The sequence below is a fragment of the Thioalkalivibrio sp. ARh3 genome, assembly GCF_000377265.1.
GTDB classification, from domain to species: domain Bacteria; phylum Pseudomonadota; class Gammaproteobacteria; order Ectothiorhodospirales; family Ectothiorhodospiraceae; genus Thioalkalivibrio; species Thioalkalivibrio thiocyanoxidans.
In genome coordinates, this window is the sequence record NZ_KB897948.1 from 399,949 (window position 1) to 447,462 (window position 47,514).

Here is a 47,514-nt window from a genome sequence, read left to right on the forward strand (position 1 = left end):
CGCCGCTTAGCCGCGGGCACCGCCGGACAGGGTTACCAGAGAGCCGCTGCCGCTGTTCCCGGAGGAACCGGTGATCTTGCTCATTGGCACTTCCTTGCGCTCCAGCTCGCGGTTGACATAGGCGCTCCGGCCCTCGCCCCGCGGGTTGCCCTTCTGCGTCGCATTCCGGCGCGTGGAGAACCCTTCAGTACCCGTCACGCTGTTGCCACGGCCCCAGTCATCGCCAGTGATCGTCACCCCGTTACTGCTCCCGTTGACGGTCACGCGCTCGGCACCCGTCTTCGGGGCCTCTTCGGCCTGGGCCGGCACCGGTTGGTGGCGATCCGGCTGATAGCGGAACTCTTCCGTACCCGACACCAGGCCCGTGGCCTTGTTGATCGGGCCGGTAATACCACCCGACGCGCCATAGGCGGTCCCGGTTACGCGGCGTTCGCGGCGCGCCCAGGCCTCGCGGGCCGGACTCTGCACACTGAACCCGGCGTTGGGCATCTCGTGGGCCGGCACTTCGGCGACCGGCGCGGCCACGGCGGCCTGCCCTTCCGGACGCAGCCGCGGATGCAGGCTGCTCGCCGCCGTCGGACAGGTCGCAGCGAACTCGTTGGCGCCAACATAGGGTGCACCCGAGACGTCCTGGCATGCTCCGCGTTCAGTGCCGGTCACCCGCTCGTCATAACCCGGCTGGCTGCCGGAGACCGGATGCGCGGGCGTCGCGTGGCGCTCGGCCACTCGGGTCTGCGCCGTCTGGGCGTCCCGCGGATCGCAATAGGCGTCGTACTGGTCAGCACCGATATACGGCGTACCCGAAACCGGCTTGCACGCACCGTATTCGTCGCCCGTCACTCGGGCCGACCGACCCACGGCGCTGCCGGAGACGTTCTGCTGATTCCAGGTGCGGCTCACGGAGACCTTCTCCGGACCGGCCTGCGGACGGGTGCCACAGAAGGCGTCGTAATGCTCGGAGCCGACATATTCCGTTCCAGTGATCGGCTTGCAGCCGCCGTATTCATCACCCGTCACGCGCAGCGAGCTCTCGACCTGCGTGCCGGAGACTTCCCGGCCCCGCAGCGTGTGCATCACCCCGACCTTGGGCACACCGCCGGCGGCCGGACGATCGCAGAGGTCGCCGAAATCCGCCTGGTTATAGTACGGCGTACCCGTCAGCGGCCGGCAGGATCCGGACTCGTCACCGGTCACCTTCGGGCTGCGACCCACGGCCGTACCCGTCACGCTCTGGTCTTCCATCGTGTGCAGCTCCTGCACCTTGGCCGGCGTCGGCTCCGGGCGCGTACCGCACATGCCCTTGAACTGTTCCGTACCGATGTATTCGGTCCCGGTGACCGGCTTGCAGCTGCCGTATTCGTCGCCCGTGACTCGCGAGGAGCGCCCGACTTCGGTCCCGGTCAGTTCACGACCGCGAAGCGTGTGCATGACGCCGACCTTCATCGGCGCTCCGTTGGACTTTCCCGCGCTGCAGGGCACCTCGCTGGCCTGCGTGTTCAGGTATTCGGTACCGGTAATGTCGCGGCAGGAGCCGGACTCGTCACCGGTTACACGCGGGCTGCGGCCGACACTGGTGCCGGAGACACCCTCGCCGTGGCTGGTCATCATCACGCTGGTGCGCGGCTTGGTCGACGGCGCGCGAGTCCCGCAGAAGCCTTCGTACTGCTCGCTGCTGAGATACTCGGTCCCGGTGATCGCCTCGCAGGAACCGGACTCGTCACCCGTCACTCGCGCCGAACGGCCGACCTCCGTACCACTGACCTCCTGGCCACGGCTGGTATGGGAGTGGCCGACCTTGGCCGGATTGGCATTCGGGCGCACGTTGCAGTAGCGCTCGTAGTGTTCCAGCCCGAGGTACTCGGTACCCGTAATGTTCGAACAGCTGCCCGCTTCGGCGCCGGTCACGCTTCGGGTACTCTCGACCTGGGTCCCACTGACGTGGCCGCCCGCAAGCGTCGTGCCTTCTTCCACCTTCGGCGGGGCCTCGCTTGCCTGGTGGCGCGGGCGTCCACAGGGACGTCCCGGATCCGAGGAACCGCGACCAATGGTGCACAGTTCTTCGCGACGCTGGCGTGCCACCTCGCGGGTGGACATGCCCTTGCGCTTCGCGGCCTTCCAGGCACCTTCCTGCGGCATGGCACCGCGACCCTTCGAGCCGTTGAAGCGGCGCTTGGTTGCTCGCTTGCCGTTTTGGGCCATCGCCTCGCGACGGGCCATGCAGATCGCACGGACCTCGGAAATCATCGGGTGAGGACCCGCCGCCTCGCCGCCGGACTCCACCTTCTCGCAAAGCGTGTCGAGACCGCTTTCCACCACAGTGTCGCGATCGCTGGAGTCCGCGCTGTAGCCATCGTCGCGCTCGGACTTCTCGCCCTTGCAGCCACAGCCACAGCCCTGCTTCTCTTCCTGTGCGTCTTCCGAGAAGGAGCCCTGCCCTTTCAGCAGGTCTTCCCGGCGCGGCTCCGCGGCCATGGCCTTCTTGCCCTCAGTCGCCAGCGCCTGCCGGCGCAGACGGCAGATCTCGCGACCGCTCATGTGGGAACAGTCGATCTCCATGCCCTGGCTCTGCGACAGCGCCTCGAGCTGACGCGAGCGGTCGGCGCCGCCGCGAGCCAGACCGCCGAGTGCGCGGGCACGGGTGTTGGAACGACCGACCGCCTTCTTGCCCTGGCGCGCCATTTTCTGGCGACGCTCGAGGGCAGCCTGGCGGCCGTTCGAGGCGCCGGCGTGCGCGCCCGGTTCCGGGCGGCGCTCACGGGCGCTGCTGTCGACCTCGAACGAGGGCGACGGCTGAGATTCGCTGGAGTGCGATTCCGGCTCCCGCGCCTGGGGGGCCGGTGCGGAAGCACGCTCGGCCTGGCGCGCCTTTTGCGCGGCCGCGGCGGAACGCGATCCCTTGTTTTGGCCGGTCGACTTCACGGCGGCCTTGCCATTACGAGACATGGCCTTGCGCCGTTCCCGGGCGAGTTCGCGACCCGAGAGACCTTCAGACGCGGATGTCGGATTACTCATGGCACTTCCTTACAGTTGGCGGCAGCAACGGTAATAACGCTTGATGGACAGGCCGGGTGCCACACGCACCCGGCCACCACCGAACCGGGGTCCTAGCGACCGCGGTCGACCACGAAGGCCATGCCCTGGCTCTGGGCGTAGTTATCGTACGCAATGAAGCGCACCATCATGCCCGGGTTGGAGCGGCGGCATTCTTCGATCTCGGACAGCACCGCTTCCACGGACTGCTCGCCGAAGAACGGCAGCTTCCACATGTACCAGTAATGGGACATGGAATTTTCCTTCTCGCTGAACTCGATCGCCGGGTTCCAGCCCTGCGCGAGGCAGTATTCGATCTGCTTGCGCACCTGGTCGGCATTCATCTCCGGCAGGTAGGAGAAGGTCTCGTACTTCTGCGACTGCTTGAAGTTCTGGATATCAGACATGTCGGTAATCCTGTGCTCTGGTTCTTTCTGGGCACGGGCGACGCGCTAGCGCCGCCCGTGCTCGGACGATCACTTGTGCTGGGTATCCAGCTTGTCGACGGTGTCGAACTCGAACTTGATCTCTTTCCACGTTTCCATGGCGATCTTGAGTTCGGGGCTGTGCTGCGCCGCCTGAGTCAGGATCTCCTTGCCTTCGCGCTCGATGTCCCGACCTTCGTTACGCGCCTGGACACAGGCTTCCAGCGCGACGCGGTTGGCCGCCGCACCCGGGGCGTTGCCCCACGGATGGCCCAGCGTACCGCCACCGAACTGCAGCACGGAGTCGTCGCCGAAGATGGAGACCAGGGCCGGCATGTGCCAGACGTGGATACCACCGGAGGCCACGGCGAACACGCCCGGCATGGAACCCCAGTCCTGATCGAAGAAGATGCCACGCGAGCGGTCTTCCGGGATGAAGGATTCACGCAGCAGGTCGATCCAGCCCAGGGTCGCGGCACGGTCGCCTTCCAGCTTGCCGACCACGGTACCGGTGTGCAGGTGATCCCCACCGGACAGGCGCAGGATCTTCGCCAGCACACGGAAGTGGATACCGTGCTTCGGATGACGGTCGAGCACCGCGTGCATCGCACGGTGGATGTGCAGCAGCACGCCGTTGTCGCGGCACCAGTTGGCCAGACCCGTGTTGGCGCAGAAGCCGCCGGTGATGTAGTCGTGCATGATGATCGGCGCGCCAATTTCCTTGGCGAACTCGGCACGCTTGTACATCTCTTCCGGGGTCGGCGCGGTGACGTTCAGGTAGTGACCCTTGCGCTCGCCCGTTTCGGCTTCGGCCTTTTCGGTCGCTTCCTGCACGAACTCGAAGCGGTCACGCCAGCGCATGAACGGCTGCGAGTTGATGTTCTCGTCGTCCTTGGTGAAGTCGAGGCCGCCACGCAGGCACTCGTACACGGCACGGCCGTAGTTCTTCGCGGACAGACCCAGCTTCGGCTTGATGGTGCAGCCCAGCATCGGACGACCGTACTTGTTCAGGCGGTCACGCTCGACCTGGATACCGGAGGGCGGACCACCGCAGGTCTTCACGTAGGCGATCGGGAAGCGCACGTCTTCCAGACGCAGGGCACGGATGGCCTTGAAGCCGAACACGTTACCAACCAGCGAGGTGAACACGTTCACCATCGAGCCTTCTTCAAACAGGTCGATCGGGTAGGCGATGAACGCGTAGAAGGACTCGTCGTCACCCGGGACGTCCTCGATCATGTACGCCCGACCCTTGTAGTAGTCCATGTCGGTCAGGAGGTCGGTCCACACCGTGGTCCAGGTACCGGTCGAAGACTCGGCGGCCACGGCAGCCGCGGCTTCTTCGCGGTCGATGCCCGGCTGCGGGGTGATCTTGAAACATGCCAGCAGATCGGTATCCAGCGGCATGTATTCCGGCATCCAGTAGGTTTCGCGGTAATCCTTGACGCCCGCGGAGTACTTCTTGGCGGCCATGTGGCTTTCTCCTACGCGTTGGTTAATCGTGACGGTCGCCTAGATTAGGAAGGTGCACTGCTAATAACAAATAAATAATCTAGATACGACCAATAGACGTTCGTTTATAGAAAGACCGCTCCGCAATACTCCGCGCAGCGGCATAGGGGTTCGGTTCGCATCAGCGCTCGGTGCCTGCACGGCGACCGAAGCAGGGAATGCGGTGGCTGATTGTAGTCCATGACCGCAGGCAATGCATGCCTTTTGGTCGGCGCCTGGATCGGGGCCGCTCATCCGGGCACGTGAGGCCTGGACGGCAAGGATCAGGCCTGGGCCGCGTCGGTCTCCTGCGCCCTCAGCGTGTCGGCGTAGTGATCGCGCGCGACGTAGGTATAGATGGCCGGCACCACGAACAGCGTGAAGAGCGTGCCGATCGCCATGCCCGCCGCAATCACCAGCCCCATCGCGAAGCGCGAGCCGGCACCAGCACCGGTGGCCAGCAACAGCGGCACCATCGCCACCACGGTCGCCGTGGTCGTCATCAGGATCGGCCGCAGACGCAGGCTGGCCGCCTCCTCGATCGCATCGCGCAGCGGACGCCCCTGACGCTGCAACTGGTTGGCGAACTCCACGATCAGGATGCCGTGCTTGGCGATCAGGCCGATCAGGGTCAGCAGCCCCACCTGTGTATAGATGTTCAGCGAGGTCACACCCAGGCTGATGAAGATCAGGGCGCCGGCGATCGACATCGGCACCGTGGTCAGAATGATCAAGGGATCACGGAACGACTCGAACTGCGCGGCCAGCACCAGGAAGATCACGACCAGCGCGAAGAAGAACGTGACGACCAGATCCCCACCCTCGGCCTTCAGCTGCCGCGACTCGCCGGCGTAGTCCACGTTCACATCGGGCGGCAGCACCTCGGCGGCAATCCGGTCGATGATGTCCAGCGCCTCCCCGAGCGTGACGCCGGGCCGTGGCACCCCCTGCAGGGTCACCGCGTTCAACTGCTGGAAGCGGTTGAGCTGGCGCGGCGTGACCGTCTCCTCCAGCGTCACGATACTGGACAACGGTATCGGCTCGCCGTCCGCAGTGCGCGTGTACAGCTCTTCCAGCTGCTCCGGCGTCAGGCGGTCGGAACGCTGGACCTGCGGGATCACGCGGTAGCTGCGGTTCTCCATCGCAAACCGTCCGGCGAACCCACCGGAGAGATAGGTCGCCAGGTCGGCATTGAGCGTCGCCATGTCGATGCCAAGCTGCGAGGCACGCTCGCGGTCGATCTTCAGATCGACCCGTGGCTGGTCGAAGTTGAGATCGGTATCCAGAAATATGAAACGGCCCGTGGCCATTGCACGGTCCTTGATCTCCTCGCTCAGTTCGTTCAGCTCCTCGAACGAGCTGGTGGAGCCGAACACCACACTGACCGGTGCACCCTGCCCCGGGGTGGGCAGCTGCGGCGGCTGAATCGCGAACACCTCCAGGGCCGGCAGCCCCTCCAGTGCCGGCTGGAGGTCCTCTTCGAGGATCTTCGCGGTCGAGCGCTCGCGCTGATCCCAGGGCGACATCACAAAGCCACCCAGGGCCTGGTTGGTCGCCCCGGCCATGCCGGGCCCGCCGCCAAAGCCGTTCACGATAAAGATGTTGTCGAGCTCGGGGATGCGGTCGAAGAAGCCGTCGGTCAGCGCGGTGTTGCGCTCCAGATAGTCGATCCCCATGTAGGCATCGCCCTCCATGATCGAGAAGGCGAAACCCTGGTCCTCCTGTGGCTCGAGCTCGGTCTGCGAGGTCACGAACAGGAAGTAGCAGGACACCAGTACGATGGCGCCGAACACGGCAATGGTGAAACGGTCGTTCAGCGCCCCGTGCAGCCGCCGGCGATAGCGCTCGCGCAGGCTGTCGAAGCGCGCGTCCAGCCACGACTCGATGCGCCCGCGTCGCTCCACCGCACCATCGCGCAGGATTTTCGAGCACATCATCGGCGACAGCGTGATCGCAACAATCCCCGAGATCACAACCGTCGCCGCAAGGGTGAACGCGAACTCGATAAATAGCGTACCGGTCAGCCCCCCGATGAAGCCCAGCGGCAGGAAGACCGCCACCAGGGTGGTCGACATCGCGACAATCGGCCAGGCGAGTTCGCGCGCGCCCCGGAGCGCCGCATCCATGCGCGACATGCCCTCCTCGATATGCCGCGAGATGTTCTCCAGCATGATGATCGCGTCATCGACCACAATGCCGATCGCCAGCACCATCGCCAGCAGGGTCAGCAGGTTCAGCGAGAACCCCATCAGCAGCATCAGCATGAAGGTCCCAATCAGGGACAGCGGCACCGCCACCGCCGGGATCAGCACACTGCGCAACGATCCGAGGAACAGATAGATCACCACCAGCACGATCAACAGCGCCAGCGCGATCGTCGTCAGCACCTCGTCGATCGCACTCTCGATGTAATCGGTGGAGTCGTAAACAATCTCGCCCTCCAGCCCCGAGGGCAGGCGCGGCTCGATGCGCTCGTCGAAGATCTCGCGGACCTCGGCGATCACCTCCAGGGCATTGGCATCCGGCGCCAGTTCGATGCCGATGAAAGTCGCCGCCTCGCCATTGAAGCGCACCGAGGTGTCGTAGTTCTCCGAGCCCAGTTCCACCTCGGCGATATCGCCCAGGCGCACCAGGTCGCCATCCTGCTCGAACAGGATCAGTTCCTCGAAGGCCTCCGGGGTCTGCAGGTCGGTATCCGCGGTCAGGTCCAGGCTCACCATCGAGCCCTTGGTCTGCCCCACCGCGGAGAGGACATTGTTGCCCTCCAGCGCCGACCGGACATCGCGTCCGGTCACGCCGTAGGCCGCCATGCGGTCGGCATCCAGCCAGGCACGCATCGCAAAGCTCTGGTCACCGAGGATCTCGGCCCTCTGCACACCGTTCACGGTGGCCAGTTCCGGCTGCACCTCGCGGATCAGGTAGTCGGTGGTCTGGTTGTTGGACAGCCGATCGGAATAGAACGACAGGTACATCGCCGCGACATCGTCACCCACCGACAGGTCCACGACCGGGTCCTCGGCCTCCGAAGGCAGATCGCTGCGAATCTTGTCCACCTGGGCGGAGATCTGCGTCAGCGCCTCGTTCGGGTCATAATCCAGCTCCAGGAACGCCTGCACCGTGCTCATCCCCGGCAGGCTGCTGGATACGATGTAGTCGATCCCCTCCGCCTCGGCGATCTCGCTTTCCATCGGCGTGGTAATGAATCCCTGCACCAGGTCCGCATCCGCGCCGATATAGGCGGTGCTGACCGTGACCACCGCGTTCTGTACTTCGGGGAACTGACGCACGTTCAGGTCGAACACCGCCCGCACCCCGAACAGCAGGATGAACAGGCTGACCACAGTGGCCAGCACGGGCTTCTGGATGAAGATATCGGTGAAGCGCATCGTCGCGGGCCCGCTCAGCGATTGGTCGGCCGCGGATCGCGTTCGGCATCCGGCTGGGCATCCTCCGTGATCTTCACGGGGGTCTCGTTCTGCAGCTTGAGCAGGCCACTGACCGCGATCTCGTCGCCCTCTTCCAGGCCACCCACAACGCGCACAAGGTCACCCCGGCGCTCGCCGATCTCCACCAGGCGCTGTTCCACGCGCTTGTCGCCGTCATCGTCTTCAAAGATCACGAACACCGAATTGCCCCAGGGCGCGAAGCGAATCGCCGTCTGCGGGACCACCAGGCCCTCCTCCGGCTCGCCACGCTGCAGCGTGACCCGGGCGAACTGGCCTGGGCGCAGCCGATGGTCCTCGTTCGGAATCATCGCCTGTACCCTGAACATGCGGGAGGCCGCGCGTACGCGTGGTTCGATCGCAGTGATCTGCCCCTCGAAGGTCTCGCCGTAGGCATCCACGGTCACCTCGACCTCCTGACCCAGTTCGACATTCGCCAGCCGACGCTCGGGCAGCGTGAAATTCACATACAGCGGGTCCAGCGCCTCCAGCACCACGATCGGATCGCCCGGCCCGACGAACTGGCCCTCGTTGACCTGACGAATGCCCAGCTGCCCGTCAAAGGGCGCACGCAGACGCTTCTGGCGAATACGGGCATCCTGTGCCTTGACCGCCGCCTCGGCCTGTTGTGCCTCGGTCGCACGGCGCTGGAACTCCGAGTCGGAGATGTCGTTGCGCTGCACCAGACCCCGCGCACGTTCCAGCTCGCGCGCCGCCAGCTGCGCCTCGGCGCGCAGACTTTCCAGCTCTGCCTCGTCCAGTTCGGTATCGAGCTCGACCAGTGTCTCGCCGGCCTCCGCGAAAGCCCCGTTGGCGAAATGGATGCGATCGACAATGCCCTGCGCCTCGAAGCTCAGGGTGGCCCCCTGCACCGCCTCCAGATCCCCCACCGCACGCAGCTGCGGGGCCCAGCGATCGGTCTCCACCGTTGCCGCGTTGATCGTTGCCGTCGGCTCCGGCATCTCGTCGAAGTACTCCGCGATCTGCTGGTCGACGAAGGCCTTGAAGCCGAAGATGCCGCCCAGGACGACCGCCACGCCCAGCAGCATCAGGAAAAATCGCTTGCTCATCGGGTTTCCTTGGGGAGTGCTGATTCATGTACACGCTCGCGCAGGGCCGCGCGCACCCGCTCCGTCTCGGCACGCACCACCGAGGGTTCGTCCGGATCGATCCGCGGCTCCCAGCGCCAGCCGGTCAGCAGTGCATGGGTGTGGCGGATCAGGTGCTCATACGGGCGGTGGATGTCGTAGGCATCCAGCAGCCCCTGGGCATTCGCAAGCGCCTGCATCCCGGTGTTCAGCGCCCAGGGGCCCAGCCCCATCTCCTCGTCGCCCATCTCCTGCGCGGGCGGCAGGTCCTTGTTGGCCCGCGCCTCGGCCACCACCGCGGTCACGGCCTCGCTGATCGGCTTGGCGGCTTCCAGCAGCTCCTGCCGGCGCACCTCCGATGTGCTCGCCCAGATCACCTCCGTCGTCACGAACTGGGTCAGGCGATAGTAGTCCGGATTCGCCTGCACGAAATCGATATCGGCCAGCACCATCGCCAGCATTCGTGAACGGGTTCCCAGCGCCAGCCCCGGAATGCGCCGGAACAGCTCCGCGCGCTGGCGCGTCGTCCGGGTCGCCACGGCCGCCAGAAGATCTTCCTTGGAGTTGAAATGCTGGTACAGCGTGCCGGTCGCGTACTCGCAGGCGGCCGCCAGACGCGACATCTGCAATGCCAAAAGGCCCTCCGAGCGGATCAGCTCGTGGGCCTTTTCGACAAAAAGTGTCTCGCGCGCCTCGCGCTCGCGCTGCCGGCGGTGCTGGGTTCCCATCCGCGCACCCTAACGAATTGGCGCCAATATTTGAACCGTGTTCAAAGTCACAGAAATAAAGACGGCCGGGGCCCGTGGGCCCCGGCCGTATGCTCCAGGCCGCGTTGTCAGCTGGATTCGCGAACGAGCCGTACGATCGCGTCCGCCACGCTCTTGCTGGATTGCGGGTTCTGCCCGGTCACCAGCTTGCCATCCACCACCACATGGTCGGCCCAGTCCTCGGCGGTTTCGACCTCCCCGCCCAGCTCGGCGAGGCGATCCTGCAGCAGAAAGGGCACCGCGCGATCAAGCTGCACCGCCTTCTCCTCACTGTTGGTGAACGCAGCCACCTTGCGCCCCTTTACTGCCGGGCTGCCGTCCGCAAGCATCGCGCCAACCAGACAGGCCGGTCCGTGACACACCGCCCCCACGACCTTGTCATTTTCCAGAAATTCACCGACCAGGCGCTGAACGTGCGGGTTGTCCGGCAGATCGAACATCGTCCCGTGCCCGCCGGGGAAGAAGATCGCGGCATAGGCATCGTGATGCATACCCTCGTCGAGCTGGATGGTGTCATCCAGCGCCTCCTGCGCCGCCACGGCCGCCACCCCGGGATGGCTTGCCTCCAGGCTCTTCGGGTCCAGGGGAACGGGCCCGCCCTTGGGACTGGCCACCTTGATCTCGAAGCCGGCCTTGCGGAAGCGGTCATAGGGCACCGCGAACTCGTCGAACCACACCCCGGTCGCCTTGCCAGGGGAGATCTCGTCGTGGCTCGTCACCACCATCAATATCGTCTTGCTCATCCCGCGAACTCCTGTGGTCTCCATACAAACCGGTGGACTCGCCACCGTCGGACAGGGTTCCGCGGTCCCGCTTCACATGCGCGTCTCCCTGGAGGTCGTCCACCGACTCGTTGCCCAGGACCTCGCGGCGCCGTCGCCTCCCTGGAGGTCGCGCGAGACCACTGGATCTTGCCTCTCCACAGCCCGCCGCAACGGCGGCATGTACCGCAGACGCTTGACATTCAACCGGTCGCCGGCAGGGTCCACCGTACACGGTCGCGCCGGGCCCCGAACGAAAAAAGGCCCCATGAAGGGGCCTCGGAAAGGTCGCGGGATCGGTGCCCGCCCGCTGGTGGCGGGCGGGCACCAAAGCCCCGGATCGGGATCAGACCTGGGTGTAGCGCAGGTAGGAGCGGATCTCCTCGAAGCCCTGCGGGAACTTCTTCTGCGCGTCCTCGTTGCTGACCGTCGGCGGGATGATCACGCGATCACCCGGGGTCCAGTCGGCCGGCGTGGCGATACCGTGCTGGTCACCGATCTGCAGTGCATCAATCACACGCAGGATCTCGTCGAAGTTGCGGCCCACCGACATCGGGTAGGTCATCATCAGCCGGATCTTCTTGTTCGGGTCGATAATGTAGACCGAACGCACCGCGGCGGTCTCGCTCTCGCCCGGGTGGATCATCTCGTAGAGCTCGGAGATCTTCTTGTCGGCGTCGGCAACGATCGGGAACTCCAGCGTGGTGTTCTGGGTGTCGTTGACGTCCTCGATCCACTTGTTGTGCTCGTCGACGGTATCCGTGGACAGGCCCAGCGGCTTCACGTTGCGCTCCGCGAACTGCTGCGCGAGCTGGGCAGTGCGGCCCATCTCGGTGGTGCACACCGGCGTGAAGTCGGCCGGATGGCTGAAGAAGAAGCACCAGGAATCGCCGATCCACTCGTGGAAATCGATCTTGCCCTTGGTGGTGTCAATCTGGAAGTTCGGGGCGGTATCACCCAGTCGAAGTGCCATGATGTACTCCTTTCTCGATAATCAATGGTTTGCAAGTTTCGGGGCCGTCTCGGCTCCCCGTGGAAACCAAGGTATCGCACCCCCCTTTCATTAGCTATTACTAATTCTCTAAGGCCGCGATAGCCGGTACCTAAGACGGTCCGCAACAAGGGCAGACGGCACCCCGAGCGGCCCGCCCGTCACTACATGCGGCGAAAGAGCTCGGCCAGGTCGTCGCGCATCGGCTGGCGCCCCATCTCCTCGGTGGCGAATTCCGAGCCGTCGAAGGACACGCGCAGCATCACCGCCTCGCCGGCCTCCATGTCGGGCATCAGGGCAACCATCGGGCGCCCGGTCAGGTATTCGGCAACCGCCTCGTCCATCTCCGCCGCGGCCTGTACCTGCTGCTGCATCCAGGTGGAGATATGCAGCATCAACGTGCCGTCCCACTCGGCCTTCGCGAGCTCGACAAGCAGGGCGTGGGCCAGGGCCACGTTGTCGTCACGGCTGGCGCCGGCGCCAAAGGCGAGATAGGTCACCTCGGCGTCACCGATCGCCGCTACTGCGTCGGCGGCATCCTCGGGCCCTTCCATGCCCGCGATGCTGAACCCGGCCTCCGGGTTGGCGGCCAGCATCCCGGCCCCGAGACCGCCGGTCAGCGCGCCACAGATCGCGGAACGGTTGTTGACCACGGCCAGCGACTCGGCCTCCATCATGCTCGCAATGGCCTGTCCGACATTGCCGCCCGCCATGGCGCGAACGGTCTGCTCCTCGCCAAACGAAAGCGACTCGGCTGCCGCCGTGAGCGGTGCGGCCAGCAGCGCGGCCGAGAGAGACAGTGCAATGGTCGTCTTTTTCATCAGTTCACCTCGTGTTGGTGGTTGGGAATATTCGGTATTTCTGATTCCTGGTGCATCACATCACTATGGTCCGGCCGGCCGGGCGCGGCCCTTCTGGTGTTCGGGAGTTGTTGCTATGCAGCTCCTGGGGCCTTGCAGCATCACGCTGCGATTCATGTTTCTCCGACCGCGGCATACTGCGCAGACGGGGACACTCGCCGCAGTTGGCCCGTCAGAACCCGTACCAGCGACCGCCCGGTCAGTCGTCTCGATCCAGTTCCCGCAAGCGCCGGTACAGGCTGCGCTCGCTCAGGCCCAGCCGGCGCGCGAGGCTCCGCCGATCACCCTGGTGTACCGCCAGGGCGTGGCGCAGATATTCGCGCTCGATCTCTTCCAGAGGACGCAGTTCCCGCGGATGGACCAACTCCGCGTAACCCTCTCCGGCCGCACCCGCCTCCGCGCGCGCGGCCTGCCGGCGCACCGGCTCTGGCAGGTGCTCCGGCCGAATCGGGCCACCATCCGCCAGCAGGGCCGCGCGTTCCAGGATGTTGCGCAGCTCGCGTACGTTACCGGGAAAGGCATACCCCTCCAGGAGTCGCATCGTGGCGTGGTCCATGGTCGGCCGCGGCACCTGCTCGGAGCGATCCAGCATGGCGGCGACCAACAGCGGGAGGTCGCCGCTGCGCTGACGCAGTGGCGGCACCTCGATCGGAAAGGTATTGATCCGGTAGAACAGGTCTTCGCGAAATTGGCCATTCCGCACCATGGCCTCCAGATCCCGGTGGGTGGCGCAAACCAGTCGAAAATCCGCACTCCGAGACTCGATCCCCCCGACCCGGCGGTAGGCGTGTGTCTCCAGCAGGCGCAACAGCTTCACCTGCTGCCCCAGCGGGATGTCGCCCACTTCATCCAGGAACAGCGTACCGCCGGCCGCGGCCTCGACCAGACCGACCTTGGCCGAGGCCGCCCCGGTGAAGGCCCCCTTCTCGTGGCCGAACAACTCGCTCTCGAAAAGGGACTCGGTCAGCCCGGAACACTCGACCGCGACAAAGGGCTTGTCGCGGCGCGGGCTTTCTTCGTGGATGGCCCGGGCAATCAGCTCCTTTCCGGTACCGGACTCGCCCAGCAACAGCGCCGAGGCATTGCTCGGTGCGACGCGACTGATCATGCCCAGCATGGTATTGAACGCCCGCGAACGCCCGACCAGCCCGATGGCCCCGTCCTGCGGGCTGGACACGGGCAGATGGTGGAGTCGCTCGACGAAATAGCGGACCTCGCCTCCCGGTCCCAGGATCGGCGTCAGCTCCACGTCCACGTGCTCACGCCCCTGCGCCGTGTGATGCACATGCAGGACACGCTCCCGGCGTCGGCTGGCGAGTGCCGCTTGCAGCGGGCAGGCCTCGCCGGCCTCGTCGCACGGCCGCTGATAGCCGTGGGACGCCTCATGGCAGGCGCGGGAGGAACCATCGGCGTCCGTGCCATAGACTTCCTGATAGGCCGTATTGGCCGCCAGGATCCGGTAATCGGGCGACAGCAGGATCGAGGGCTCGCGAAAGGCCTCCAGTACCTGTCGAATCGCCGAGAGCTCCGTCTCGTCGCCACATGGAATCGCCAGTCGCCTGATCGTCACGTCTTCTCGCATGGGCCAGATATCCAGGGGAGGCGCCGCTGCGGTGGTCCTCCGATGACTCTGCCCAATAGACACGCTCAACCGAGGTACGTTCAGTGGCATCACGGCCGGTCTCTCCGGATCCCGCCTAGTGGTACCCGGTCTCGGGCGTCACCTTTCCGCGGAAGACCCAGTACGTCCAGGCGGTGTACCCGAGGATGATCGGGATCACGAACAGCGCACCAACCAGGATAAACAGCTGCGCATCGGGCGACGACGCCGCGTCCCAAAAGGTGTAGTCCGGCGGCACCACGTAGGGCCACTTGCTGACCAAAAGTCCCAGATAGGTCGTAATGAACAGCGCGATGGTCGCTACGAACGGGATCCCCTCGTCACGCCGCCGCACCGCCCGGATCAGTATCCAGGCGGAGAACAGTGCCAGCGCCGGAAGCACCCACAGGTACTGCCAGGTACCCATCCAGCGTTCCATCACCTTCGGGTCGATCAACGGCGTAATCAGGCTCACCGCCGCGAACACCAGCAGGACCAGGGCCAGCAGACCGGGCACCACGCGGTAGGCAAAGGCCTGGGTCTCACCATCGGTCTTGACGATCAGCCAGGTCGCGCCCAGCAGCGCATAGCCCGCCAGCAGCCCGATGCCGGTCAGCACGGTAAACGGCGTCAGCCAGTCCAGCGGTCCGCCGGCGAAGCTCAATCCCTCCATCTCGAAGCCCTGAATATAGGCACCCACGACGGCCCCCTGGGCAAACGCGGCTACCGCGGATCCCACGGCAAAGGCCACGTTCCACAGGCCTTTCGACTTGTTGGCCTTGAAGCGGAACTCGAACGCCACCCCGCGGAAGATCAGCCCGGCCAGCATCAGAAAGACGCCAATATAGAGCGCCGGCAGGAACACCGAGTACACCAGCGGGAAGGCCGCCAGCAGCCCCGCCCCGCCGAGGATCAACCAGGTCTCGTTGCCATCCCATACCGGGGCGACCGAGTTCATCATCACATCGCGCGAGGTCTCGCCCGGGGCGAACGGGAACAGGATCCCGACCCCCAGATCGAACCCGTCCATCAGCACGTAGGCGATGATGCCGACGGCGATAATCACCACCCAGATCAGCGTGATATCAAGCGTGGTTTCCATGGATCAGCTCCTTGTACCGCCGGTGGCGGCATCGTCGATCGAGGTATCGGCCGCCGACAGGGGCCGCTTCGCGTGGGCCGGGGCGTGCCGGACCTCGGCGGTCTCCGGTCCCTTTTGCACGATACGGATCAGGTAATAGACGCCCGCGGTGAATACGGCCGCGTAAACCAGCACGTAGCCGATCAGCGTGAACAGGGCCATGCCACCGGTCAGCGCCGGGGTGACGCCCTCGGCGTGGGTCATCACGCCGTAGACCAGCCAGGGTGCACGACCGGTCTCGGTCACGAACCAGCCGGCCAGCACCGCGACAAACGGTGCCGGAATCATCCACGTCAGCCCCTTCAGGAAGCGCCGAGAGCCGTACATCCGGCGTCGGAGGCGCAGCCAGGCCCCGGCCAGGGCAAAGACAATCATCACCAGGCCGATCGCGATCATGATGCGGAACGACCAGAAGACGATCCCGACCGGCGGGCGCTCCTCGGCGGGCACCTCCAGCAGGCCGGGAACCTCACCGTCCATCTCGTGGGTCAGGATCAGGCTGGCCATCTTCGGGATGCCGATCTCGAAGTGGTTGGTCTCGTTGGCCGCGTCGGGGATCGCGAACAGCAGCAACGGCGCCCCGCGTTCGGTCTCCCAGACGCCCTCCATCGCCGCGACCTTGGTCGGCTGATGCTCGAAGCTGTTCAGGCCATGGATGTCGCCCACCACCAGCTGGGCCGGCGCCGCCAGCAGCAGCACCCACATCGTGGTACCCAGCGCCTTGCGATTGACCAGCACATCGCGCTCGCGCAGCAGGTACCAGGCCGAGACGCCGGCGACCACGAAGCCCGCGGTCAGCAGCGAGGCCAGGCCCATATGGAAGAATCGAGGCCAGAAGCTCGGGTTGAAGATCGCCTCGATCCAGGAGCTCACATGGAAGACACCGTCCTGCAATTCGAAGCCCACCGGCGTCTGCATCCAGCTGTTCGCGACCAGGATCCAGAACGACGAGATGAAGGTACCCAGCGCCACCATCAGCGCCGAGAACAGATGCACACCCTGCGGTACCCGGTCACGGCCGAACAGCAGCACGCCGAGGAAGGCCGCCTCGAGGAAGAAGGCCGTCAATACCTCATAGGAAAGGACCGGGCCGAGGAAGTTGGCGGTCGCATAGGAGAATGCGCTCCAGTTGGTCCCGAACTGGAACGACATCACCAGGCCGGAGACCACCCCCATCCCGAACACGACCGCGAAGATCTTGATCCAGAACTTCGAGATCTGTGTGTAGAGCGCCTCGCCGGTCTGCCAGGCGCGGAATTCGAGGAAGGCGATAAACGAAGCCAGCCCGATCGTGAAGACCGGAAAGATGGCGTGAAATGAAACCACGAATGCAAACTGGATTCGCGATAGCAGTATCGGGTCGAGCTCCATGACTATCCTCCACTGTGAGGGGTGCGCCGGACCGGGCGCATCACCAGCCACCTAACAAGTACCGTGCCAGTCAGCCCGAACCCCGCTCGACATGCGCCCTGCAGCGCCCGGCGACGTGAGGAGCCACGCATCCCGGATGCCCGGTGGGGTCTCACAGCTGCCATTTCCGGCAGCCCAACACCAGCGCCCGCCAGATTTGGCAGTCCGCAATGGCATCCTTCACCGCAACAGGCACGCCCACGCGGCTTTCGCGGCTTGGCATGCAACTTGTAAGACCTTTGCAACCGAGGCAAGGCAGGCATCTTCCTGCCGACCAAGACTGCACCGCCGGACCGCGGTGCCGGACCATGGAGATTCAGCATGTCCCAGCGCGAAAACCGGAACGAGCATCCCCACCCGAATCGCACGAGCGAGGCGGTCGCCGATGCCCTTGAACGCAGCGGCCTGTCGCGGCGCGACTTCCTGAAGATCGCCGGGGCCGCGGGCCTGGCATCGGCCACCGGCATGCAGGCTGCGCCGGTGCGCGCGGCAGTTTCGACCCGTGCTCGTATCGTCGTGCTGGGCGGCGGCGCCGCCGGCCTCACCATGGCCGCCCGCCTGCGCAGCCTGCTCGACGGGGCACGCATCACGGTGGTCGAACCAAGCGAGATCCATCACTACCAGCCCGGCTGGACCCTGGTCGCCTCCGGCGTCTATTCGATCGGCGAGGTTCAGCGGCGCACCGAACGGTATATCCCGCGCGGGGTGGACTGGGTTCGCTCCGGCGTGGCCGCCATCGACCCCGATTCGCAGCAGGTCGAGACGGTCGATGGCGAACGCCTGGACTACGACTTCCTTGTGGTCGCCACCGGTCTGCACCTGGACTACGAGGCGATCGACGGCCTGCGCCGCGAGGACATCGGCCGGACCGGCCTGACCAGCATCTATGCCAGCGCCGAGGCCGCGCGGGATGCCTACGAGCAGATTCAGGCGTTCGGCGAGAACGGCGGCGTGGCACGTTTCACCATCCCCGGGACCCCCATCAAGTGTGCCGGCGCGCCGATCAAGGCCGCGTTGATCGCCAACAGCCTGCTGGAGCGAGCCGGCCAGCGCGGCGGGACCGAGTTCCACTATCACACCGGGGCCGACAGGTTGTTCAGCGTGCAGCGCTTCGACACGATGGTGCGTGACCTCTACTCCGAGCACGACATCGCCGTGAACCAGGATGGATTCCTGACCGCGGTCGATGTTGACGCCCGCCAAGCCACCTTCCGCGGGACGAACGGCAACGAGGAGACGGTCGACTACGACTATCTGCATGTCACGCCACCGATGCGGGCCCACGAATTCGTGCGCGAGGCCGGTCTCGCCGTGGAGGATGGCGCGCTGGCCGATGGCGGCTGGCTGGCGGTCGACGACCGCACGCTCCAGCACGCGCGCTATCCGAACGTCTTCGGCGCCGGTGACGTGGTCGCCACCGCCATCGGCAAGACCGCATCGACCGTGCGCTCCCACGGCGCAGTGATGCCGGACAACCTGGTGGATGTGCTGCAGGATCGCGAGCCGTCGCGCGAGTTCGACGGCTACACCTCCTGCCCGCTGATCACCGAAGTGGGCAAGGCCGCGCTAGTGGAATTCGACTACACCCTGGAGGAGGTCCCCACCTTCGGCTTCATCGACCAGGGAGAACCCAGCTGGATGTGGTGGCGCCTGAAGGTGCACATGATCAAGCCGCTGTACTTCAACATGCTGCGCGGGCGCTACCTGCGCTAGGGGGACGCTGACCCATGTCGACAGTCGCGCGCTCGCCGCGCCGGTTGTACCGTGCCCGAACCCCATTCGTCCGCGCACGATGAAGCCGACTGCCAGGGAGTGGCTGCGCCAGCGCGCTCACCCCCATCGACACTGGCTTTGGCTATCCGCGGCGGGTTCCCTGATCGCCGCGGGTGCCACAATCGGAGTGGCCGGCATCATCGCCCTGGCCGTTCACCGGGCGCTGTTCGAACCCGATCGCCTGGACTGGACGGCGGTACTGCTGGGCGGGCTTGGGCTGATCGGGCTGCGTTACGCCGCCCAGGCCCTGCGCGACCTGGCCGGTCAGCGCCTGGCCCACGATGTCAAGGGCCGCCTGCGCAGCGAGCTGTTGCGTCGAGCGCGTGAAACAGGTCCGGCGCGGCTCGCGACGCAGGCCACCACCGGCGAGTGGATCGAACGCTTTCAGGCGCGCGGCGAGGATCTGACTGGCTATTACGCGCGCTACCTGCCTGCCATGCAGGCGGTGATCCTGATCCCGCTGGCCATTCTGATCACCGTGTTCTGGCTCGACTGGCTGGCTGGACTACTGCTCCTGTTCGCCGCCCCGCTGATCCCGGCCTTCATGGCGATCGTCGGCATGGGGGCGGAGCAGATCCATCGCCAGCAACAGGAGGAGGAAGACCGCCTCGCCGGCCATTTCCTCGACCGCATCCGCGCCCTCGACTGGCTGCGCCGGGCGCGCGTACTCGACGCGACCGAGGCAGAGGTCGTGGAACGCAGCCACCAGCAGCGCCGGCTGACCATGCGCACCCTGCGCGTAGCCTTCCTCTCCTCGGCGGTCATGGAGTTCTTCAGCGCCGTGGCCATCGGCATGGTCGCAATCTATGTCGGCTTCGCCCTGTTCGGGGCCCTGGACTACGGCCCGGCGGTGGACCTGACCCTGTTCACCGGGCTGTTCGTCCTGCTGCTGGCCCCGGAATATTTCCTGCCGCTGCGCCAGTTCGCGCAGAGCTATCACGACCGGGCCGGCGCCCTCGCCGCCGCCGAGGCCCTGGCCCCGCTGGCGGAGCCCGTCAACACGGCCACGCCGGACGATGCCCGGCCGCAGGCCGCCCCTTCCGAAGACCTGCTCGTCCTGGAGGAGGTCAGCGTGCACTATCCCGGCCAGACGGAACCGGCGCTGGCCAGGACCACGCTGGCCATCCAGCCGGGCGAATCCATCGCGATCACCGGCCCCAGCGGCTCCGGCAAGTCCACACTGCTCGCCCTCTGCGCCGGCTTCCTCGTGCCGGATGGGGGTCGGGTGCACCGCCATGCAGACGCGCAGCACTTTGTCTGGATCGGCCAGGAGGCCCACCTGTTCCACGGGACCCTGCGCGAGAACCTGCAACTGGCGCGTGGCGACACCATCCCCGACGCCGAGATGGCCAACGCCCTGGATCAGGCCGGGTTGCCCCTGCAGGCCGCAGAACTCCCCGACGGGCTGGATACGGCCATCGGCGAGCAGCGCCGCGGCCTCTCCGGCGGGCAGGCCCAGCGCGTCGCCATTGCCCGCGGCCTGCTGTCCGCGCATCGGCTATGGCTGCTGGACGAGCCGACCAGTGCGCTCGACCACGAGACCGAACACGCGCTGCTGGACACCCTGTTCGAGCTCGCCCACCGACATCGGCTCACGCTGGTTGTGGCCAGTCACGAGGCAGCGGTCCGGCGCCGATGCCAGCGCATCCTCGCCGTCGGAGACGCGCGCGATGCATAAGGACTGGCGCTGCGATCTGCACTTCGTGCACACGGTGTTTCGCCAGCGCCGGTTCTGGTACTGGGGCGCCTGGGCGCTCCTGGCCCTGACCTGGATCGCCGGTATCGTGCTGCTCGCCCTGTCGGGCTGGTTCATCACCGCTACCGCCCTGGCCGGGGCCGGCGTCCTGGCCACCCTGGACCTGTACGTCCCCTCGGGCGGCATTCGCACCGCGGCGATCAGTCGCACGCTGGCGCGCTATTCCGAACGCGTGGTCAGTCACGAGGCGGTGCTGCGCAGCCTGGCCGACCTGCGCAGCCAGACCTTTGCTGGTCTCGCCGCGCGCCCCGCACACTGGATCCGCACCTACCGCAGTGGTGACCTGCAGACCCGCCTGACCGGGGATATCGATACCCTGGATGCGATGCCGCTGCGGGTGGTGGGCCCGATCGTCGCCGCCGTGCTGAGCCTGCTGATCACCCTGACCCTGGCGCTCTGGCTGGCCCCGTGGCCGGCAGCCGCGCTGCTGGTGGCAGCCGGCGGCCTCACCCTTCTGGTCTCGCCGCTGCTCGCATGGCTCGGGCAACGCCACAGTCGCGAACTGGTACAAGCCCGGGCCAATGAGCGGATCGCCCTGTCCGACTACATCGGTGGGCTGGCGGAGCTGATCGCCTTCCAGCGCGCCGCCGAGACCGAACAGGCCCTGCGCGCACGGCATGCCGACCATGCCCGCCGCCTGACCCGTCAGGAGTCGGTAGGCGCCCTGGCGGACCCGGTCGTGCAGGCGGTAGTAGCCGTGTCCTCGCTGCTGATGCTGCTGCTCGCCCTGCACTGGTATATGCAGGGCCTCATCTCCGGTCCGGTGGCGGTCCTGCTACCGCTGATGACGCTTGGGCTGGGCGAGGTACTGGGCAGCCTCCCCGGTGCCTGGTGGCGCACCGGGGAAAGCCTGGAGGCGGCCCAACGCGTGCGTCATATTGTCGAGGCGTCCCCAGATCGTCAGGGCAAAGCCGGGCACCCCGCCCCAGACGGTTCCCCGCGGCTTTCGACGCAGGGGCTGGTCATCGGTTTCGAATCCCACCGCCCTTTGTCCGTTCCGCTGGATCTCGCCCTCGAGCCCGGTATGCCGCTGGTCGTCACCGCCCCCAGCGGACGCGGCAAGAGCACGCTGCTGGACACACTGGCCGGCGAGCGACCACCGCTAGCCGGCTCGGTCCTGCTCGATGCCACCGCGATCGAGCGCATCGATCCCGACCAGCGCTATGCCCGTATCAGCTATCTGCCGCAGTCCGTCCACCTGCCGGACGCCCGCATCCGCGACATCCTGGCGCCCGAAAGGGGCTCGCACCCCGACGAGGCCCTGTGGGACGCCCTGCACCGGGTCGACCTGGCCAGCCGGGTGGCCTCCAGCAGCGAGGGCCTGGATACACGCATCGGGGAAGGCGGGCGCCGTCTCTCCGGCGGCCAGCGCCAGCGCCTGGCCCTCGCCGCGCTGACGCTGCAGGATCGTCCGATCGTGCTGCTCGACGAACCCTTCTCCGGCCTCGATCCCTCTACGCAGCGCCGCGTGCTGGAGTCTCTGCGGCCATGGCTGGAGCAACGCCAGTGCGTGCTCGTCACCCACGCCCCGGAGATGCTGCCGGTCCACTGGCAGCGTCGGTCACTGCCCCGGGCAGGTACCGATTCCAGGAGTGCTGCCAAAGGAGGCGAGTCTCCTTGACGGTCCGGGTTACCCGCGCCACTCATCCGGCATGACACGACGACAGTCATCGCAACAGGCTGGCGGCCCGGCTACCGACTGCCTCCTGCGTACGGCCCGAGATAATGACCGCCGCCCGTGCGGCCGTGCGGGCCGGGCTCAACGCCCCCCTTGCGCCACGGCGGCCCATCCGCGGAGTGCCTCCACATCCACGCAGGGGCCCGGCAAGGCCGGCCCTCGGAGCACCGTTGCCGGATGCTGCGGCTCACCGAAACCGTCCAGGACAACCAGCGCCCCGCTGAAGTCCTGCTCCCGCGTGTAGTCGTTGGTCGTGACCACCACGGTCAGACCCGCGCCCCGGGCCGCGCGCACGCCGTTGTCCGAATCCTCGAGGGCCAGACAGGCCTCCGGTGGCAGATCCATTGCCTCCAGGGCGTGCCGGAAGATGTCTGGTGCGGGCTTTTTCTCCGGGACGACATCACCGGCCGAGATCACCTCGAAGCGGTACGGCCCCTCTTCCCCCAGCGTGGCCTCCAGCAACGCGGTTACATTCTCCGGCGTCGTCGTGGTGGCAATCGCCAGTCGCAGACCGGCGGCCGCTGCCTCGTCCAGCAGGCGTTCAACCCCCGGCCGCAGGGGGATCGCGCCCGTCTCCAGCAGCGCCACGTAATGCCGGGTCTTGGCCGCATGCAGATCACGGATACGCTGATCGATGCCGGGTTCGGCCAGGCGTTCGGGGTGATCCTCCGCAAGGTACTGGCGGATGCGCTCCTTGCCTCCCGTCACGCGTAGCAACTGGCCGTAGCGTTCCACGCTCCATTCCCAGTCCAGGCCGGCCTCGGCAAATGCCTGGTTGAAGGCTACGCGGTGACCATCACGCTCGGTATCGGCCAGTGTGCCGTCGACATCGAAGATCAAGGCCTTCAGTTCCTGCATCCGAACTCCTTTGATATGTGTCTGATAAAGGGGGATTCGCCCCCGGGCCCGTACAAAAAACCCTGGCACGGGACTTGCCCGGGCGCACTGTCTCTGGTACTAAGTGCGCCTTATTTTTCCAGCCGGAGAGAATGCCCGCATGGCTGCTGACAAGAATCAGGACCACCCCTCCACCAAGCACATGGTTGCCGGAGGCATCGCGCCCTACGAGCCGAAACCGGACGAAGAGTACATGAATCCGGATCAGCTCGATCATTTCCGCAGCCTGCTGCGGGCATGGCGCCAGGAGCTGGCCGAAGAGGTCGACCGTACCGTGGGCCACATGCGTCAGGACGCCGCGAACTTCGCGGACCCGGCCGACCGCGCGACCCAGGAAGAGGAGTTTGGCCTGGAGCTGCGTGCCCGCGATCGCGAGCGCAAGCTGTCGAAGAAGATCGACGAGGCCCTGCGCAAAATCGACACCGGGGACTACGGCTACTGCGAGACCTGTGGCGTCGAGATCGGCATCCGCCGCCTCGAGGCACGCCCGACCGCCACGATGTGCATCGACTGCAAGCAGCTGGCCGAGATCAAGGAAAAGCAGATGGCGTAATACGCCACTGGCGGCAGGATGGCTGTGCCATGACCACCGCCAGCCCCCGGCAGGGTGCCCCCTACGTGGGGCGCTTTGCCCCCACTCCCTCCGGCCCGCTGCATGCGGGTTCTCTGCTCGCCGCCGTCATCTCCTGGCTGGATGCCCGCAGCCACCGTGGCCGCTGGCACCTGCGTATCGACGACATCGACAGCCCGCGCGTACAGCCGGGGGCGGAATCCGCGATCCTGTCAGCGCTTGAGGCCTTCGCCCTGTACTGGGACGGCCCGGTCACCCGCCAGAGCAATCGCACCCCGGCCTACCACGCCGCCCTTGAGTGCTTGCTGGGGCAGGACCTGGCATTTGGCTGCGCCTGCTCGCGGCGTGACCTTGCCCACCACGGCAAGCCGGGCTGGGAAGGCCCGATCTACCCCGGCACCTGCCGCCATGGCCCGCCCGCCGGGCGTCCACCGCGCGCCATTCGCGCCCGTGCCTTGCAGTCGCACTGGCTCGTGGAGGACCGTTTCCTGGGCCCCGTCGCCTTCGACCTGGAGGCCCTGGGCAGCGACTTCGTGATCCGCCGCGCGGATGGGCTGTTTGCCTACCAGCTGGCCACCGTCGTGGATGATCTCGAGCTGGGCGTAACCGACGTCGTGCGCGGGGTCGACCTCCTCGGGTCGACCCCGCGTCAGATGCAGCTCTGCCGCTCCCTGGACGCCCCCCTGCCGCGCTACGCGCACCACCCCGTGCTGGTCGCCGGACGCGGCCACAAACTTTCGAAGGCAACGGGCGCCAAGGAGCTGCGCGAGGACAACGCCCGTGCCCAGGTCGCATCCGTTCTGGACTGCATCGGACTGTCGCCCAGCGATCGTGACCGTCCCGACCGCCCGGCCACACAACTGGCCGAGGCCCTGGATCAGCTGACCGGACACCCTATGGCTGCGCGCCTGCCACTTGCCACGGAAGTGCCCGCCCGCGATCACGCAGGGTAGACTGCCGCCATGCTGCCCGCCCCTATTACAGCAACCGCGCCAGCCCATGTGACCCGTGGCGCGCGGCTTCACACCCCGCCGAGGCGCTGACAGTGGGTGCCTCACGCGCGATCCTGGTCACCCTGCTCGGGGCCCTGCTGTTCCTGAGTCCACTGGTAATCTGGGTCGCACACCTGACGCCGGCCTGGTGGTGGCCGTTCGCTGGCTGGGCGGCGTTCATCCTCGTGGTCGCCCTGGCCTTTGTCGGGGGTCGCCGTGACCCTTAGCCTGGGGCTGATCTACGCCGTCGGCGTGGCCTATCTGGCCCTGCTGTTCGGGATTGCCTTCCTGGCCGACCGGGTCCCGCGCATCGGTCGCATCGCGGCCAATGGCTGGGTGTTCAGCCTGTCGCTCGGAGTCTATGCCACGTCCTGGACCTTCTACGGCAACCTCGGCTTCCTCGCGGACCACGGCTATCTCTACCTGACGATCTACCTGGGCGTGACCCTCGCCTTCGCCGCCACCCCGTGGCTGCTGCGGCCGATCCTGCGTCTGACCCGCGAGCAGCAACTCACTTCGCTGGCAGACCTGTTCGCCTTTCGCTATCGCAGCCGGTGGACCGGCCCCGTCGTCGCGCTGTTCATGCTGGCCGGCGTGCTCCCGTACATCGCGCTCCAGATAAAGGCCGTCGCGGAATCCGCCGGCGTACTGACCGCCGAGACCCCCCCGCACCTGCTTGCCCTGACGTTTAGCGCCACCATTGCCCTGTTCGCCATCCTGTTCGGGGCACGCCACATCGCCCCTCGCGAGAAACACGCCGGACTGGTGCTGGCCATCGCATTCGAGTCCATCGTGAAGCTCCTGGCGATCCTCGGTATTACCGCCGTCGCCCTGTATGCGGTGTTCGGCGGGTTCTCCGGGCTAAACAATTGGCTCGCCGAAAAGCCGGAGGCAGTAGACGCGCTCTACGCACCGGTGCGCGAGGGCGGCTGGTTCGCGATGATGATCCTGGCGTTCGCCGCCGCCTTCCTGCTGCCGCGCCAGTTCCACATGCTCTTTACCGAGAACATTAACCCGGCAGCACTGAACCGGGCCGCCTGGGCCTTTCCTGCCTTCCTCCTGCTGCTGAACCTGCCGATGCCGGTGCTCTACTGGGCCGGCGAGGCGGCAGACCTCGGCATCGACACCAACTACTACGCGATCGGCATTGCGGGCATGCTCGATTCACCGGCACTGGCCCTCCTGGTGTTCATCGGGGGGGTTTCGGCCGCCAGCGCGATGATGATCGTCACCACGCTGGCCCTGGCGCATATGGGGACCAATTACCTGTCGCCGCTCACACGGCTGCACGAAGAACACAGCACTCAGGCCAACCTCTACTCCCGCCTGCTGTGGGGTCGGCGTTTCTGGATCGTGCTCATCATTGGCCTGGGCTATGCGTTCTACGGCCTGCTGCAGGTCGTGGAGGGCCTGGCCCAGCTGGGGCTGATTTCGTTTGCCGCCGTGGCCCAGTTACTGCCCGGACTGATCGGGCTGATGCTGTGGAAACAGGCGAACCGCGTGGGCTTCCTGCTCGGCCTCTGCGCGGGGATTGCCGGCTGGGCACTGACGCTGGTGCTGCCATTGCTGGCCAAGGCCGGTTTTGTCACCGGCTACCCGGACCCGCAGGCCCTGCTCCGGGCCGAGGCACTGGACCCATGGACCTTTGCCCTGATGTGCAGTCTCGGAACGAACGCCATCCTCTTTGTGCTCGGCTCGCTGCTGACGCAGCCCAACCGCGAGGAGTCCGAGGCCGGGCGCGCCTGTTGCCCCAACGAATCGGCCGGATCTGGCGGTGGATTGCCACTTGCCGGCGACGTAGGCGAGATGGAAAACGCGCTGGGCGCCACCCTGGGCGCCAGTGCTGCCCGCCATGAGGTACAGCGCGCCCTTGACGAACTCGGGCTGCCGCGACACACGCGCTCGCGCGGCGACCTGCGCAACCTGCGCGAGCGTATCGAACGCAACCTGTCGGGGCTGCTGGGACCGGTCCTTGCACGCATGATTGTGGACCAGCACCTGCGTCTGGATGCCGCGGGGCGCCACACTCTCAGCGAGAGCCTGCGCCGGGTGGAGGAACAGCTCGAGACCCGGGCCTTGCCCCTGTCGGGCCTGGCAGCCGAACTGGATGCCCTGCGCCGCTTCCATCGCCAGATCCTTCATGAACTCCCGCTGGGGGTCGCAAGCCTTGGAACGACCGGCGAGATCACCGGCTGGAATCAGGCCCTGGCCAAACTGACGGCCATCAGCACCGACAAGGCCGTTGGGTGCAATATCCAGCAACTCGACAGCCCATGGGCAGGACTGCTGACCGCCTTTATCGAGAGTCCGGATCGCCAGTGGTACAAACTCAACGTGGACCTGCCGAACGGCAACCGGCGACTCAACCTCCACAAATCTGCACTCCAGGACGAGCATGGGCGGCTCGAGGGACGCATCGTCCTGATTGAGGACATCACCGAACGCGCGCAAATGGAATCCGAGATTGCCCACGGCGATCGCCTGGCTTCGATCGGGCGCTTCGCCGCCGGGGTCGCGCACGAGATCGGCAACCCGCTGACCGGCATCGCCTCGCTGGCACAAAACCTACCCCTCGAGGAAGATACCGCGGAGATCCGGGGCACCGCCGAAGACATCCTCGCGCAGACACGCCGCATTAACGCCATCGTGCAGTCGCTCGTCACCTTCGCACACGCCGACGAGGGCCCGTCCGCCGGGCATTTTGAAACCATCGCGCTGGACGCGATCGTCAACGAAGCGATCCGGCTCACGCGCCTGGCCGGGCGCAAGGACCTGCGCTTCGAACTGACGGGCCTGGAAGGCCTTTACCTGCGCGGCTCGCATGCGACACTACTGCAGGTGTTCATCAACCTGCTGACCAATGCCGAACAGGCCTCGCCGCCGAACGCGGTCGTTTCGATCGGCGCCAGCACCCGCGGCAGCAATGTCCAGCTGATCATCGACGACCGTGGGCCGGGCATCGAGGAATCGACTCTGGAGCGATTGTTCGAGCCATTCTTTACCACCAAGCCCGCCGGCCAGGGCACCGGCCTCGGTCTGCCTGTCGCCTACAGCATCGTTCGCGACCACGGTGGTACCCTGATGGCCGTTAACCGCCCGGAAGGCGGGGCACGCTTTGTCCTGATCCTGCCGCGACACAACCCCGATGGGGACACCACATGACGCGCATCCTTCTGGTTGACGATGAAGCACCGATTCGCCGCGCGGTACGCCGGTTTCTGGAGCACCACGACTTCCAGGTACACCTGGCCGAGGATCTTGCCAGCGCCCGCACCGCTTTGCGGGACGCCCCCCCGGATCTGATGCTGGTGGATCTGCGTCTGCCCGATGGCGAAGGCATCGAACTCCTCGCCGAGGGCGGGCATACCCCCACCGTCATCATGACCAGCTACGCCTCGGTCCCTTCCGCGGTCGCCGCGATGAAAGAAGGGGCTGCCGACTACATCGCCAAGCCATTCGATCACGATGCCCTGCTGCTCACGCTGCGCGCAGCGCTGCGGGCCGGGGCCCCCGCCGCAACGACGGCAGGCAGCGACCGCGATGCCGACGACGATCGTCTGGGCCTGGTGGGAGACAGTGCGGCCATCCAGCGCCTGCGCGATCAGATCCGCCGGGTCGCGACCACCCAGTCCACCGTACTGCTGCGCGGCGAATCGGGCACCGGCAAGGAACTGGCGGCGCGCGCCCTGCATCGACTCAGCCCGCGCGCCGCCGGGCCGTTCATCGCAGTCAACTGCGCGACCATTCCCGAAGGTCTGGTCGAAGCCGAGCTGTTCGGCCATGCCCAGGGCGCCTACACCGGCGCGGTGAAGGCGCGCACCGGCCTGATCCAGGCCGCCCACGGCGGCACATTGTTCCTGGACGAGATCGGCGAACTGGCGCCGGCCGCGCAGGCCCGCCTGCTCCGCGTATTGCAGGACGGCGAGATCCGCCCGGTCGGTGCCAACGAAAACCTGAAAGTGGATGTCCGCCTGCTGGCCGCCACCCATCGCGATCTGGAGGCCATGATCGAGGCACAGACGTTTCGCGCCGATCTGTACTACCGTCTGCGCGTACTGGAGCTGTCCATTCCCCCGCTGCGCGAACGGCGCGAGGATATCCCCGCGCTGGCCAGGCACTTTCTCGCGGGCTTCCCGACGCACAGCGGGCCGTCCCCCGAGCTCACCGAAGCCGCCCTGCAATCACTCGAGTCCCACGACTGGCCAGGCAATGTGCGCGAACTGGCCAATGCCCTGGAACGCGGCTGGGTGCTCAGCCCGGATGGCAGGATCGAACCGGATCACCTGGGGCTCACCCCGGCTCCGGGCAATGGTGACGCAACGACCGGAGGATCGAGCCTCAATGACTACTTCCGCCGCTTCGTGCAGCAGAACCAGGACCGGATGACCGAGACCGAACTTGCACGTGCCCTGGGGATCAGCCGCAAGACCCTGTGGGAACGCCGCCAGCGCGAGAACCTTCCCCGGCCCTGAGCGGGATGGGCTTGTGGCCGCATCGGCTTGAGGAGAAACGACTTGAGTGACCCGCGCCGCGTCTTCCTCGCGCTGTGGCCCGACGAGGCCACACGCGGGATGCTGGACGAGGAGGCGCAACGCCTGGGCGGCCCGGGACGGGCCGTACCGAAGGCCCACCTGCATCTGACCCTGGCCTTTGCCGGCACCATCCCCGCCACGCAGGCCGACTGCATCGGCCAGGGAATCACCACCTTGAAGGGTGAGGCCTTCACACTTGTGCTGGATCAGCTGGGTTTCTTCAAAGGAGCGCGCGTCAGCTGGATTGGCCCATCCGAGACGCCCTCCGCGCTGAGCGAGTTGGCCGTACGGGCGCGAAGACTGGCAGAGGCCTGCGGCGCCGCGCCGGAGGGCCCCCCCTTCCGGCCACACATCACCCTGCGCCGCTTTGCACGCGCACCCGGACGCGAACACCCCGAACGCCCCATTCACTGGGACGCAGACGAGGTCGCGCTGATCGAGTCCGGACAGGGCGGCAACCCCGGTCCCTACAAGGTCATCGCACGGACCCGGCTCAGTTCTTGAGCGTCACCGGAGTCGTGAACATCAACAGGCCGTAATCCGCCTCATACTGCTCCTTGAACTGTCTGGCAATGCGATCGCACAACTCCGCGGAACCGACCACCTCCAGCTTGATGTTGCCCCCCTGGCGCCAGTTACCCCGGCGCTTGCCATGTTTGCCCCAGCCGCGGGTGTCGGTCACCGTATAGCCGGCCGCACCCTGGCGACGCACCTCGTCAATCAGGATATCCTCGAGGATCGCTTCCGCCACCACCGTCAACAACAGCATCTCGTCCGATTGCATCGCCTAGCCTCCCAGCGAATAGAGCCACTGGGCCATCCAGAAGTACAGCGGGACGCCCAGGAAGATATTGAACGGGAAGGTCACCCCCAGCGAGGCACCAATCGACAGCGCGGGATTGGCCTTGGGGACCGCGATACGCATGGCGGCTGGCGCGGCGATGTAGGAAGCACTGGCGTACAGCGTTGCCAGCAGGAGCGTGCCCCCCAGACTCATGCCAAGCCCCCAACCCAGCAGGATTCCCAGAACCGCTGATACCACCGGCATCACGATCGCGAAGACGACCAGGAACACCCCGTACTGGCGCACCTCCGCAATGCGACTGGACGCGACCAGCCCCATCTCGAGCAGGAACAGGGCCAGCACGCCCTTGAACAGATCGAAGAACATCGGCTCCAGTGGATCCATCAGCTCGGGGCCGGCCACGAAGCCGATCACCAGCCCACCCGCGAGCAGGAATATGCTCTTGCCGAAAAAGACCTCGTGCATGGTCTTGCCCCACTGCACCGGCCCCTTGCTACCCATGCGCGCCAGCAGGATGCCGATCACCAGCGCCGGCATCTCCAGCAGCACCAGGAAGACCACCATGTGGCCCTCGTAGTCGATGCCGCGGGCCGCGAGAAAGGCGACCGCCACCGAGAACGTCACCACGCTGACGGAGCCGTAGTGCGCGGCGATAGAGGCCGAATCCGCGCGCGGCATGCGCCCCAGCCAGCGCAGTACCGGAAACGCCAGCAGCGGGATCAGGGAACCGACCGCCAGCACCGCAAGGCCGGGCAGGATGAGCGGCACCAGCTCACTTTCCGCCAGTTTCACGCCGCCATGCAAACCGATGGCCAGCAACAGATAGATCGAGAGCGCCTCGTAGATCGCCATCGGGATCTTGAGATCCGACTTGGCCAACCCGGCGATCGCCCCGAGCAGGAAGAACAGAACTACCGGATCAAAAGCCATTTCAACCCGTCTCCGTTACAACGTGCTGGTATTGCCAACATCCTAGGGAAACCGAGACCAACGCGCACCTTCAGGTTTGCGCCCACCAGGCTGCCCCCATGATGCGTTACGCTCGGGGTGAAAGGTTTGTTGCTGGACAGCCGGAGACTGGGCGATGACACGCATCCTGATCCTGCAGGGCCATCCGGACCCGGCCGAAGGCCACTTCGATCATGCGCTGGCCGACGCCTACCGCGAGGGTGCCGAGGGTGCGGGCCTTGCAGTGGACTCGTTTCCGATCGCCCAGCGCGACTTCCCGCTGCTGCGCAGCCAGGCCGAGTTCCTGGACGAGACCGTGCCCCCCGCAATCCTCGAAGCACAAGAGCTGATCGAGGTCGCCAACCACCTGGTACTGATCTATCCGCTGTGGATGGGCGACATGCCGGCGCTGGTCAAGGGCTTTCTGGAGCAGGTCTTTCGGCCATCGTTTGTGGCCGACGGCGACATGAACCAGTTGCGCCATACGCGGCTCAGGGGCCGCTCGGTGCGCATCGTCGTCACCATGGGCATGCCGGCGCCGGTCTACCGCTGGTTCTACCGCGCCCACAGTCTGAAGAGCCTGGAGCGCAACGTCTTTAGGTTTTGTGGCTTCGGCCCCGTGCGCCACACCCTGATCGGGCAGGCCGGAGGCGATGCCGCCTCGCGCCAGCGCTGGCTGGACAAGATGCGCGTACTGGGCGCAGTAAAACGCTGATCAATATTCACGCGCGTGCTGGTACTCCAGGAGGCTCGGCTGCCCTTTGTTGACGAAAATGTGCGCGCGCACGGCGTTGCGACGCCCCTGTGCAGTGGGTGTGATGGGCGCCACCGCACCCTGTTCGGTCCTGATGAGCCCCGCCGCCCGCCGCGCTGTGCAGCGGGCGGCGTTCCGATCAAAGGTCGGGCGTCGGCGGCGTCGGCGGCTCGGGCAGGTCGGATGGATCTGGCAACGGGCCATCCCCCGGCGAGGGTGGGCCGGACGATCCCGGGGCCTCCGGCGGCGCCGGCAGGTCCGGGCTACTGCCCCCGCGCTGTTGCCCCGGAGGTGTCCCGCCATGGCCCGGCGGCGGGTTGCCCCCGGCCGGCGTATCGCCACTGGCCCCGGGCGAAGCTCCCGGCGGACCACCAGGACCCGGTTGCGCCTGTGCGCCACCCACTGCGAACAACGCGCTGAGCGCTACCGCCAGTACCCAACGTTTCTTCGACTTCATGTCACCAACTCCTTGTGTGGATTCCTGCCCATGAGGCCTCCCAAAGGGCGCACCGTTCCGGTCCATCCGAAGAACTGCCGATCTCTTCACGTTCCTCACCCCCACAACGAGGCCCCAGGCTGCCGCGCCGGGGTGAACTCTCGTCACATGTGCAGGAACCGCTCGGCACACTGACGAGTTCGTTATCCTGCCAGTGATTTCATTCACCAGGAGATGCTGACGATGCAGCGTTTCGAATCCCGCAACGTCTTTGGTCGCCCGCTGGAACCCTGCGGTACCGATCCCGTCACCGGTTTCTATCGCGATGGAGATTGCGCCACCGGCCACGACGACCAGGGTATTCATACCGTCTGTGCCGAACTGACCGAGGAATTTCTGGAGTTCTCGCGCGCGAAAGGCAACGACCTCAGCACACCCAACCCGGCATTCGGGTTTCCGGGTCTGAAGGCCGGGGATCGCTGGTGTCTTTGTGCCGGGCGCTGGCTGGAGGCCTACAAGGCCGGCTGTGCGCCGGGGGTGTTCCTGCGTGCCACACACGAAGAGACGCTGGCGATCATCCCGCGCGACATCCTGGCTGAACACGCACGCGACACCGCCGACTAGGTTTTTTCAACAGGCTGTCCTCGGGGCAAGTCCGAAGGATGCGGAGTTTGCGGACCTAGCCGACCACCCGCCGTGCACGGGCCTCGCCGCTGTAGGCAGCCTTCCAGCTCTCGTAGTCGGCCACCAGCTGTTCGACATCCGCGGCGTCATACGGGCGCAGGCCGCTCAGCACCAGGTGCTTGCTGCCCTCGGCCACGACGGCCTGGTCGATCACCAGTTCGTAGTCGAGGCGGATCTCGCCGCGCTTGCCGTTGACGGTCATCACCGCATCCTTGAGCCGCGGCTCCGGGACGCCGGCCGATGCGGCCAGCGGCTCCGGCAGGCTGAACCCCATGCGCTCGTACATCACCAGAGGGCGCTTGGGGTTCACCATCACCCCGTGCTCCTCCATCAGCGGCACGAGCACATGCGGAAAATTCTGCCCGGAGAAGCTGACGTAGCTGCGGATCAGCGATTCGATCACGTCCGGATCATCGATCACACGTCCGGAGCGCTCGACCTCGATCACGCTCTTGCCGCCATCTGCCGTAATGGCGAAGGCATCGCCCGGGGTGTCCGGGAAGATCAGCGGCACATGCCCGCCCACCATGCTGGTGAAGCGAAAATGCATGTTCGCGCTCGCACCGAAGGTATCCAGCACCAGGGCAAACAGCAGATCGCCGGGCACGCAGAAACGCCGGTTGTCGGCGTCATGGATCGGGTTGAAGTCACCCGCCAGCGTCTTGGCGAACTCGCTGCCCTGTTCGGGGGTGACCACCACCTGGCCATCCCGGAGTTCGTAGAAATCTTTCAGAAAAGGGGTGTGGCTCACGCGGTCTCCCCGGCTGTTGTCGTCTTGTTATCGGGCGTGTCCCGGCGTTTGCACCACTATAGCCCGAAATGCCCCTCGATGGCCCGGATGAACGCATCGCCGTAGCGCTCGAGCTTGTGTTGCCCCACCCCGGTAATCCCCGCCATCTCCTCCGGCGTACGCGGCGCGCTGGCCACCATCTCCAGCAGTGTGGCGTCGGAAAAGATCACATACGGCGGCACGCCTTGCTCGCGTGCCAGTTCGGTTCTCAGCGCCCGCAGACGTTCCCAAAGGCTGCGATCTTCCGGATCCATCGCGGATACGCTGCGGGCGGTATCGCGGCGCGCGGGCCTGGCCGGGCGCGCCGGGCGGGCCTGCTCCTCGCGAAGATGGATGGATTCCTCTCCGCGCAGCACGCCCCGGCAGGAGGGATCCAGGCGCAAGCCGCCGTGACCCGCGTCGTCCAGCCGCAGCAGGCCCCGGGCCAGCAGCTGGCGCACCACCCCGCGCCACTGCATCTTGTCCAGTTCAGTGCCGATCCCGTAGGTACTCAGCCGGTCGTGCCCGAGCCGTTGCAGGCGCTCGCTCGAAGAACCCCGCAGCACGTCGATCACATGCCCGGCCCCGAAGCGCTCGCCGGTGCGGTAGATGCAGGACAAAAGCTTCTGCACCGGCACGCTGGCATCCCAGGTCGCGGGCGGATCCGTGCAGTTGTCGCAGGTCCCGCAGGGCTCCGGCATGTGTTCGTCGAAGTACGCCAGCAGCGCCTGGCGGCGGCAGCTGGTGATCTCGCAGAAGCCCAGCATCGCGTCCAGTTTCTGCTGCTCGATGCGCTGGCGCTCAGGGCCGGCCTGCGAGCCCTCCAGCATCTGGCGCAGGGTCACCACGTCCTGCAGGCCGTAGACCATCCAGGCATTGGCCGGCAGCCCATCGCGGCCTGCGCGCCCGGTCTCCTGGTAGTAGCCTTCCAGGCTTTTGGGCAGGTTCATGTGCGCGACAAACCGGACATTGGGCTTGTCGATCCCCATGCCGAACGCGATCGTGGCCACCATGATCACACCCTCCTCGCGCAGGAAGCGGGTCTGGTTCTCCGTGCGTGTGCGGGCGGAGAGGCCCGCGTGGTAGGGCAGCGCCGGAACCCCCTGCTCCGCCAGCCACTCGGCCAGGGCGTCGACCTTCTTGCGCGACAGGCAATAGACGATGCCCGCCTCGCCCGCGTGCTCCTCGCGGATAAAGCGCAGCAGCCGATCGCGCGGGGCACCCGCGCGCCCTCCATCGGCCTGGGCCACGCGATAGCGGATATTGGGGCGGTCAAAGGAGCTGATGAATGCGCGGGCCTGTTCCAGCCGCAGCCGCTCGCGGATCTCCTGGCGGGTCGGCCCGTCGGCCGTGGCGGTCAGCGCCATGCGCGGGACAGCCGGGAAGTGCTCGGCCAGCACCGCGAGCTGGCCGTATTCCGGGCGGAAATCGTGGCCCCATTGGGACACGCAGTGCGCCTCGTCGATTGCGAACAGGGCCAGCTCAATCCCCTGCAGGCGTTCCAGCATGCCCGAGGCAAACAGACGTTCCGGGGACAGGTACAGAAGATCCAGGTCGCCCGCATGGAGTGCGGCCAGCACACCGCGCGCGGTCTCGGCGTCCTGACCGGAATCCAGGCTGGCCGCGGCCACCCCGTTCTGGCGCAAGGCCGCCACCTGGTCCTGCATCAGCGCAATCAGCGGCGAGATCACCACCGCACAGCCCGGGCGGGCCAGTGCCGGCACCTGGTAGCACAGCGACTTGCCGCCGCCGGTAGGCATCAGCACCACGGCATCGCCACCGGCGATCACATGCTCGATGATCGCCTGTTGCTGGCCACGAAAATCGGAATAGCCGAAGGTCTCGCGCAGGATGTCCAGCGGCGCAATGGCCGGAGCGCTTCCCTGCGCGTGCCCGGCGGCGAGACGTGTCGGTTCCAAGAGAAGCTCCAGGGGTTGGCAAACACCGAAGCCTGCCGAATGCCCGGCAAGGCTGCAAGCCTCGAAACGGCCCGGCCCGTCCGGGCACTCTCTCCGGTCGCAACTGGTACGAATCCAGCACCACCGTGTACATTGGTCACCACCCCGCCCGACCCGCATCCACCACCAGACGTGATGGCCCGAAAGCATGCCCAATTCGGTTGACGAGGAAGTCCGCAGCGCGGTCCGCGAGTACCTGGATGCCTGGTTGCGGCAGCGGGACCTCGATCAGCTGCTCGCACTTCATACCGACACGCTCTGCGGCTTCGGCACCGGCATGGACGAGGCGGCGTTCTCGCCCGCGGAGGCCGCTTCGGTTATTCGGCGCGATATCGAGCAGGCGCCGGAGTCCTTCGACTACACGATCCAGCGCGAACACGTGACCTTTCCGCACCCGGAGGTCGCGATCGCGATGATCACCTTCGCGATGCACACCCGGATCCACGGACAGCAGGTCAAGCTCAACGAGTTGAGGGGCACCCTGGTTTTTCGGCGCACAGACGACGGCTGGCGTCTGGCGCACCTGCACGGCTCGTTCCCCGCCACCGTCCACGGGGCCGACGAGCCCTACCCGATCAAGGAGTTGGAGGACCGCGCCCAGGTGCTTGAGCGCATGGTCAGCGAACGCACGCGCGACCTGGAAGCCGCCCAAGAGCACCTCGAGCGCCTGGCCACCACGGATCCTCTCACGGGTCTGCACAACCGCCTGAAGGGTAACCATGCCATCGAGGAAGCGATCCTGCGGGCCCGCCGCGACGCGAGCCCCCTGACTGCGATCCTGATGGATCTGGATCACTTCAAGACCATCAACGACCAGCAGGGGCACGCTCGGGGCGACCATGTCCTGAGCGAGACCGGACGGCTCCTGCGCGAGCGCATCCGCAGCTCCGATACCGCCGCGCGCTGGGGTGGCGAAGAGTTTCTGATCCTCTGCCCCAATACCACGGCCAAGCAGGCCGCGAATCTCGCCGAGGCCCTGCGCCAGGTGATCGCGGCGCATGACTTCGGGACCGACCCGCCGCTGACCGCGAGCTTCGGTGTGGCCACCTGCCAGCCGGGCGACACCGCGGAAACCCTGATCGCACGTGCCGATCAGGCGCTGTACGCGGCCAAGCGCGCCAGCCGCAACCGCGTCGAAAGCGCCTGAATGCGCGGCCACACGACACATCCGGATGCCCCGCCGCCCGGGGCGGTAAACTGGCGCATCCTCAAGAGCCTGCTGCCCTATCTGGCGGAGTTTCGCGGGCGGCTGATCCTGGCGCTTGTGCTGATGGGCCTGGCAAAGCTGGCCACGGTCGCGATCCCGCTGGCACTGAAGTACATCGTCGAGCACTTCGAGGACGCCGATACCGAGGCGCTGGTGGCCGTACCGGTCGCCCTGGTGATCGGCTACGGTCTGCTGCGCTTTGGCAGCACGCTGTTCGGCGAGCTGCGCGATGCGGTATTCGTGCGCGTAGCCGAACGCGCGATGCGCCGCGCCTCGCTGCGCGTGTTCCAGCACCTGCACCGCCTGGAGCTGGGTTTTCACCTTGCGCGCGAGACCGGCGGCCTGGCGCGCGACATCGAGCGCGGCACCAGCGGCATGAGCTTCCTGCTGCGCTTTACCGTATTCAACATCCTGCCGACCCTGATCGAGATCGCGCTGGTCGCGGTGATCCTGCTGATCGCCGTGGGGCCGGTATTCATGGTCACGGTGCTGGTGGCGGTCGCGGTCTACATCGCGTTCTCGATCTGGATCACCGAATGGCGCACGCGCTTCGTGCGCGAGGCCAATCTGCGCGACAACGAGTCCAACACCCGCGCGATCGACAGCCTGCTGAACTACGAGACGGTCAAGTACTTCGGCAACGAGTCCTTCGAGGCCGAGCGCTACGACCGCGGGCTGGCCGCCTGGGAACAGGCGCGCACCAAGAACGTCCTGTCGCTGGTGCTGCTGAACTCCGGGCAGGCCCTGATCATCGCCGCCGCGATCACCGTGATCATGCTGCTGGCCACGCGCCAGGTGGCCGCCGGCGAGATGTCGCTGGGGGATCTGGTGATGGTCAACGCCTACATGATCCAGCTGTTCATGCCGCTGAACTTCCTCGGCTTCGTCTATCGCGAGATTCGCCAGTCACTGGCCAACATCGAGCGGCTGTTCGGCCTGCTGGAAAAGCCCGTTCAGGTGGAGGATCGCCCGGATGCCCCCGATCTCGAAGTCCGTGCGGGCACGGTGCGCTTCGAACATGTGGAATTCGGCTACCACGCAAACCGGCGCATCCTCAAGGACGTCTCGCTGGAGATCCCGGCCGGGCACAAGCTGGCCGTGGTCGGCCCCAGCGGGGCCGGCAAGTCCACCCTGGCGCGGCTGCTGTTCCGCTTCTACGACGTGGACGGCGGGCGCATCACCATCGACGGCCAGGACATCCGCGAGGTCACGCAGGCCAGCCTGCGTCGCGCCATCGGTGTCGTCCCGCAGGACACCGTGCTGTTCAACGACACCATCCGCTACAACGTCGCCTACGGCCAGCCGAGTGCGGACGAGGAGGCGATTCTCCGCGCGGTACGCCTCGCCCACCTGGACGACTTCATCGCCCAACTGCCAGACGGGCTGGATACGATCGTCGGGGAGCGGGGGCTGAAGGTCTCGGGCGGGGAGAAACAGCGCATCGCGATCGCCCGCATGCTGCTGAAGGATCCACCAATCCTGGTCTTCGACGAGGCAACCTCGTCGCTGGATTCGGGCTCGGAGAAGGCCATCCTGCGCGCGCTGAACGAGGTCTCGGCGCGGCGCACGACGCTGGTGATCGCGCATCGGCTGTCGACCGTGATCGACGCCGAACAGATCGTGGTGATGGAGCACGGCCATGTGGTCGAACGCGGCACGCACCGCGAGTTGCTGGCCCTGAACGGCGCCTACGCGCGGCTATGGCGCCACCAGCAGGAGGAGGCCGAACAGGCCCACCCGGCGACGACCGGCGAGTAACGCCTCAGTCGTCGTCGACGTCGGCCTCGTCCATCCAGGCGGCCTGGATCGCCTCGAGGATGCGCTCACCGGAGCGGTTCGGGTCGTCGTCGAACTCCGGCAGCTCCATGACCCACTGGCGCAGATCCATGAAGTTGATGTTGCGCGGGTCCACGTCCGGGTGCTCGTCCGCCAGCTGAATCGCGATTTCCTGGGTATCGGTCCACTTCATAGCCGTGCCCTCAGTGGTTCTCGGAGACCTGATTGATCGTGTACTTCGGCAGCTCGACCACCAGATCAGTGTCGGCCACGAGCGCCTGACAGGAAAGTCGGGAGTCCGGCTCCAGACCCCAGGCCTTGTCCAGCATGTCTTCCTCGTCCTCGGTCGGCTCCTCGAGGCTGTCGAAGCCCTCGCGCACATAGACGTGGCAGGTCGTGCAGGCGCAGGACTTCTCGCAGGCATGCTCGATCTCGATCCCGTTTTTCAGGGCCAGATCGCAGATGCTGATGCCCGGCTCGGCCTCGATGGAGGCCCCCTCCGGGCAGATTTCCTCGTGGGGCAGAAAGATTACCTGGGGCATGTTGTCAGTTCCCTGCGTCGTATTCGCTAACGTTGTGTCCGGCGAGCGCGCGCCGGATGCTGTCATTCATGCGCCGCGCGACAAAGGCCTCGGAGGCCTGCTCCACGCGCTTGCGCGCGGCCTCGATGGCGTCGGGATCGGCACCCTTCTCGCGTTCGGCGCGCAGCGCGTCGCGCGCCTGCTCGATGGTCTGGCGCTCCTCGGCCTCGAGGTAGCGATCGCCGTCCGTCTCCAGCGCGGCATCCAGCGCCTCGAGCACGCGGTCGGCCTCGACCTGCTCCTCGCGCAGGCGCCGCGCCTCCATGTCCTCGCGCGCGGAGGAGGCGGAATCGCGCAGCATCTGCTCGATCTCGCCGTCGGTCAGGCCGTAGCTCGGCTTGACCTCGATATGCGCCTCCACGCCCTGGGTCTGCTCGCGCGCGGTCACGTTCAGCAGCCCGTCGGCATCGACCTGGAAGGTCACGCGGATACGCGCGGCCCCGGCCACCATCGGCGGGATACCGGACAGGGTGAAACGCGCCAGCGAGCGGTTGGCATCGACCACATCACGCTCGCCCTGCACCACATGCAGCGACATCGCGGTCTGGCCGTCCTTGAAGGTGGTGAAATCCTGAGCGCGGGTGGCCGGGATCGTGGTGTTGCGGGGGATGATGAACTCGACCAGTCCTCCCATCGTCTCCAGCCCCAGCGACAGCGGGATCACGTCCAGCAGCAGGAGCTCGGTATCGGGCTTGTTGCCGGCCAGGATGTCCGCCTGCTGGGCCGCCCCGATGGCCACCACGCGATCGGGATCGATCCCGGCGTGCGGCGTGCGGCCAAAGAACGCTTCCACCGCGTCGCGGACCGCCGGCATGCGCGTGGAACCACCGACCAGTACGACCTCGTCGATCGCGTCCGGCGCCAGGTCGGCATCCTCCAGCACCTGGCGGCAGGCGGCCATCGTACGGTCCAGCAGCGGCCGGGCCAGTTCCACCAACGTCGCGCGGTCGAGCTCCGCCGCGTGGATCGAACCATCGGCGCGCGCGACCTCGACGCGGGTGTTCTCGGCGTCGGTCAGGGCCTCCTTGGCCTCGCGCGCGGCCAGCAGCACGCGGCGCAGGCGCTGCGGGTCGCTCTCGCCGGTCATCCCGGCCTGGTTCAGCAGCCAGTCGGCGATCGCGCGGTCGATGTCGTCGCCGCCCAGGGCGGAATCGCCCCCGGTGGCCAGTACCTCGAACACGCCCCGGCGCAGCTGCAGGATGGAGATATCGAACGTCCCGCCACCCAGGTCATAGACCGCAATGGTGCTCTCTTCGCCCTGGTCCAGCCCGTAGGCCACGGCCGCGGCGGTCGGCTCGCTGATCAGACGCAGGACGTTCAGGCCCGCCAGTTGCGCCGCATCGCGCGTCGCCTGGCGCTGCGGGTCGTCGAAGTACGCGGGCACGGTAATGACCACGCCTTCCAGCTCGTCGCCGAGTGTGGCTTCGGCGCGTTCGCGCAGCGTATTGAGGATGTCGGCCGAGACCTCCACCGCCGTCTTGTCCCCGGCAGCCGTCTCGATCCGCGGAACGCTGGAGTCCCCGGTCTTCAGCCGAAACGGCAACTCCCCGGACAGTGTGGCCACATCTGCCGCACCGCGGCCGATCAGGCGCTTGACCGAGGCAATGGTGTTGTGCGGATCATCCGCCGCATGCGCAGCCGCCGCGTGCCCGACGCTCACCGCATCCGGCGCGTAGTGCACAACCGAAGGCAGAATATGCCGACCCTGCTCGTCCGGCAGGGTGTCGGCCACGCCACTGCGCACGGTGGCGACCAGCGAATGCGTGGTGCCGAGGTCGATCCCGGCCGCCAGGTGCCGCCGATGCGGGGCGGAGTCGGCTCCGGGTTCGGTGATCTGCAGTAACGCCATCGAAATTCGGCTCCTTCACACGGCGGCGGCTCAGCCGCGCGCCAGGTTCTGTCGGGTTCGTTTCAGTTCGGCCAGCAGGCGATCGAAAAAGCGCAGTTCGAGCACACGATCCTTGGCCTGCGTCCCGGGTGACGCCGGATCGGCCAGGGCCTCGGCGACCTTCGAGCGCGCTTCGTCACGCGCCTTTTCCAGCTCCATCCCCACCGCGTCCAGTTCCTCGCGGTCGCCAGCGGTCTCGGCCTCTTCCAGCCGTTCACGCCACTCGATCTGGGCCTCGATGAACTCGATGTTCTGGCTGGTATCGCGTTCGGCATCGAACGTGATGCCGGCGCGCTCCAGCAACGCCACCGCACGGCGGTAGTCATCGTCGAGGATCGCGTAGGCCTCGTTGACGTCGGCCGCCATGGCCGCGGCCATGCGCCGCGCCTGGTCGCCCTGGCGGACAAAGCGGTCGGGGTGCAGCTCGGCCTGCAGGCGCTTGAAGCGCTCGGCCAGCTGCTGACGATCGATCTCGAAGGCGACCGGCAAGTCAAACTGCTCGAAGGGGTCGGTCATGACGTCCTGTTGTCCTCGCAACGAGAGACTGGCATCGGGCACGGGCGCCCAACGCAAAACGGGGTGGGACAGTGGCTGCCAGGCAACCACCATGCACCACCCCGGATGCGTGCATCAGTCAGATGCTGAAGCTTTCACCGCAGCCGCACCGGGCCTTCTCGTTCGGGTTGTTGAACTTGAAACCCTCGTTCAGGCCTTCCTTGCCAAAGTCCAGCTCGGTGCCATCCAGATAGACCAGCGATTTCGGATTGACCACGAGCTTCACGCCACGATCCTCGAACACCGTGTCGGTATCCTCGATATCGTCCGCGAACTCGACCACGTAGGCCATGCCCGAGCAGCCGGTCGTCCTGACCCCGAGGCGCACGCCTACCCCCTTGCCACGCTGGGCAAGAAAGCTCTGGATGCGCTCGGCCGCCGGTTCGGTGAGTGTAATCGCCATAGGCACCTCAGGCGGTCTTCTGCTCGGCCTGCTCGCCCTGATCGTGCCGCTCCTGATAGTTGGAGATGGCCGCCTTGATCGCGTCCTCGGCCAGCACGGAGCAGTGGATCTTCACCGGCGGCAGGGCCAGCTCTTCGGCGATCTGGGTGTTCTTGATCTGGCTCGCCTCTTCCAGGGTCTTGCCACGCACCCACTCGGTGAGCAGCGAGCTGGAGGCGATGGCCGAGCCACAGCCGTAGGTCTTGAACTTGGCGTCTTCGATCACGCCGTCGTCGTTGACCTTGATCTGCAGCTTCATCACGTCGCCGCAGGCCGGGGCGCCGACCATGCCGGTGCCGACGGAGTCGTCGTTCTTGTCGAAGCTGCCGACGTTGCGCGGATTTTCGTAGTGGTCCAGAACCTTGTCACTGTAAGCCATGACCGTTCTCCTGTTGCGTAGTACGCGTTGCGTTCGTGGTATCGAGCCGGTGGCCTAGTGGGCCGCCCACTCGACGGTGCTCAGATCGATGCCATCCTGGTACATCTCCCACAGCGGGGAGAGCTCGCGCAGCTTGGCGACCGCGGCACGCACGATCTCGACCGTGTGGTCGACCTCCTCGACGGTCGTGTAGCGACCGATGGAGAAGCGGATCGAGCTGTGTGCCAGCTCGTCGTCGCGGCCCAGTGCGCGCAGCACGTAGGACGGCTCCAGGCTCGCCGAGGTACAGGCCGAGCCGGAGGATACGGCGATGTCGCGCAGCGCCATGATCAGGCTCTCGCCCTCGACGAAGTTGAACGAGACATTCAGGTTGTGTGCGACCCGCTGCTCGGCGTCGCCGTTCAGGTAGACCTCTTCCATGCCGTCGAGCCCCGCCCACAGGCGGTCGCGCAGCATGCGGATGCGCTCGAGTTCGGTGCCCATTTCCTCGCCGGCGACGCGGAAGGCCTCGCCCATGCCGACGATCTGATGGGTCGCCAGCGTGCCGGAGCGCATGCCGCGCTCGTGGCCACCGCCGTGCATCTGCGCCTCGATGCGCACCCTCGGCTTGCGGCGCACGTACAGCGCACCGATGCCCTTCGGCCCGTAGACCTTGTGCGCGGAGAAGCTCATCAGGTCCACCGGGAGCTTGGACAGGTCGACTGCGACCTTGCCGGCGGACTGGGCCGCGTCCACATGGAACACGATCCCGTGCTCGCGGCAGACATTGCCGATCGCCTCGATGTCCTGGATCACGCCGATCTCGTTGTTCACGTGCATCACGGAAACGACGATCGTATCGTCGCGGATCGCGTCCTTGAGTTCCTGCAGGTCCACCAGGCCGTTGTCCTTCACGCCCAGATAGGTGACCTCGAAGCCCTCGCGTTCCAGCTGGCGCGCGGTGTCCAGCACGGCCTTGTGCTCGGTCTTGACCGTGATGATGTGCTTGCCCTTGCGCTGGTAGAAATTCGCGGCACCCTTGATCGCCAGGTTGTCGGACTCGGTGGCGCCGGAGGTCCAGATGATCTCCTTCGGGTCGGCGCCAACCAGCGCGGCGACCTGTTCACGGGCATTCTCCACGGCCTTTTCCGCACCCCAGCCGAAGCTGTGGCTGCGCGATGCCGGGTTGCCGAACAGGCCGTCCTTGGTCAGGCAGCCGGTCATCTTCTCGGCCACACGCTCGTCGACCGGCGTGGTCGCGGAGTAGTCCAGGTAGATGGGCAGTTTCAGGTCACTCATTATGCGTTCACTCCTTACGCAGCCGCCTCAGGCGGTCGCATTGCTCGATTTCGTTGCACCGCCCTTCAGGGCGTTGCCATGCATGACCACTTCTTTCACGCCATCCTGTGCCATCTGCGCCTGATGCCGCTCCAGGACATCCGCCAGCGTCCGGTTGCTGAGAAAGTCGTAGAGCTGCTGGCTGAGATCGGTCCACAGGTCATGCGTCAGACAGCGCGACTCGGAATTGCAGTTGGCCTTGCCGCCGCAGCGCGTGACATCCACGGGCTCGTCCACCGCGACGATGATCTCGGCCACCGAGATACCCTCGGGCTCCCGACTCAGCGCATAGCCACCGCCCGGGCCGCGACTGCTGTTCACCAGTCCCTGCCGGCGCAGCCTGGAAAAAAGCTGCTCCAGGTAGGACAATGACAGTTTCTGGCGTCGTGCCACCTCGGCCAGCGATACCGGGCCGTTCTTGGTGTGCATCGCCACGTCCAGCATGGCGGTGACGGCGTAGCGCCCTTTGGTCGTCAGTTTCATGGCTGTGTCTGCTTCCTGCTCATTTGCCGCGCAGCTTAGAATACCTGACCAAAACGATCAAGTATTCCCCTGCTGTTTACGTTCTTGTTGGCTTTGCGCAGGCTGGGGGACTTCGCATTCGTCCGGCTCCAGCCCCTCCAGATCGCAGGGCTCGATCGGCCCCGAATCCGCATCGCCCACCACCTCGCCGGGGTCGATCCCCGCACGCTTCAGGGCCTGGCAGGCCTTGTCCATGCGCTCGTCCAGTTCGTGCACGCGATGCACGATCCGGTGAATCGCGTTGGCCACCGGGTCGGGCATGTCGCGGGCCACGCCATAGGCATCGAAGCCCATGCGGTCGGCCATCTGCTGAAACCGCGGGTCCGGCTCCGGCCGCGGACCGATGACCCGCGCCGGGATTCCCACCGCGGTCGCATCCGCGGGGACATCCTTCAGCACCACGGCATTCGATCCGATGCGCGCGTGGTCACCCACGTGGATCGGGCCGAGCAGCTTGGCCCCCGCGCCGATGACCACCTCGTTGCCTAGTGTCGGGTGGCGCTTTCCCCCTTCCCAGCTGGTGCCACCAAGGGTCACCTGGTGGTAGATCGTGCAGTCGTCGCCGACCTCGGCCGTTTCGCCAATCACCACGCCCATGCCGTGGTCGATGAAGAACCGCCGCCCGATCTTCGCGCCCGGATGAATCTCGATCCCGGTCACCCAGCGGCTGAAGTTGGCAATCATCCGCCCCAGCCAGCGCATACGATGCTTCCACAGCCAGTGCGCCAGCCGGTGATACCAGAGCGCATGCAGACCGGGATACGCCGTCACCACCTCGAAGGCGTTGCGGGCAGCGGGGTCGCGTGCGAACACGCAGCGAATGTCCTCGCGCATCCTGTCAAACATGGTCCGGCCTCATTCCTGAGTCATTTACTAAGGTATCACTTCCATGCGCGCCCCGCCTCAGCGGCCACGCTCCGTGTGCGTCAATATGCCGCGCAGCATGCGCACCTCGCTGGCACTGAGCCCCGCGCGCATATAGAGGTGGCGCAGACGCCGCATCAGATGGCGCGGATTCTCGGGGTCAAGCACCTCAATGGTCGTCAGCGCCCGCTCGAAATGGCTGAACAGGCCCTCCATCTCCGCCTGGGTCGCTCGCGGGTCGCGCGCATCCTCGGGCTCGACTGATTCCGCGACCGACTCCCCGGCCAGGGCCGCCATGCGCAGCGCGTAGGTCATCACCTGCACGCTGCCGGCGAGGTTCAGGGAGCTGAAATCTGGGACGGTCGGGATCTGGACAAAGGCATTGCAGTGATCCAGCTCGGGGTTGGTCAGCCCGCTGTGCTCGCGCCCGAACACCAGCGCGACCGTCCCCTCGGACGCATGCGTCAGCACCTGTCCGGCCGCGACGTCCGGGCCCAGCACGGGCACGGAATGCGTGCGCAGCCGGGCGCTGGTGCCGATCACCCACACACAGTCCGAAACCGCAGCCGCCAGGTCATCAACCACCCGGGCCCGCGCCAGCAGGTCATCGGCCCCGGAGGCCAGCGCCGTGGCATCGGCATGCGGAAACCGCTCCGGCGCCACCAGCACCAGATCCGTAATCCCCATCGCCTTCATTGCGCGCGCGGCGGAGCCGATGTTGCCGGGATGCGTTGTGCCGACCAGCACGACCCGCACCCGGCCCAGGCGTTGCTCCATTCGTGGAATCCCCTTCGTTCAAGCCGCCGGATTGTACACACCGGTGCCCGCGACTTCCCAAAAATGAGCCGCTTGTGTATTGTTCGCGGCCTTTCCGCGGCGCGTGCGCGCACCCGCGGGACACCCCGCAGAACACCAGGAGACACTCCATGCACCCCATGCTGAACACGGCGGTATCGGCGGCCCGCGAGGCCGGACGCATCACCACCCGCGCCTGGGGACGACCGGATCGCATGAACACGCGCGAGAAGGCCCGCAACGACTGGGTGTCGGATGTTGACCTCTCCGCCGAACAGGCGATCGTGCAGACGCTGCGCCGCGCCTACCCCGACCACACGATCATGGCCGAAGAAGGCGGGCAGCAGGACGGGGCCGACGCGGAGTACGTCTGGATCATCGATCCGCTGGACGGCACCACCAACTACCTGCGCGAGATCCCGCAGTACGGCATCTCCATAGCACTCAAGCACAAGGGACGGCTGGAACAGGCGGTGGTCTACGACCCGCTGAAGGAAGAGCTGTTCACCGCGACGCGGGGTGCCGGGGCGTTCCTCAACAGCCGCCGCATCCGCGTATCCGACCGCAAGGACCTCAACGGCGCCCTGCTGGGCACCGGCATCCCCTTCCGCGAAGGGCAGGATCTGGAACGCTACCTGAGCAGCCTGCGCCACCTGGTGCCGGGTACCGCCGGTGTGCGCCGCCCCGGCTCCGCCGCGCTGGATCTGGCCTGGGTTGCCTGCGGGCGCTTCGATGGCTTCTGGGAGATGGGCCTGCAGCCCTGGGACATCGCGGCAGGCCTGCTGCTGGTGCAGGAGGCCGGTGGTGTCGTCAGTGACTGGGCCGGCAACCCGGACGTGCTGCGCCGCGGCGATGTCGTCGCCGGCAACCCGAAGGTCCTCAAGGCCATGCTGCAGCGCCTGCACCAGGCCGAAAAAGAACGCGCCGCCCAAACGAACGACTGAGCCCTCCTCCCTTCGATCGCCCTGCCGGGCTAACGCTCAGGCGCGCCCGCGCCTCCGCACCGTTTAGGCTGGCCCTCGTTCGCCGTCTGGTACTTACGTACCTGCGGTCGACCGCCTGCCTTGTTGAGGCTGGCCCTGGTTCAGCATCCGGTGTTTACGTGCCTTCGGCCCGCATACTGCCGAGCACTCACTCGCGAGCGCGCCGCGCCAGTTTTCAATCAAAAACGGGCTTCTTTGCTCGTGCAAAGAAGTGACCAATAAACACGCCCGGGATTCGCCCAGGAACCTTGCTCCGGACGCGCCAGGCTGGCGGCGCTGAAACTCGCTTCGCTCAGACAGTCAGCGCCCCGTGTCTATTTTGAATCGTCCGGCCTGTCACGCCCTCCACAAGGGGCTCATATCGGGAGGGAAGATCAAAACAGAAGGTGTTCCAGCACTTCTGGCTATCCCGTACGCCGTAGATACCGTCTTGCCCTATGAGGTGCAAGGCGTGTCATTTCGGGGTTGATACGGGGTTTGCGACTTGAGGACGCCGAAGGCGATGTGCAGGAGCTTGCGCATGGCTGCCCCGATCGCAGCCATCTTGGCCTTGCCCCGCCTCAGGAGACGGTGGTACTGGTGCCGTACGTCCGGGTTGTGGCGGGTGGCCACGACGGCGGCCATGTAGAGCGTTTTGCGCAGCCG

General features: G+C 66.4%; 41 protein-coding genes and 1 pseudogene. 14 read left to right on the forward strand and 28 right to left on the reverse strand.

Going from position 1 to position 47,514, the window contains the following annotated elements; genetic code table 11:
- Positions 1-6: 6 nt before the first annotated feature.
- The 12 genes from C995_RS0106745 to C995_RS0106800 form a co-directional block, all read right to left on the reverse strand.
- A complete protein-coding gene (locus C995_RS0106745) occupies positions 7-2,943 on the reverse strand; it encodes a CsoS2 family carboxysome shell protein (protein ID WP_018864195.1) in 2,937 nt (978 codons plus the stop codon).
- Between the two features lie 161 nt (positions 2,944-3,104).
- Positions 3,105-3,437, reverse strand: a complete 333-nt coding sequence (locus C995_RS0106750) for a ribulose bisphosphate carboxylase small subunit (protein ID WP_018864196.1) — start codon at positions 3,435-3,437, stop codon at positions 3,105-3,107.
- Positions 3,438-3,506: 69 nt separating this feature from the next.
- Positions 3,507-4,928, reverse strand: coding sequence for a form I ribulose bisphosphate carboxylase large subunit (locus tag C995_RS0106755; protein ID WP_018864197.1), 1,422 nt, complete (start codon positions 4,926-4,928; stop codon positions 3,507-3,509).
- A 302-nt stretch (positions 4,929-5,230) separates the two neighbouring features.
- Entirely contained in the window at positions 5,231-8,332 is a 3,102-nt protein-coding gene (locus C995_RS0106760) for an efflux RND transporter permease subunit (protein WP_018864198.1), read from the reverse strand.
- A gap of 14 nt (positions 8,333-8,346) precedes the next feature.
- A complete protein-coding gene (locus C995_RS0106765; RefSeq protein WP_018864199.1) occupies positions 8,347-9,459 on the reverse strand; it encodes an efflux RND transporter periplasmic adaptor subunit in 1,113 nt (370 codons plus the stop codon).
- A complete protein-coding gene (locus tag C995_RS0106770) occupies positions 9,456-10,205 on the reverse strand; it encodes a TetR/AcrR family transcriptional regulator (protein ID WP_018864200.1) in 750 nt (249 codons plus the stop codon). The genes C995_RS0106765 and C995_RS0106770 overlap by 4 nt, the downstream gene beginning before the upstream one ends.
- Before the next feature lie 107 nt (positions 10,206-10,312).
- Positions 10,313-10,987, reverse strand: a complete 675-nt coding sequence (locus C995_RS0106775; RefSeq protein WP_018864201.1) for a type 1 glutamine amidotransferase domain-containing protein — start codon at positions 10,985-10,987, stop codon at positions 10,313-10,315.
- Positions 10,988-11,351: 364 nt separating this feature from the next.
- Complete coding sequence (locus C995_RS0106780; protein WP_018864202.1) at positions 11,352-11,978, reverse strand: peroxiredoxin; 627 nt, start codon at positions 11,976-11,978, stop codon at positions 11,352-11,354.
- 182 nt (positions 11,979-12,160) lie between these two features.
- Complete coding sequence (locus C995_RS0106785) at positions 12,161-12,817, reverse strand: hypothetical protein (RefSeq protein ID WP_018864203.1); 657 nt, start codon at positions 12,815-12,817, stop codon at positions 12,161-12,163.
- Positions 12,818-13,055: 238 nt separating this feature from the next.
- Positions 13,056-14,438, reverse strand: a complete 1,383-nt coding sequence (locus C995_RS0106790) for a sigma-54-dependent Fis family transcriptional regulator (RefSeq protein ID WP_018864204.1) — start codon at positions 14,436-14,438, stop codon at positions 13,056-13,058.
- A 115-nt stretch (positions 14,439-14,553) separates the two neighbouring features.
- Positions 14,554-15,558: a cytochrome d ubiquinol oxidase subunit II gene (cydB, locus tag C995_RS0106795; protein WP_018864205.1), complete on the reverse strand. Its 1,005-nt coding sequence runs from the start codon at positions 15,556-15,558 to the stop codon at positions 14,554-14,556.
- 3 nt (positions 15,559-15,561) lie between these two features.
- Positions 15,562-16,968 (reverse strand): cytochrome ubiquinol oxidase subunit I, encoded by a 1,407-nt coding sequence (locus C995_RS0106800; RefSeq protein ID WP_018864206.1) that lies wholly within the window; start codon positions 16,966-16,968, stop codon positions 15,562-15,564.
- A gap of 360 nt (positions 16,969-17,328) precedes the next feature.
- Here C995_RS0106800 and C995_RS0106805 point away from each other — a divergent pair, with 360 nt between their 5' ends.
- The 3 genes from C995_RS0106805 (at position 17,329) to cydC (ending at position 22,157) form a co-directional block, all read left to right on the forward strand.
- Positions 17,329-18,720: an NAD(P)/FAD-dependent oxidoreductase gene (locus C995_RS0106805; protein ID WP_018864207.1), complete on the forward strand. Its 1,392-nt coding sequence runs from the start codon at positions 17,329-17,331 to the stop codon at positions 18,718-18,720.
- A gap of 79 nt (positions 18,721-18,799) precedes the next feature.
- On the forward strand, positions 18,800-20,458 hold the full coding sequence (gene cydD / locus C995_RS0106810; RefSeq protein WP_026278993.1) for a thiol reductant ABC exporter subunit CydD: 1,659 nt from the start codon (positions 18,800-18,802) through the stop codon (positions 20,456-20,458).
- Positions 20,451-22,157, forward strand: coding sequence for a thiol reductant ABC exporter subunit CydC (cydC, locus tag C995_RS0106815; RefSeq protein WP_018864209.1), 1,707 nt, complete (start codon positions 20,451-20,453; stop codon positions 22,155-22,157). Before cydD ends, cydC begins: the two co-directional genes overlap by 8 nt.
- Before the next feature lie 138 nt (positions 22,158-22,295).
- Here cydC and C995_RS0106820 read toward each other — a convergent pair whose 3' ends face one another.
- The gene (locus tag C995_RS0106820; RefSeq protein ID WP_018864210.1) at positions 22,296-23,072 is read right to left on the reverse strand and encodes an HAD family hydrolase; all 777 of its coding nucleotides are present in this window, start codon (positions 23,070-23,072) and stop codon (positions 22,296-22,298) included.
- Between the two features lie 139 nt (positions 23,073-23,211).
- On the opposite strand from C995_RS0106820, the gene dksA reads away from it, so the two are divergent.
- The 6 genes from dksA (at position 23,212) to thpR (ending at position 29,710) form a co-directional block, all read left to right on the forward strand.
- Positions 23,212-23,664: an RNA polymerase-binding protein DksA gene (gene dksA, locus C995_RS0106825; RefSeq protein WP_018864211.1), complete on the forward strand. Its 453-nt coding sequence runs from the start codon at positions 23,212-23,214 to the stop codon at positions 23,662-23,664.
- A 29-nt stretch (positions 23,665-23,693) separates the two neighbouring features.
- Entirely contained in the window at positions 23,694-24,635 is a 942-nt protein-coding gene (gene gluQRS / locus C995_RS0106830; RefSeq protein ID WP_018864212.1) for a tRNA glutamyl-Q(34) synthetase GluQRS, read from the forward strand.
- 92 nt (positions 24,636-24,727) lie between these two features.
- Entirely contained in the window at positions 24,728-24,901 is a 174-nt protein-coding gene (locus C995_RS14335) for a hypothetical protein (RefSeq protein WP_018864213.1), read from the forward strand.
- Positions 24,891-27,836: a sensor histidine kinase gene (locus tag C995_RS0106840; protein ID WP_018864214.1), complete on the forward strand. Its 2,946-nt coding sequence runs from the start codon at positions 24,891-24,893 to the stop codon at positions 27,834-27,836. The genes C995_RS14335 and C995_RS0106840 overlap by 11 nt, the downstream gene beginning before the upstream one ends.
- Positions 27,833-29,146 (forward strand): sigma-54 dependent transcriptional regulator, encoded by a 1,314-nt coding sequence (locus C995_RS0106845; protein WP_018864215.1) that lies wholly within the window; start codon positions 27,833-27,835, stop codon positions 29,144-29,146. Before C995_RS0106840 ends, C995_RS0106845 begins: the two co-directional genes overlap by 4 nt.
- Positions 29,147-29,188: 42 nt before the next feature.
- Positions 29,189-29,710, forward strand: a complete 522-nt coding sequence (thpR, locus tag C995_RS0106850) for an RNA 2',3'-cyclic phosphodiesterase (RefSeq protein WP_018864216.1) — start codon at positions 29,189-29,191, stop codon at positions 29,708-29,710.
- On the opposite strand, the gene C995_RS0106855 is transcribed toward thpR, so the two are convergent.
- Both C995_RS0106855 and C995_RS0106860 read right to left on the reverse strand, forming a co-directional pair.
- A complete protein-coding gene (locus C995_RS0106855; protein ID WP_018864217.1) occupies positions 29,700-29,990 on the reverse strand; it encodes a hypothetical protein in 291 nt (96 codons plus the stop codon). The two genes, thpR and C995_RS0106855, sit on opposite strands and share 11 nt — an antisense overlap.
- A gap of 3 nt (positions 29,991-29,993) precedes the next feature.
- Positions 29,994-30,941, reverse strand: a complete 948-nt coding sequence (locus tag C995_RS0106860; RefSeq protein WP_018864218.1) for a sodium-dependent bicarbonate transport family permease — start codon at positions 30,939-30,941, stop codon at positions 29,994-29,996.
- A gap of 154 nt (positions 30,942-31,095) precedes the next feature.
- On the opposite strand from C995_RS0106860, the gene C995_RS0106865 reads away from it, so the two are divergent.
- Together C995_RS0106865 and C995_RS0106870 are read left to right on the forward strand one after the other, a co-directional pair.
- Positions 31,096-31,674 carry an NAD(P)H-dependent oxidoreductase gene (locus C995_RS0106865; protein ID WP_018864219.1) on the forward strand — a complete coding sequence of 193 codons (579 nt, stop codon included), beginning with the start codon at positions 31,096-31,098 and terminating at the stop codon, positions 31,672-31,674.
- A 718-nt stretch (positions 31,675-32,392) separates the two neighbouring features.
- Positions 32,393-32,773, forward strand: a complete 381-nt coding sequence (locus C995_RS0106870) for a DUF2237 family protein (RefSeq protein WP_012982252.1) — start codon at positions 32,393-32,395, stop codon at positions 32,771-32,773.
- Positions 32,774-32,828: 55 nt separating this feature from the next.
- Here the strand turns inward: C995_RS0106870 and C995_RS0106875 are convergent, their stop codons facing one another.
- Positions 32,829-33,584 (reverse strand): DUF3581 family protein, encoded by a 756-nt coding sequence (locus C995_RS0106875; RefSeq protein ID WP_018864221.1) that lies wholly within the window; start codon positions 33,582-33,584, stop codon positions 32,829-32,831.
- Between the two features lie 56 nt (positions 33,585-33,640).
- Positions 33,641-35,521, reverse strand: coding sequence for a DNA helicase RecQ (recQ, locus tag C995_RS0106880; RefSeq protein ID WP_018864222.1), 1,881 nt, complete (start codon positions 35,519-35,521; stop codon positions 33,641-33,643).
- A 187-nt stretch (positions 35,522-35,708) separates the two neighbouring features.
- Between recQ and C995_RS0106885 the strand changes: the two genes are divergently transcribed.
- Together C995_RS0106885 and C995_RS0106890 are read left to right on the forward strand one after the other, a co-directional pair.
- Complete coding sequence (locus C995_RS0106885) at positions 35,709-36,707, forward strand: diguanylate cyclase (RefSeq protein WP_018864223.1); 999 nt, start codon at positions 35,709-35,711, stop codon at positions 36,705-36,707.
- Positions 36,708-38,525 (forward strand): ABC transporter ATP-binding protein/permease, encoded by a 1,818-nt coding sequence (locus tag C995_RS0106890; RefSeq protein ID WP_018864224.1) that lies wholly within the window; start codon positions 36,708-36,710, stop codon positions 38,523-38,525.
- A gap of 4 nt (positions 38,526-38,529) precedes the next feature.
- Here C995_RS0106890 and iscX read toward each other — a convergent pair whose 3' ends face one another.
- From iscX to C995_RS0106940, 10 genes are all read right to left on the reverse strand, one after another.
- The gene (iscX, locus tag C995_RS0106895; RefSeq protein ID WP_018864225.1) at positions 38,530-38,736 is read right to left on the reverse strand and encodes a Fe-S cluster assembly protein IscX; all 207 of its coding nucleotides are present in this window, start codon (positions 38,734-38,736) and stop codon (positions 38,530-38,532) included.
- A gap of 10 nt (positions 38,737-38,746) precedes the next feature.
- The gene (fdx, locus tag C995_RS0106900) at positions 38,747-39,085 is read right to left on the reverse strand and encodes an ISC system 2Fe-2S type ferredoxin (RefSeq protein ID WP_018864226.1); all 339 of its coding nucleotides are present in this window, start codon (positions 39,083-39,085) and stop codon (positions 38,747-38,749) included.
- 4 nt (positions 39,086-39,089) lie between these two features.
- On the reverse strand, positions 39,090-40,973 hold the full coding sequence (gene hscA / locus C995_RS0106905) for a Fe-S protein assembly chaperone HscA (RefSeq protein ID WP_018864227.1): 1,884 nt from the start codon (positions 40,971-40,973) through the stop codon (positions 39,090-39,092).
- Between the two features lie 30 nt (positions 40,974-41,003).
- A complete protein-coding gene (gene hscB, locus C995_RS0106910; protein WP_018864228.1) occupies positions 41,004-41,528 on the reverse strand; it encodes a Fe-S protein assembly co-chaperone HscB in 525 nt (174 codons plus the stop codon).
- Between the two features lie 118 nt (positions 41,529-41,646).
- A complete protein-coding gene (iscA, locus tag C995_RS0106915) occupies positions 41,647-41,970 on the reverse strand; it encodes an iron-sulfur cluster assembly protein IscA (protein WP_018864229.1) in 324 nt (107 codons plus the stop codon).
- 7 nt (positions 41,971-41,977) lie between these two features.
- Positions 41,978-42,388: a Fe-S cluster assembly scaffold IscU gene (gene iscU / locus C995_RS0106920; protein WP_018864230.1), complete on the reverse strand. Its 411-nt coding sequence runs from the start codon at positions 42,386-42,388 to the stop codon at positions 41,978-41,980.
- Between the two features lie 54 nt (positions 42,389-42,442).
- Positions 42,443-43,666, reverse strand: coding sequence for an IscS subfamily cysteine desulfurase (locus C995_RS0106925; protein ID WP_018864231.1), 1,224 nt, complete (start codon positions 43,664-43,666; stop codon positions 42,443-42,445).
- Positions 43,667-43,693: 27 nt separating this feature from the next.
- Positions 43,694-44,188: an Rrf2 family transcriptional regulator gene (locus C995_RS0106930; protein ID WP_018864232.1), complete on the reverse strand. Its 495-nt coding sequence runs from the start codon at positions 44,186-44,188 to the stop codon at positions 43,694-43,696.
- A 57-nt stretch (positions 44,189-44,245) separates the two neighbouring features.
- Positions 44,246-45,073: a serine O-acetyltransferase gene (cysE, locus tag C995_RS0106935; RefSeq protein WP_196800149.1), complete on the reverse strand. Its 828-nt coding sequence runs from the start codon at positions 45,071-45,073 to the stop codon at positions 44,246-44,248.
- Between the two features lie 57 nt (positions 45,074-45,130).
- Entirely contained in the window at positions 45,131-45,868 is a 738-nt protein-coding gene (locus tag C995_RS0106940; RefSeq protein ID WP_018864234.1) for an RNA methyltransferase, read from the reverse strand.
- 149 nt (positions 45,869-46,017) lie between these two features.
- Between C995_RS0106940 and C995_RS0106945 the strand changes: the two genes are divergently transcribed.
- Complete coding sequence (locus C995_RS0106945; protein WP_018864235.1) at positions 46,018-46,830, forward strand: inositol monophosphatase family protein; 813 nt, start codon at positions 46,018-46,020, stop codon at positions 46,828-46,830.
- Positions 46,831-47,304: 474 nt separating this feature from the next.
- Here C995_RS0106945 and C995_RS14415 read toward each other — a convergent pair.
- Positions 47,305-47,514, reverse strand: a pseudogene (locus tag C995_RS14415) (IS110 family transposase); the annotation flags it as partial.

What these genes read in the sequence shown, in the direction of transcription:
- C995_RS0106800 (WP_018864206.1), bottom strand. Translation starts at nt 16,968, where the DNA reads ATGGAGCTCGACCCGATACTGCTATCGCGAATCCAGTTTGCATTCGTG.
- C995_RS0106890 (WP_018864224.1), top strand. Translation starts at nt 36,708, where the DNA reads ATGCGCGGCCACACGACACATCCGGATGCCCCGCCGCCCGGGGCGGTA.
- C995_RS0106755 (WP_018864197.1), bottom strand. Translation starts at nt 4,928, where the DNA reads ATGGCCGCCAAGAAGTACTCCGCGGGCGTCAAGGATTACCGCGAAACC.
- C995_RS0106770 (WP_018864200.1), bottom strand. Translation starts at nt 10,205, where the DNA reads ATGGGAACCCAGCACCGCCGGCAGCGCGAGCGCGAGGCGCGCGAGACA.
- hscB (WP_018864228.1), bottom strand. Translation starts at nt 41,528, where the DNA reads ATGACCGACCCCTTCGAGCAGTTTGACTTGCCGGTCGCCTTCGAGATC.
- cydD (WP_026278993.1), top strand. Translation starts at nt 18,800, where the DNA reads ATGAAGCCGACTGCCAGGGAGTGGCTGCGCCAGCGCGCTCACCCCCAT.
- C995_RS0106750 (WP_018864196.1), bottom strand. Translation starts at nt 3,437, where the DNA reads ATGTCTGATATCCAGAACTTCAAGCAGTCGCAGAAGTACGAGACCTTC.
- hscA (WP_018864227.1), bottom strand. Translation starts at nt 40,973, where the DNA reads ATGGCGTTACTGCAGATCACCGAACCCGGAGCCGACTCCGCCCCGCAT.
- C995_RS0106785 (WP_018864203.1), bottom strand. Translation starts at nt 12,817, where the DNA reads ATGAAAAAGACGACCATTGCACTGTCTCTCTCGGCCGCGCTGCTGGCC.
- C995_RS0106760 (WP_018864198.1), bottom strand. Translation starts at nt 8,332, where the DNA reads ATGCGCTTCACCGATATCTTCATCCAGAAGCCCGTGCTGGCCACTGTG.
- C995_RS0106945 (WP_018864235.1), top strand. Translation starts at nt 46,018, where the DNA reads ATGCACCCCATGCTGAACACGGCGGTATCGGCGGCCCGCGAGGCCGGA.
- iscU (WP_018864230.1), bottom strand. Translation starts at nt 42,388, where the DNA reads ATGGCTTACAGTGACAAGGTTCTGGACCACTACGAAAATCCGCGCAAC.
- C995_RS0106745 (WP_018864195.1), bottom strand. Translation starts at nt 2,943, where the DNA reads ATGTCTCGTAATGGCAAGGCCGCCGTGAAGTCGACCGGCCAAAACAAG.
- cydC (WP_018864209.1), top strand. Translation starts at nt 20,451, where the DNA reads ATGCATAAGGACTGGCGCTGCGATCTGCACTTCGTGCACACGGTGTTT.
- dksA (WP_018864211.1), top strand. Translation starts at nt 23,212, where the DNA reads ATGGCTGCTGACAAGAATCAGGACCACCCCTCCACCAAGCACATGGTT.
- iscX (WP_018864225.1), bottom strand. Translation starts at nt 38,736, where the DNA reads ATGAAGTGGACCGATACCCAGGAAATCGCGATTCAGCTGGCGGACGAG.
- fdx (WP_018864226.1), bottom strand. Translation starts at nt 39,085, where the DNA reads ATGCCCCAGGTAATCTTTCTGCCCCACGAGGAAATCTGCCCGGAGGGG.
- C995_RS0106820 (WP_018864210.1), bottom strand. Translation starts at nt 23,072, where the DNA reads ATGCAGGAACTGAAGGCCTTGATCTTCGATGTCGACGGCACACTGGCC.
- cydB (WP_018864205.1), bottom strand. Translation starts at nt 15,558, where the DNA reads ATGGAAACCACGCTTGATATCACGCTGATCTGGGTGGTGATTATCGCC.
- C995_RS0106765 (WP_018864199.1), bottom strand. Translation starts at nt 9,459, where the DNA reads ATGAGCAAGCGATTTTTCCTGATGCTGCTGGGCGTGGCGGTCGTCCTG.
- C995_RS0106855 (WP_018864217.1), bottom strand. Translation starts at nt 29,990, where the DNA reads ATGCAATCGGACGAGATGCTGTTGTTGACGGTGGTGGCGGAAGCGATC.
- iscA (WP_018864229.1), bottom strand. Translation starts at nt 41,970, where the DNA reads ATGGCGATTACACTCACCGAACCGGCGGCCGAGCGCATCCAGAGCTTT.
- C995_RS0106845 (WP_018864215.1), top strand. Translation starts at nt 27,833, where the DNA reads ATGACGCGCATCCTTCTGGTTGACGATGAAGCACCGATTCGCCGCGCG.
- C995_RS0106775 (WP_018864201.1), bottom strand. Translation starts at nt 10,987, where the DNA reads ATGAGCAAGACGATATTGATGGTGGTGACGAGCCACGACGAGATCTCC.
- C995_RS0106790 (WP_018864204.1), bottom strand. Translation starts at nt 14,438, where the DNA reads ATGCGAGAAGACGTGACGATCAGGCGACTGGCGATTCCATGTGGCGAC.
- C995_RS0106925 (WP_018864231.1), bottom strand. Translation starts at nt 43,666, where the DNA reads ATGAGTGACCTGAAACTGCCCATCTACCTGGACTACTCCGCGACCACG.
- C995_RS0106860 (WP_018864218.1), bottom strand. Translation starts at nt 30,941, where the DNA reads ATGGCTTTTGATCCGGTAGTTCTGTTCTTCCTGCTCGGGGCGATCGCC.
- C995_RS0106865 (WP_018864219.1), top strand. Translation starts at nt 31,096, where the DNA reads ATGACACGCATCCTGATCCTGCAGGGCCATCCGGACCCGGCCGAAGGC.
- gluQRS (WP_018864212.1), top strand. Translation starts at nt 23,694, where the DNA reads ATGACCACCGCCAGCCCCCGGCAGGGTGCCCCCTACGTGGGGCGCTTT.
- C995_RS0106940 (WP_018864234.1), bottom strand. Translation starts at nt 45,868, where the DNA reads ATGGAGCAACGCCTGGGCCGGGTGCGGGTCGTGCTGGTCGGCACAACG.
- C995_RS0106780 (WP_018864202.1), bottom strand. Translation starts at nt 11,978, where the DNA reads ATGGCACTTCGACTGGGTGATACCGCCCCGAACTTCCAGATTGACACC.
- C995_RS0106805 (WP_018864207.1), top strand. Translation starts at nt 17,329, where the DNA reads ATGTCCCAGCGCGAAAACCGGAACGAGCATCCCCACCCGAATCGCACG.
- C995_RS0106930 (WP_018864232.1), bottom strand. Translation starts at nt 44,188, where the DNA reads ATGAAACTGACGACCAAAGGGCGCTACGCCGTCACCGCCATGCTGGAC.
- C995_RS0106885 (WP_018864223.1), top strand. Translation starts at nt 35,709, where the DNA reads ATGCCCAATTCGGTTGACGAGGAAGTCCGCAGCGCGGTCCGCGAGTAC.
- cysE (WP_196800149.1), bottom strand. Translation starts at nt 45,073, where the DNA reads ATGTTTGACAGGATGCGCGAGGACATTCGCTGCGTGTTCGCACGCGAC.
- C995_RS0106870 (WP_012982252.1), top strand. Translation starts at nt 32,393, where the DNA reads ATGCAGCGTTTCGAATCCCGCAACGTCTTTGGTCGCCCGCTGGAACCC.